Source organism: Paenibacillus sp. FSL H7-689, assembly GCF_000517905.1.
Lineage (GTDB): Bacteria > Bacillota > Bacilli > Paenibacillales > Paenibacillaceae > Paenibacillus > Paenibacillus amylolyticus.
Genome location: NZ_ASPU01000014.1, coordinates 114,755 through 172,425, shown reverse-complemented (window position 1 = coordinate 172,425; position 57,671 = coordinate 114,755). Strand labels below are relative to the sequence as shown.

The following is a 57,671-nucleotide window of genomic DNA, read 5'->3' as shown; positions in this document are numbered from 1 at the left end:
GATGAAAGATAATCCTGCGGCTGTTCTGCCTTATATTGTTGTCATTGTGGATGAGCTTGCAGATCTCATGATGGTTGCAGCCGGAGATGTTGAAGATGCGATTGCTCGGCTTGCCCAGATGGCTCGTGCAGCCGGTATCCATCTGATTATTGCTACACAGCGGCCTTCTGTGGATGTTATTACTGGCGTAATCAAAGCCAACATACCTTCTCGTATCGCCTTCGGTGTATCCTCACAGGTGGATTCTCGAACCATTCTGGATATGGGTGGGGCCGAGAAACTGTTGGGTCGCGGAGACATGTTATTCATGCCAATGGGCGCATCGAAACCGGTTCGTGTACAAGGTGCTTTTATGAGTGATGAAGAAGTGGAAAATATTGTTAATTATGTACGTGGTCAAGGTGAAGCACAGTATGATGAGTCCCTTGTACCTGAGGTGGACGACTCTATCCAGGCTGAAGATGAAGTACAGGACGAGTTATACGAAAAGGCAGTGCAGATTATTCTGGAGGCCAAGCAAGCGTCTGTTTCTCTGCTACAACGTCGAATGCGAGTAGGATACACCCGTGCCGCACGTTTGATTGACTCCATGGAATCCCGGGGCGTGATTGGTCCTTACGAGGGTAGCAAACCACGGGAAGTGTTGGTCTCGCTTGAAGAGTACCAGCAGAATAAAATAAGCTCGTAGCTTGTAATGCACATGAATATTCAGGCGATTCGAGCCCTCAACCTTAATGGTTGGGGGCTTTTTTCATACAATTTGACTGAAGTTTTACCATGATGTCCAATGATCGGATGATTTGGTGCATAGGAAGCAAGCAGGCTTGTCATAATAACCTTAGCGATTCTGTTAATCCCACAAGAGAAAGGTAGAGCACAGTCGATGCGAAAAATGAACATATGGCTTTTCACTGCTATTTTGCTGATGTCCGCATTGGGAATCCGCTATTTGCTTCCTGAGAATGCAGCAACCGAAAGTTCGAATCAAAGCACACCACAAGTTGAAGAGAAAGCCTTGCCTACTTTCAGCAGCAACGCTGTGAAATATGGAAGTTACGGTCAGGATGTGTATGAGCTTCAAGGCCGGCTCAAGTATTTGGGATTTTACAATGGTAAAATCGATAGCAATTTTGGCAACAGCACGCTGAAATCCGTCAAATGGTTTCAATCCGAATTTGGTATGAAAGCCGATGGTGTCGTTGGAGCTGAAACCAAGCTCAAGCTGTACAATGCGTCAACCAAATGGTCACCAACGGAAACGCCATTGCACAAGGAAAAACCTTCAGGTGGAAGTGATAGTAGTAACAATACGGCAGATAAAGAGCAAGACAATATGGGATCTGCCAATGCCCTTGGTCTCTCAGAGAATGAACTCAAGATTATGGCTAACGCTGTATATGGTGAAGCCCGGGGTGAACCGTTTGAAGGTCAAGTCGCAGTAGCAGCAGTAATTATGAATCGCGTGAAATCACCAAGCTTTCCAAATACGCCTTCTGGCGTGATCTTTCAGCCAGGTGCATTTACGGCTGTAGCGGACGGACAGATCTATTTGGAACCAAACGCACAAGCCAAAAAGGCAGTTGAGCAGGCCCTGAATGGATGGGATCCGTCCGGTGGATGTCTCTATTATTTTAACCCGAAAACAGCAACATCCAAATGGATCTGGACCCGCCCACAAGTGAAAACAATCGGACAGCATATCTTTTGTATGTGATGATGTTGGAAGCAACCAGAAGGCGTGACTTCGGTTGCTTCTTGCCTTTTGCATGGGTTAAAATGGTTGTTACGTTTAGCTTAATACGATTGCATGATAAATGACGCCGTAAAGGGGTTTTGACATTTGAATACATCAGGATTCGAACGAGGTAGCAAGAGACAGTTTCGTATACATGTGCTTCCCACTAAACGTTTTAAAACGTTTGCTATATCGTTATATGCAGGAGTTCCCTTACGGGAAGATACAGTAACCAAAGTAGCGCTGACACCTTTTGTTCTGCGACGCGGCACGGAGTCCTATCCGGAAACAACGCAATTTCGTGAGCAACTGGAGCATCTGTATGGAGCAGGTTTTGGTTTTGACGTCTATAAACGCTGGGATTACCAGATTGTACAGTTCCGAATGGATACCATTAATGATTCCTTTGTTGGAGGGGATGAACAGCTACTGGATCGTTCATTTGCTTTCCTAGGAGAGGTTCTTACCCGACCTGCACAGGAGAATGGACATTTCAGGACGTCTTATGTACAAGCAGAGCGAGAGACTGTTCGTAAAAAGCTGGAGTCCATCGTGAACGATAAAATGCGCTATGCCGCTGAACGCAGTATCGAGGAAATGTGCAAGAACGAGCCGTACCGTCTTCATCCACTGGGTGAGCGAAAGGATCTGCCCGGGATTGAGCCTGACACACTTACTGCGTCTTATCAGGAGTGGCTGCAGCAGGCGAGTATGGATCTGTACGTGGTAGGGGATACGACACTGGAGGAGGTCGAGAACCTTGTTCAGCGTCATTTCAATGTAGATCGAACGTCCTCCTCTGATTACCAGACACAGGCAGCGGTTCGAGGAGATAAGGAAGTGGAGACCGTTGTTGAGCGACTGAATGTGAGTCAGGGAAAACTAAATATGGGACTCCGTACATCTATCACTTATGGAGATCCACAGTATGCCGCAGCACTAATGTACAACGGGATTCTCGGTGGTTATCCTCATTCCAAACTGTTTGTCAATGTTCGTGAAAAAGAAAGCCTGGCGTATTACGCGTCATCGCGATATGACGGACATAAGGGCATTGCAACGATTCAATCCGGGATTGAAATCCCTAATTATGAGAAGGCTGTCACCATTATCAAGCAGCAGCTGGAAGAAATGAAAAGCGGTACAATCAGTGATCTGGAAATGTCTCAGACCAAAGCAATGATCCGTAACCTGCTTAAGGAAATGCAGGATTCTGCTTTTGAGATGATCGCTTATGACTTCAATCGACAGTTGTCTGGCAAAGAAAGAACGGCTGAAGAACTGTTGGCTCAGGTAGAACATATTAGCAAGGAAGATGTACGTGAGGCGGCAGAACAATTCCGTCTGGATACGATTTATTTCTTGCGGGATGAGAAGGAGGAATAATCGGTGGAGAGCATTCGGTATGAGCATTTGCAGGAGACACTATATTACGAAGTAATGGATAACGGACTGCATGTCTATATTTTGCCTAAACCGGGGTTCCAGAAAACGTATGCTACGTTTGCAACCAAGTATGGATCGGTGGATAATCATTTTCAGGTTGAAGGACAGGAAGAAGTGAAGGTTCCGGATGGGATTGCCCATTTTCTGGAGCATAAAATGTTCGAAGAACCAACGGGCGATATTTTTGCCACGTTTGCGTCTCACGGTGCCTCAGCTAATGCGTTTACGAGCTTTGATCAGACGGTTTATTTGTTTTCAGCGACTGAATATGTGAATGGAAATATACAAACATTAGTCAACTTTGTGCAAAATCCTTACTTCACGGATCAAAATGTGGAAAAGGAAAAAGGCATTATTGGACAGGAAATTGACATGTATGCTGATAATCCGGATTGGCGTGTTTATTTTGGATTGATCGAAGCCATGTATCAGAAACATCCGGTGCATATCGATATTGCAGGAACGGTGGAATCCATCCGTACGATTACCAAAGAGATGTTATATGAGTGTTATAACACCTTCTATCACCCGAGTAATATGCTCTTGTTTGTGGTGGGTGGTGTAGATCCACAAGAAGTCATTGATATGGTTCGATCGAACCAGGAGCAGAAGGATTATAAGCCACAGGGGAGCATTCAACGTTTCTTCGAACCGGAGCCTGAGCAGGTAGGAGAAGCCAGACGGGAAGCGAAACTGGCTGTTTCACTGCCCAAATGTCTGTTTGGATTCAAGGAGACGGACGTTGGACTTACCGGGGAACAATTGTTACGGCGAGATATGACAACGCAGCTGATGATGGACCTCTTGTTTGGCTCAAGCACACGATTATTTCAGAAGCTCTACGATGAAGATCTGATCTCGGACAGCTTTGGACATGAGTATAACAGTTCGCCGCAATATGCTTTTTCAGCCATTGGTGGTGATACAAAAGACCCGGATCAACTGCTCGCGCGTATACGTGAAGAAGTGGATGCCATTGTAGAAAAAGGGTTCGATTCCACGGATTTTGAACGTGCACGCAAAAAGAAAATAGGCGGATATTTGCGTATGCTCAATTCTCCGGAGAACATTGCGCATGAATTTACACGTCAGCAATTCCGTGGCGGTGATTTTTTCAATATGCTGCCGCTCTATGAATCGATTACACTGGAAGATGTAAATCTCAGACTGAGAGAGCATATTCGGTGGGATCATCTGGCTGTATCGCTAGTCGTGAGTCCTTGATATGGAGAGGGGAACGGGACAATTGAAGGCAATCGGGGAAATGACGGTACTGGTAACTGGCGCAAGCGGTGGCATCGGAGCGGCTATCGCAGAACGCTTTGCCAGAGTGGGAATGAATGTTGTTATACACTATATGAAATCGCATGAAGCAGCGAATGAAGCCGCCAGACGGTGCATGGAACAAGGCAGCGGAAAAATCATGACCGTGTCTGCGGATCTTCGCAGCCGGGAACAGATTGAGCGTATGCGTGAGAAGCTCGAGTCGCACAATCTCATGCCAGATATCCTTGTGAACAATGCAGGAATCTCGCACTATGGGATGTTGTCTGATGTTACAGAGGAGATCTGGGATGAAGTGATGGCGATTAACCTCAAAGGCACGTTTATGTGTACACAGGAAATGATGCCTCACATGATCTCCCAAAGGTACGGCCGGATCATTAATGTATCGTCGATCTGGGGGCTGTCTGGTGCTTCTTGTGAGGTGCTGTATTCCACAACCAAGGGTGGGGTGAATGCATTCACCAAAGCGCTTGCGAAAGAACTCGCACCTTCCGGAGTAACCGTAAATGCCGTTGCTCCTGGTGCCGTTCAGACATCCATGCTGAGCCATCTGGATCAGAGTGAACTGAAGATGCTGGAAGAGGAAATTCCGGCAGGAAGACTTGCTCAACCTGATGAAATCTCATCATTGGTTTATTTTTTGGCTCTCCCTGAATCGGGTTATATCAATGGGCAGATCATCAGTCCAAATGGCGGTTGGTTAACGTAAAAAAAGCAAGAAAACTTGCCTGGCTGTGAACGAACCGGGTGAAGGTTGCTGAGAAGCAGTCGTCTTCCGGATTATTTTCAAAATGCTCGTATATAAAATGCCTCGAAAGCACATATTACAACTGTTGATTTTAAATCTCATGCGTCATCTAAGGAGGATTTATCATGTCAACAGAAAAAACAGTGCTCTCCAGTTTTGACACATGGAAGAAGTTCCTGGGTGACCGCGTACTGCAAGCAGAGAAGATGGGGATGAGTGAAGAAACCATCAACAAACTTGCGTATGAAATCGGCGACTTCCTTGATGAGAAAGTCGATCCGGCGAACCATTCCAACCGGGCATTGAAAGAGTTATGGGATGTCGGCGATGCTGATGAGCGTCGTACGATTGCGTGCCTGATGGTCAAATTGGCCAAACAAAACGCATAAGATTACAGATGAAGAGCTCCCGCAAGGGGGCTTTTCTCTAATGATTACAAACGGATTACAGAGCTGTTCTTGTAATTCATTTTCATTTTATATATCATTAACGTGACCCATTTTTAGAAGATGTCTCAGATTGTTGTCCAGTGGATATGTTCTGTTGCTGTCGAATAATGGGGAATAATGCATTACGGGGTGTTGAAATGGAATCTAAACAATGGTACATGGAATATAAAATACATAAGAACAGACCCGGTTTGTTAGGCGATATTGCCTCTATGCTGGGGATGCTTGAAGTGAATATATTGACCATTAACGGTGTTGAAGGCAAAACTCGAGGCATGTTGCTTGAATCGGATGATGATGAAAAAATCCGTTTGCTTGGTGAAATGCTTGGCAAAGTAAACAGCATCACCGTATCGGCTTTGCGGCAACCTAAATTGGTGGATATTTTAGCCGTACGTCATGGCAGATACATTGACCGTGACTCGGATGATCGCAAGACATTTCGTTTCACTCGAGATGAACTTGGGTTACTTGTGGACTTTTTGGGTGAAGTATTTAAGAGGGAAGGCAATCAGGTCATCGGTTTGCGCGGAATGCCTCGTGTTGGCAAAACAGAGTCTATTATTGCGGGCAGCGTATGTGCAATGAAGCGATGGACGTTTGTTTCCTCCACACTTCTTCGTCAGACGATAAGGAGTCAAATGTCCGAAGACGAATTGAACCCAAACAATGTCTTCATCATTGACGGAATTGTAAGTACGATTCGTTCCAGTGAGCGGCATTACAACCTGTTGCAGGATATTATGTCCATGCCTAGCACCAAAGTTATTGAACATCCGGATATTTTTGTACAGGAATCCGAATATGATTTTAATGATTTTGATATTATTATTGAATTGCGTAACATTCCCAATGAAGAGATTATTTATGATACGTTTACGGCTAGCTACACCGATGAATTGTAAGGAACCGTACGGAATCATGGAATAGATTAGCAACAACTCAAGAGATAAACATAAGGAGGAGATGGCATGTCTGAACTGGGTCAGCAGTTAAGGGAGGCCCGGCTGCAAAAAGGGATGAGTCTTGACGATGTACAGGAAATGACAAAAATTCGCAAGAGGTATCTGGAGGCCATAGAAGCAGGAGACTATAAAGTGCTGCCGGGTAGCTTCTATGTGCGTGCTTTCATCAAAACCTATGCGGAGACCGTGGGACTGAACCCTGATGAGCTGCTGGAGGGACACAAAAAAGACGTACCCGAAGAAGAGACGGAAGCAACGATGGAACCGGTTATTCAGAAGCGTTCCAGCCGTCCGGTTGAGCGTAGTAATCGGTGGATGTCTGTCGCGTTGATGTGGACATTCCCTGTTTTGATCGTAGTACTGTTGTATGTATACGTGGTGTATAACAATGGTGATGAATCAGATAATCCGGGTCTTGATCAGGTCAAAATTACAGACAGTCAACAACAGCCTGAGGACAAACCGGATCAACCTGCCGACAACGGACAGGCATCTAATCCGCCTGCGACAGACTCAGGTACTGACGGTACTGGTGAGGGAGACGCTGGCGGTAACGGTGGCGGTACAGACACGGAAGGACAGACGGACGGTCAAACTGATGGCCAAACGGACGGACAGACGGATGAAACTGAGGAAAAACCAACTGATAATTCACCATCTAATGTGAGTGTTGCAGAAGATGGGAAATCAGGAAATATTACGAACTTTAAAGTTAACGGTAGTGCAGGGCAACCTGTAACGGTTACGATCAAAGCAACAGGTCATAGCTGGCTGGAAGTGTACAAAGGCGAAAACTCCAGTGGAGAGAAGTTGGAGTATGGTAACACAGCCGAAGGTGACAGCTATACCTTTGAGCTTGATAGTACAGGCATGTATATTAAGTCCGGTTACGCTGCAGCGACCACGATTGAGGTTGGCGGGCAGGTTGTAACGGATGGCAAGGCGACCAATCGGATCCGTTTGAAGCTTGGTGAAGATAGTAGTGGCACTACTTCTTCCACAGGTGTTGAAAATGGATCAACGGACGGTACAGGGGGTACCACGGGTAGCGAATAACCGGGTCAACTGCAGGAGACAATAATCGTGTCTTAACTTGCAGTTAACTTTTGGTGAAGTGAGGTGGATGGCTGTGACAGTCAGCTGGATCGTAACAGGTTTAGGGATCATTGTCAGCCTCCTGGGTTATTACCTGACTCCAAGTGCTTGGGGTTACGGAATATTGGGTTTTGGACTTGCACATGTACTTTTGGGTGTGCTCGATATGTTCAGACAGCCCAACCGCAGCCGCTATTAGGTTGGAAGCTGGACCAGCGAGCATTTTTGGCAGCCACTTGAAGTGGAAGCCAAAAATGCTTTTTTCTTTGTGTAAAACAGCTTGAAATTAGACTTTTGCTTAAGGTATCCTCTATAATGTTACAGAACATACGATTAACTGAAAGGGTGACTGGTTTGAGCTCAGAAAATTCATTTGATATCGTGTCCAAAATGGACTTGCAAGAACTGACAAATGCCGTTACACAAACCGAGAAAGAAATTGGCGCTCGTTATGACTTCAAGGGCAGCAAGAGCAGCCTGAAGCTGGATAAGGATGCGTTAACGATCGTATCTGATGATGAGACCAAACTCAAGGCTGTCATTGAAGTGCTGCAATCCAAAATGGCGAAGCGTGGTCTACCATTGAAAAACATTGATTACGCAAAGGTAGAGCCAGCGTCTTCTGGTACAGTCCGCCAGCGTTTGAATTTTAAACAGGGGATTGATCAGGACATCGCCAAGAAAATCAATATCCTGATTCGGGATTCCAAGATGAAGGTGAAGAGTCAGATTCAGGGAGATCAACTTCGGGTAACTGGTAAGAGTAAAAATGATTTGCAAGCTGTCATGCAGTTGCTAAATGGTGCTAACCTGCCTCTGGATTTGCAATATACAAATTTCAAGTAATAAGGCCTTTTTGTAGCAAAAGTGTTTTTTGACACGGTATTGGGCGTATATTATACTAAGTGTGCATTGCTGGCAGTCAAGCATCAAGTCCAGTCCTCATCGTTTGCTGACTTTGTGAAAAGCAGTACATCTTCTGGAAGTCACCGGAACGTTTAAAGCGTTTTGCTTTTGAGCGGTTGACTTTATTTTTTGCGTTTCTACATAGTGGGATCATGTTAATATGGATTGACATTGAAACTGTACATTTCATGTTCCGGATGATGATAACGGGATTATGATGATTGTTTGGAGTAATGGAGGATATGAGGGAGGGCGTCTTGTGAATTTACCCAACCGGATTACGCTTGCACGAATTTGCTTAATCCCTTTTTTGATGGTGTTCCTGCTAGTGGATTTTCCATTTTATCCAGAGCCGTTGCAGCTTGGAAGCTTGTCGCTTCCGTATAATCAACTGATTGCTGCTGTTATTTTTATCATCGCCGCAAGCACAGATGGAATTGACGGATACCTTGCGCGGAAAAATAACATGGTTACCAATCTGGGGAAACTGCTCGATCCACTCGCAGACAAGTTGCTGGTTACTGCAGTTTTGATCTCGCTTGTGGAGATGGGCAAGCTGGATTCCTGGATTGCAGTTGTCATTATTAGTCGTGAATTCGCAGTTACCGGCTTGCGTCAAATTGCATTGCTGGATGGTTCGGTTGTTGCCGCCAGTGCTTGGGGCAAGCTGAAGACTGTAGTGCAGATTGTGGCGATTGTGCTGTTGCTGTTGAACAATTTCCCGTTTTCATACACGGGTATTCACGTCGATATTATCGCGGTATGGGCAGCAGCGCTTATTACCATCTGGTCGGGTATCGATTACTTTATCAAAAACAAAAATTTGCTTCATTTAACAAAAGCATAATGGTTTGTTCTTAAATGGGTAATCATGAAGGAAGCATTGGGTCAGGGGCAATAGGAAATTATCCTATTGCCCTTTGATCACTCACCACGTGTACAGGAGGATGCTCAATGAAGGCAGAAATCATTGCAGTTGGCACAGAGCTACTGCTTGGACAAATCGTCAATACCAATGCCAGATACCTATCCCGTGAATTGGCTGCGATGGGGATCGATGTATATTTCCAAACGGTGGTTGGGGATAACCTGAACCGACTTAGTGAAGCTATTCGCATTGCCCAGAGCCGTGCAGACGTTATTTTATTTTCCGGTGGCATCGGACCTACACAAGATGATCTGACCAAGGATGCGCTCGCAGCTGTTCTTAACCGGAAACTGCATACAGATCGAATGGCAATGGACAAAATTGAGAGCTTTTTCAGAGATCGTAATGTGGATATGACAGAGAATAACAGACGTCAGGCGATCGTTATTGATGGCGGAACACCTCTGGCCAATGAAACGGGCCTCGCGGCAGGAAATGCGATTTCTGACAATGACAAATATTATGTTGTGATGCCTGGACCACCTAAAGAGTTGATTCCAATGTTTGAACAGGAAGTCAAACCTTGGCTGTTCCAGCATGTACTCACAGAAGAGATGCCGATCTATTCCCGAATGCTCAAATTCGCAGGTATTGGTGAATCTGCTCTGGAAGATCGACTTCTGGATCTGATTGACGCGCAGACAGACCCTACGATTGCTCCTTACGCGAGCGAAGGCGAAGTTACGGTACGTGTCTCCACAAAGGCTGAGAGTGAGGGAGAGGCGAAGCTGAAGCTGGATGCGATGGAAGTTCAGATTCGGGAGCGTTTGACAGAACATCTCTACGCGAACGAGGATGTGCCTATAGAGTACACGATTGTAACCATGATGTCTGACATGGGGCTGACGCTCAGCGCTGCTGAGAGCTGTACAGGAGGGCTTGTCATGCAAAGTCTGACCTCTGTACCCGGAAGTGCGTCAATGCTCAAAGGTGGTATTGTTTGTTACTCCAATGAAATTAAAGAAAAGCTGCTGAATGTGCCTCATGATTATCTGGAGGGTGAAGATGCACCTGGGGCGGTAAGTCCTGAGGTTGCAAAAGTGCTTGCTGAGCAGATCCGCATGATTGGCGATGCTGATTTTGGCTTGGCTGTTACCGGTGTAGCTGGACCGGGATATTCGGAACGCAAGCCACCCGGACTTGTCTTCATCGCTCTTGCGGAACGTGGAAAAGAGACGGAAATCCATGAGCTGCGTATTAATGGTAATCGCGAGACGGTTCGCATTCGTTCAGCCAAAGCAATTCTATATCGCTTATGGCAAAAACTTGTGGCGATGGATTGATTAGTTAATAGCTTCGATTGCATTTACAGTTCCAAGCAAGTATAATTAAGGAAGACGGAAGAACCGTAGAATTAGGCTTTACAGCCTTGTTTACGGTTCTTTTTTCTGTTTAATGGAAAGTTTCCTTGGGGAAGAGGCGCCTCGGCCTTTACAAAAAAAACGAATGTATGTTCGAAAAAAAGCTTGGCAAACGTGTTAAAACAAGGTATCATTATCTTATAAACAGTAAAGGGTGTGAGCTTATTGTCAGACCGTCGTGCCGCGCTTGATATGGCGCTCCGTCAAATAGAGAAGCAATTTGGTAAAGGATCCATCATGAAACTGGGTGAGTCCACTCATATGAATGTGGAAATTATTCCCAGTGGTTCCTTGGCTTTGGATATTGCATTAGGAACAGGCGGCTTGCCTAAAGGCCGTATTGTTGAAATATATGGACCTGAATCCTCTGGTAAAACAACCGTAGCATTGCATGCTATCGCTGAAGTACAAAGAGCGGGTGGACAAGCTGCATTTATCGATGCCGAGCATGCTCTTGACCCACAGTACGCAAGCAAACTTGGTGTTAATATTGATGAATTGCTTCTGTCTCAGCCAGATACGGGTGAGCAAGGGCTGGAAATTGCAGAAGCTCTTGTACGCAGTGGTGCAGTAGATATCGTCGTTATTGACTCTGTAGCCGCATTGGTTCCAAAAGCAGAGATTGAAGGCGAAATGGGCGATTCACACGTTGGTTTGCAAGCGCGTTTGATGTCTCAGGCGCTGCGTAAACTGTCTGGTGCAATCAGCAAATCCAAAACAATCGCAATCTTCATTAACCAGCTTCGTGAGAAAGTCGGCGTTATGTTTGGTAACCCGGAAACAACACCTGGTGGTCGTGCTCTGAAGTTTTATTCCACAGTACGTCTGGATGTGCGTCGTATTGAGAGTATCAAATCAGGCAATGACATGATTGGTAACCGTACTCGTATTAAAGTTGTGAAAAACAAAGTGGCACCTCCGTTTAAACAAGCGGAAGTGGATATCATGTATGGCGAGGGTATCTCGAGAGAAGGCAGTATCATTGACATTGGTACAGAGCTGGACATCGTTAATAAAAGTGGTGCATGGTATTCCTACGAAGGCGAGCGTTTAGGACAAGGTCGTGAGAACGCAAAGCAGTTCATGAAAGAGCATAAAGATATTGCTGACATCATTGAACAAAAAATTCGTGTAGCCAGTAACTTGGTTACTGCAGTTCCTGCGCCAACGAGTGAAGAGCAACAAAAAGAAGCAGCAGAAGAACAAGAATTGTTTGAAATCAACGAGTAATCTCTCAAAACCTCCCTTGTAGGGAGGACCCTGAGGGTGTTCCCCATTGGACTCCGTAAACTTATCTGATTGAGCTTGGATCAATCTGGATAATGGATTGTAGTGGGAGTACTCGTGCTGTCTAACAGCCCCTGTCCCAATGGACAGGGGCTGTTAGCACGCTAACTGTGGAGTAAAGGCCGGGCAGAGTTCCCGGTCTTTTGTATTATTGGTGTTCTTTGTCTTATCTGAAGGTGTGTTTGGCGTAGTCAGAATGAAAATGTTATGAAAGGGGAGACCAGAATGGATCAACATGACGAGGATTTATATGAAGAAGCAGTACAGGATGGCCTATCCCAATTTCCGGACAACGAAGAACTTATTATTACACGTGTAGAACGAACGAAGAGCAGGCAAGCTCGTTATCGAATCACTTTTGGCATCCACTCCATTACGGTTCTTGAAGATGTGATGATTAAATACAGGATGACTCAAGGTAATACGTTTATGAAGAAGGATCTGGAAGATATCATTCTAGCTGACGAGCGACAGCGGACGTATGCACAGTCTCTGCGTTTTTTGGAGCATAAGCCACGTACGCGCCATGAATTAAGTCAGAAACTTCGTCAGAAGGAGTTTGCTGCACCTTTGATTGAAGAGGCGCTGGATCGGCTTGAGCGGGAGAACCTGGTGGATGACGATCTATTTGCGAAGGAATGGACAAGACAGCGTATGGAGGGCAAGCGGAAGGGAAAACTGTGGATAAGGCAAGAGCTGCGTCAAAAGGGCATTGCCAATGATCTCATTGTTGAGGCACTAGAAGGGATAAGTACAGATGCGGAATTTGAGACTGCTTTGAGTGCCGGACGAAAAAAATGGAATCAGGTCAAAGGGGACGTCAAAGAGAAGAAAAATAAAACGCTTCCCTTCCTAATGAGACGTGGTTTTTCAATGGATATGGTGCGCAAGGTCGTGAATTGTTTAATTGAAGAAGATGAGGCTGGGGACCCTGAAGATGACGAAGCGTTGTTATGGGATTAGCAGACTAGAGTCTCTATACTGCATTCTCTTGACAATTTCTTTCGTCAAATACTAAAATGGACATGAGTCTGTAAGAAATGGACAACCCTTTTTCCTTCCAAAAAAGCGGTTTCGGTTTCTTAAGATTTATACCATTCTTAATTATGGGTTCGCTGGAAACAGTGAATAGTACGTGGAAACATGTACATGTGAAATGAAAATCGGCGGGGGATCGCCGTGAGTATTCGTTATTCCCAAACATATGTAAGGTTTGAAAACTGCAAATTGACCCAAGGAATGCCTTGGAGGAACCAACGAGGAGGTGAACAGTATGAATCCTGCAATCACGATCGCTCTCGTTGTGGCCGCGCTAATCATTGGGTTCGGAGTAGGGTATTTTATTCGCAAATCTCTTGCAGAGGCTAAAATCTCTAGTGCGGAACAAGCTGCCGTACAAATCGTGGAGAACGCGAAGAAAGAGGCAGAGGCACTGAAGAAAGAAACGGTGCTGGAAGCGAAGGATGAAATCCATCGCATTCGTGCTGAAGCTGAAAAAGACACTCGTGAACGTCGGAATGAAATTCAACGACAAGAAAGACGATTGTTGCAAAAAGAAGAGTCGCTGGATAAAAAATTGGAATCACTCGAACGTAAAGAAGAGCAAGTGGCTAACAAAGAGAAACGAATTGATGAGACTCAGCAGCAGATCGAAATGATTTACAAAAACCAGGTGACAGAGTTGGAACGTATATCCAACCTCACCATGGAAGACGCACGCAGTATCATACTGTCCAACGTAGAACAGGAAGTTCGTCATGAGACGGCTCAAATGATCAAGGACATTGAACAACAAGCGAAGGAAGAAGCGGACAAAAAGTCCCGCGAGATTATTACACTCGCTATCCAACGTTGTGCGGCTGACCATGTAGCGGAAACAACGGTTTCTGTTGTTACCCTGCCAAATGAAGAAATGAAAGGCCGGATTATCGGTCGTGAAGGACGTAACATCCGTGCGCTTGAAACCCTTACAGGGATTGACCTCATTATCGATGATACGCCAGAAGCTGTTATTCTGTCGGGCTTTGACCCGATTCGCCGTGAGATCGCCCGTACTGCCCTGGAGAAACTGGTGGCTGATGGACGTATTCACCCGGCACGGATTGAAGAGATGGTTGAGAAATCCCGCAAAGAAGTGGATGAGCGCATCCGTGAATACGGTGAGCAAGCTACCTTTGAAGTGGGCGTGCATGGTCTGCATCCGGATCTGATCAAAATTTTGGGCCGGTTGAAGTTCCGTACAAGTTACGGTCAGAACGTCTTGAAACATTCCATGGAAGTCGCTTATCTGGCTGGACTGATGGCTGGCGAACTGGGAGAAGACGTAACTCTGGCAAGACGTGCAGGTCTATTGCATGACATCGGTAAAGCGCTGGATCACGAAGTGGAAGGATCACACGTCGAAATTGGCGTGGAACTGGCGAAGAAATACAAAGAACATCCGGTTGTAATCAACAGTATCGCGTCCCATCACGGAGATTGCGAAGCGACTTCGGTCATTGCCATGTTGGTTGGCGCAGCAGATGCGCTCTCCGCAGCAAGACCAGGCGCACGCCGCGAAACGCTGGAAACGTATATCAAACGACTGGAGAAGCTGGAAGAAATCTCAGAGTCCTTCGAAGGTGTCGAGAAATCGTACGCCATTCAGGCCGGACGCGAAGTTCGCGTTATGGTACAGCCTGAGAAGATCGATGATGCTGAAGCCTTCCGCTTAGCCCGTGACATCACGAAGATGATTGAGAATGAACTCGACTATCCGGGTCACATCAAAGTCACCGTCATCCGGGAAACCCGTGCGGTTGAATACGCAAAATAGAGCATTACGGAAAAGTGGCCGCAGTAGTGGGCCACTTTTCCTGTTGATAGCCTGTTAAAGGCAACTACACATTATGGAGCATGAGATAGAGTCCTGCAAAGGTTCAACATTTGAAGTAAGAGGACTTTGCAGGAATTGAGGAGGCAGTAATCAATGAAAGTTTTGTTTATTGGTGACATTGTAGGTAACGTGGGACGTAAGGCATTAAAGGAAAATTTACCGTACCTGAAATCAAAGTATAAGCCACATGTGGTGATTGTGAATGGTGAAAATGCGGCAGCAGGTCGTGGCATTACCGGTGCAATCGCAAATGAGTTTTTCAACTGGGGTGTACATGGTATTACACTTGGTAATCATACTTGGGACAATAAGGATATTTTTGATTTTATAGATGATGAGCCCCGCATGATTCGTCCAGCGAACTTTCCACCAGGCACACCAGGACGAGGGTACACGGTTGTCAAAGGTGAAGGGAAAGAGCTAGCAATTGTCAATCTTCAAGGAAGAACGTTCCTGCCTGCTCTGGATTGTCCATTCCGTGTAGCTGATGAAATTGTAGATGAGCTACGCCAAGACCATAAATGTATTTTAGTTGATATGCATGCTGAAGCAACGTCAGAAAAGATTGCCATGGGATGGCACCTGGATGGACGTGCGTCTCTCGTTGTAGGTACACATACGCATGTACAGAGTAATGATGATCGGATTTTGCCTGGAGGAACAGCTTACTTGACGGATGCGGGCATGGTAGGACCTCGTGACGGCATATTGGGTATGGAGCGTGAGGCCGTGTTACGTAAGTTCTACACCCAGCTACCTGTACGTTTCGTTGTAGATGATGGCAAATGGCACTTCCACGGTGTTTTTGTTGAAATTGATGAAGCCACAGGTGCGGCAACACGCATCGAAAAAATTCGTCTGACGGAGGACGAGTGGCGCATGGAATAGGGGTATTGTCCCAATTTGCAGGGAAACCCGTCTAAAAAGAAGGAATTTTTTTGCCTCCCGCGAATAACATCTAGTAAGTGGAAACAAACTTTCAACATTCCCAGGGAGGTACTTACCATGGATGTATTAAAAGTTTCAGCAAAGTCCAATCCTAATTCTGTAGCCGGCGCTCTTGCAGGGGTTCTTCGTGAACGTGGAAATGCTGAACTGCAGGCAATTGGAGCGGGAGCACTGAACCAAGCCATTAAAGCGGTAGCGATAGCCCGGGGATTTGTAGCACCAAGCGGAGTTGACCTGATTTGTATTCCAGCTTTTACAGACATTGTGATCGACGGCGAGGACCGAACGGCCATTAAGCTGATTGTGGAGCCCAGATAATACATGCAGTATGCATTGAACCTGTTTACGATGTAGACAGGTTTTTTTGCGTTTTTTTGCAATAACATATGGAGGAGGGTTTAAGATGTCCATGTCTGATTGGCGTGTAGCTGATTTTCACTGTGATGCACTGAGCAAAATTTTGATGCAGCCTGCCCTTTCATTTGAAAATGCTCCACAACTGGATGTGAACTTGCAACGTTTGAAAGAGGGGAATGTAGGATTGCAGGCGTTCGCCATCTATTTACCCGAAGTACTTGGCAGAGGCAAGTTTGAACATGTCATGGGGCAGTTGGAGATCTATCGAAGACGTGTGGAGAGAAGTCAGGAGCGGCCTGGCGGCACACAGACGTTGTTATGGCGTGAACAGGTGGCTCAGGTGGGGCAAACAGGGGGGCCGTGGGGATTAATCACACTGGAGGGTGTGGATGGCCTGGAGGGCAACCTGTTCTATCTGGAGTTATGTTATCAGATGGGCGTTCGAATTATTGGACTAACGTGGAATTATGCCAATTGGGCGGCTGACGGAGTAATGGAGAAGCGTGGAGCAGGTCTGACCGAGAAGGGGAAGGAACTGGTGCGCCAGTGTAATGAAATCGGAATGCTGCTCGACGTGTCACATCTGACAGAGAAAGGTTTCTGGGAACTGGCTGACTTGAGCAAACGTCCTTTTATCGCCTCCCATTCCAACAGTTATAGCGTATGTCCCCATGTGCGTAATCTGAAAGACGATCAGATTCAGGCTATCATTGCCCGGGAAGGGCGGATCGGACTGACGTTTGTACCCTGGTTTGTAAAGCAGGAGGGTGAGGTATGTATAGAAGATCTGCTGCCTCATATTGAGGAGATCTGTTCTCTCGGCGGGCAGCATCATCTGATGATGGGGTCTGATTTTGATGGAATTTCAACGTATATTCAGAGACTTGAACATTCAGGACATTATCCGAGACTGACGGAAATCCTGCTCAAGCATTATGATGAACATTTAGTGCGCGGCTGGTTGTGGGGGAATGCGATGAGTTATCTGGGGGAACACTTGCCAGAGAGCAATCCGAAGATGCAGATGAAGGGGAATTCCATGAAATAGTGAACTGGTGTGTGCTTTGAATGTGTTGAATTGAAACTTGTTTTCCAAATAAAGGAGGGGAATGATGGTGAAATAAGTGTATTTCATGAATTTTCACCAGTTCGTTTTCATTTCACTCCAAAAAGGGGTATAATACCATTGGATTGTTAAGAGCCTGAGTACAGGCCATAGATAAACAAGGAGTGAATTTACAATGAGTAAAACAGTACCTGTGGGCGTATCTGCCCGTCACATTCATGTATCCCAAGAGCACGTTGAAATTTTGTTTGGCAAAGGTTATGAACTGACTGAATTTAAACCTCTGTCCCAGCCTGGCCAATACGCTGCTAACGAAACTGTAGCGGTAATTGGTTCGAAAGGACAGTTTGATAAAGTGCGTATCCTTGGACCTGTTCGCCCTGAAACGCAACTGGAGATCTCCATGACAGATTCATTTGCGATTGGTGTTAAAGCACCTGTACGTGAATCTGGAAGCATTGAAGGTACACCAGGAATCACAATTAAAGGTCCTGCTGGCGAAGTTACGATTGATAAAGGTGTTATCGTTGCTGCTCGTCACATTCACTTCCATACTTCTGATGCTGCTAAATGGGGTATCGAGGACAAACAAATGTTGAAAGTTCGTCTGGGTGGAGATCGCGGTCTTGTACTGGAAAATGTACTGGCTCGTGTATCCGATTCTTTTGCACTGGACATGCATATTGATACAGATGAAGCTAACGCTGCTGGCGCTCGTAATGGCGACACTGCTGAAATCATCGATTAATTACATGTAATAGCTTCAGCCCCCAATTATGGCGGACTGAATAACATATAAACCTGAGCACAGCCAACAGGGGCCGGTTAATTCCAGCCCTGACGGCAAGGCTCAGGTTTTTGTGTTTTCTGAGTGCTCTTCTGAGCATGGCATGTTTCGGATTAGACGAAGGGAGATGCGCTTTGGATGTGGAACTACAGCCCAATTCATGCTATAATTTGCTGTAATGCTCTTTTAATGTTCCAAGCAAGATATTCTTGTGGAACAGGGATGAATGAACGATTTTTTATTAATAGAGGCTGTAAGGAGTGACCGAAGGAAATGGCTAAAGACTCAAAAAAGGATTACTCCCAATATTTTGATTTTTCCGATGCCAAAGTAATTTCGCAAGATGAATTCAGCAAAAAGATAAGAATCCGGGGCCGTGAGATTAACATCAAATCGGAACCCAATCATCGTCAGGAGAAACAGCGGGGCAAGGAAGACGTCCAGGTGCTTTACGAAAATGCCGTTCCCGATGAACTGAAAAACATAGGGAAAGGTAAACACTATATTGTATATACGTATGGATGTCAGATGAACGAGCATGACTCGGAGACCATCAAAGGACTCCTTGAGTCTATGGGATATCAGGCTACAGAGAATCGCAAAGAAGCTGATATTATTCTGCTCAATACGTGTGCCATACGGGAAAATGCGGAAGATAAAGTATTTGGTGAGCTCGGTCACCTGAAAACGCTAAAACTCGAACGTCCGGGATTGTTACTTGGCGTATGCGGTTGTATGTCCCAAGAAGAAGGCGTCGTCAACCGAATCATGCAGAAGCATGGCTTTGTGGATATGATCTTTGGTACACATAACGTGCATCGACTGCCACATCTAATCCAGGAAGCGTTGTTCAGCAAAGAAATGGTTGTTGAGGTATGGTCCAAGGAAGGCGACATTATTGAGAACCTGCCGAAGAAACGTGAGGGTATGCGCGGCTGGGTGAATATTATGTATGGCTGCGACAAGTTCTGTACATATTGCATCGTTCCGTTTACGCGGGGCAAAGAACGCAGCCGTCGTCCTGAAGATGTCATTGCCGAAGTTAGGGATTTGGCACGACAAGGCTTTAAGGAGATCACGCTGCTTGGTCAAAATGTGAATGCGTACGGCAAGGACTTCACCGACCTGAACTACAGTTTTGGTGACTTGATGGATGCCATTCGCCAAATTGATATTCCGCGGGTACGTTTTACAACCAGTCACCCACGTGACTTTGATGACCACTTGATTGAAGTGCTGGCCAAGGGCGGAAATCTGGTGGAGCACATTCATCTTCCGGTGCAATCTGGCAGTTCAGAAGTACTCAAACGTATGAGCCGCAAGTATAACCGGGAACACTATCTGAAGCTGGCTGACAAAATTAAAAAGGCCATCCCGGATGTTGTGTTGACAACGGATATTATTGTTGGTTTTCCGGGGGAAACGGAAGAACAGTTTGAAGATACACTTTCCCTTGTCCGTGAAGTAGGGTATGATTTTGCCTATACCTTTATTTATTCCCCGCGTGAAGGTACACCGGCTGCAGTGATGGAAGACAACGTACCGATGGAAGTGAAGAAGGAACGTTTGAAGCGCTTGAACGAAACGATCAACGAATACAGCCACCGAAGCAATGAAGAGCAACGCGGCAAAATCGTTGAAGTGCTCGTTGAAGGCGAGAGCAAACGGAATTCCGAAGTTCTGGCAGGACGTACACGCAGCAACAAGCTGGTGCATTTTGAAGGACCTAAAGATTTGATCGGTACTTTCGTACAAGTGGAAATCACCGATCCGATGACTTTTTATATTAGGGGCAACCTGCTCTCCGAGCCGGTAGCTGCCAATCAGTAATACACACACACAAATAAGATGAATGATTTTTTGCACTTAGCGGGGTTACGCCGAGCGTAGCGAAGGTGACGGAATCGATTCTGTAGAAGCGAAGCGTTCGCCTTTGTCTCCGAATTTTAACCTTGAACAATCTTAATCGAAAAAATTCGGAGACAACAGCGATCAAAAGAACGATCCGACACCGCAGCGGTCACTCAGCAGTCGACTGAGCTTAATGCAACATTGAGTTTTCATCTTATATCATCTCATAGAATGGAGCGATTTCAGTGGCGCAGGAAGAAGTGCAGTACAACCATTATGGAATGCCAACCTACGATACGCGCAATCTGGTCATACGCGACGACATTATGGGAAAAGCCAAAGAATTGGCTGATATGCTCGGAACGAGTGAGGAAGTTAGACAGTTTCAACAGGCTGAAACCAAAATTCGGGATCATGAGCGCATCCAGCAGTTGATTGCAACGATCAAGAAAAAACAAAAAGAGATTGTTGCTTTTGAAAGCTTTAAAAATGTGGAGATGGTCAGCAAAATTGAACAGGAAATTGAAGATCTGCAAAGCGAACTGGACAGTATTCCATTGGTTACGGAATTCCAGCAGAGCCAGAGCGACATCAACTACTTGCTTCAACTAGTGATCTCTGTAATCCGGGATACGGTTTCTGAAAAAGTAAACGTGGAGGCTGGAACGGATTCACCTCCGACCAGTTGCGGTTAAATGACGGAAGGGTGCGGACGCTGTCCGCGCCTTTTTTGACATTACATAACCGTTAATGTGGAGTGGCTATCGCCAAGTACTCGGAATATAATTCCAAGCAAAGCTCCACGCTGTGGGGTTATTTTGTGTGGCGCGGCTGATTTTTAATGATAAAGGCACATGACATCAAGAGAGCTTGATACGTACAGTGAATAAAGGAGAAATGAATAATGAGTATTTTGGACAAAATGGTGGAAGACGGAGACGGACGATTCTGGGGATTTCTCGGCTGTCGTTATATTAAAGGAGACGGAAAAGAAGTACAGATTGCGTTGACAGCAGGCGAACATCATACCAACTCCATGGGGATTATTCATGGGGGTGTATTGACTTCACTGATGGACCAGGCGATGGGTATGGTTGCAACAGCAGCAATGGAAGTAGACGGCTGTGTGACAACAAATCTGAACGTACATTTTCTTGCACCAATGAAACAAGGGGAATTAACGGTGACAGCTACGGTACTGCATCAAGCAGGACGCAGTGTTACGACTCAATCGGAGGTTCGTGATGCATCGGGCACGTTGGGATGTATGGCTACGGCGACATTCCGCATAGCACGCCCGAGAACGTAACGCACGAATCCTGCGGTTGACAAAAGATATTATTATGTCATAATGAAATTATCAAAATGAAAATAGTCGGTGGTGCCCATGAGCGAAAACTACGAACACTTCAATGCAGAGAGCGACGAACAAGCAGCACGTGCTTATAGTTCCCAAAAATATCGTACCCCCGATGGTGTTCCTGCGGATATCGTTATGTTCACCTTAACCAAGCGGGAGCGCAAGACGGTGACGAAGACACTTCCCATTCGGGAACTGAAAGTGATGCTGATCAAGCGCAAAGGCTGGCCTTTTGCAGGCAGATGGGCATTACCCGGTGGATTTTGTCAGGAGAATGAATCCATCTACGGTGCAGCGAAGCGTGAGTTGATGGAAGAGACAGGTGTAGATGGTGGACATCTGGAGTACTTGAATGTATACAGTCAGCCGGGTCGTGACCCGAGGGGCTGGATTATCTCACACGCATTTTTCGCGCTTGTGGAAGAATGGATGCTGGATCAACGCCAAGCAGCAGATGATGCTGAGGATGTTGGATTGTTCACGATTCAGGAGGCGCTGCAAGAACTGGAACTGGCCTTTGATCACAGAACAATTATCGAAGACGCTTATCGACGTATTCAACAGCAGATGCTGGAAACGACGATTGCTCGTCAGTTCCTGCCACGTGATTTTACATTAAGTGAATTATATCAGGTTATTCAAAGTGTTGTACCAGATTTCGAAGAACCAAACTTCATTCGCAAGATTACGTCTACCCGCAGCCGTAAAGGCATTGTGGAAGAAGTAAGAGATGAAGAGGGGAACCTCGTGAGTTCCAACCAGTACTCGCAGCGTCCGGCGCAGCTATATCGTTTTACAGAACTCGTACCACGCCTTTCCATCTATACGTAATAATGTATAGGTGTGTCAATCTGATTGAATCAGGATCAACCATTTCTGGGCTAAGGGAGTGTTGACGATGAAAGCACTGATTGTCATTGATTTTACGAAGGATTTTGTGACAGGTTCTTTGCCTGTAGGTCAGCCGGCAGTAGAGATCGAAGAGACGATTGCAGCTGTAACCGAGGCCTATTGTAAGAACAAACATGAGGTAATCATGGCTGTGGATCTGCACGAAGAGAATGATCCGTATCACCCGGAGACTGTACTTTTCCCACCTCATAACATCAGAAATACGGAGGGAAGACAGTTATATGGTCGTCTTGCCCAAGTGATGGAAGAACGGAAAACAGATATACAGTGGATGGATAAGACGAGATATAGTGCATTCTGTGGGACCGATCTGGAACTCAGACTGCGTGCACGTGGTATTACGGATATTGCACTGATTGGGGTATGCACGGATATTTGCATATTGCATACCGCAGTGGACGCTTACAATAAAGGTTTTCATATTACGGTATACGAAGATGCCGTTGCCAGCTTCAATCCGGCAGGGCATGAGTGGGCACTTGGACATTTTCGTTCCAGCCTTGGTGCTTCGGTGGTTAAGGCGAGCGAGACAGTCTTGGCTTAATTTACTCCATAGTCATGTTTGGTTGACTCCATGTTAGGAACCGGATGAATGTGGTGAATGGTGTATAGAGTTTTTTACGGGAGACTTGTTTGTTTAATACGGATGAACAGAATCATGAAGAATGAGTCTCCATATGTTAACCCGTGTTCACAGATGAAATCTGGGGGCACGAGCGGAAGTCAGAGAGGATGAGACAAATGCAGACAACTAGCCTGGCTTTACATACGGATAAATATCAGATCAATATGATGTACGCCCATTGGGTGAATGGTACTCACAAGCGGAAGGCGGTATTTGAAGCCTATTTCCGTAAACTTCCTTTTGGTAACGGATATGCGGTATTTGCCGGATTGGAACGTATTGTGAACTATATCAGCCAGCTTCGGTTTACGATGGACGACATCAAATTTTTATCCAAACAAGAGGAAAATTACGATCCGGTCTTTCTGGAAGAGTTGCTCCAGTTTTCATTTCAGGGGACGATTCATTCCATGAAGGAGGGTGCAATTGTTTTCCCTGACGAACCGCTCATTCGGGTAGAAGGCTCCATTATGGAGACTCAATTGGTGGAGACGGCGATACTTAACTTCATGAATTATCAGACGTTGATTGCAACTAAGGCTTCGCGGATCAAACAGGTAGCGCAGCAGGATACGTTGCTTGAATTCGGCACACGGCGAGCGCAGGAAGCGGATGCTGCCATCTGGGGCGCACGTGCCTCGTATGTAGCAGGCTTCGATGCAACGTCTAATATGCTGGCTGGAGAGCGCTTTGGAATCCCAACAGCAGGTACACATGCCCATTCCTGGGTACAGAGCTTTATGAGCGAACAGGAGGCGTTTGACGTGTATGCCAAAGTTTTGCCTGATCAGGTTACGCTGCTGGTTGATACCTTTGACACGTTGAACAGTGGAGTACCTCACGCCATCAAGACAGCCAAGAAGTTGGAGAGCCAAGGCAAAAAGATGAATGCGATTCGTCTGGACAGTGGTGACCTTGCGTACTTGTCGATTCAGGCACGTCAGATGTTGGATGAGGCTGGGCTGGATTATGTGAAAATTGTAGCATCCAATGATTTGGATGAAAATACGATTTTCAACCTGAAGGCTCAGGGAGCACGGATTGATACATGGGGTGTTGGTACACAGTTGATTACGGCTTCTGACCAACCATCTTTGGGTGGAGTATATAAATTAGTGGAGCGTGAAGTGGATGGTGCCATGCTGCCTACGATTAAAATATCTGCCAATCCTGAAAAGGTGTCCACTCCAGGTAAAAAGGAAGTGTTCCGGATTATTGATCCGAAACATGGCAAGGCGATTGCAGATTATATCTGCTATCCAGAGGAAGAGCAGCCGCTACAGGGCGGACCGCTCAAGCTGTTCAACCCGCTACACCCTTACCTGAAAAAGACGGTTACCCGCTACGAAGCGGTGAATATGCTGGAGCCAATCTTTGTGAATGGACGTAAAGTGTATGAACTGCCTAATCTGGATGAGATTCGTGCGTATCACCGGGAACAGATGAACCTCTTCTGGCCTGAATACCAACGGAAGCTCAACCCGGAGATCTACCGTGTGAACATCAGCCCTGCGGCATGGAATATGAAGCAGAAGCTCATTGCGGAACATGTGAAATCCACAGAGGAATAATTCACATATAAGAATTACAGAGAGGCATAACCAGTGAGGGATACTGGCTTATGCCTTTTTGCTGCCTATAAAATGTATACGTTCTTAGCAGAGTTGAACGATTCGATGATCGCAAGCAAAATTTCCGCTATACGGGTTCTGTCTTCTGTGAAAGTACGTCGGATTGTTGATAGACGTTATTCTTATGATCCCGATGAGGTGGACCAGTGATGTAAGAAATCTCATGGACAGACTGCCAAGGTAGCAGGCTATACTGGATAATAATCATTCATAATTCAAGAGGTTGTAGGGGAAAAGCAGTAATTATTTCTCGGGAAAGCGCAGGAGCCGCCAAATTCTGCATCGCATTGTTTCAATCCTGCAGCTGTAGGGGATGAAAGTAAGAGGAGGTGCAGACATGAGATGGATATTAGGACTGGTCTGGATCGCTTTTATTGCCTATGCATTGTTGTTAGCACCGGGGCAGTCACCTGGAAGTGATCCGATATTCAAAGAACTGATTACAATGCAAAGCAAAGAACCTTGGTTACTTACGGTATTTTCGTGGTTAGGTATTTTCCCGGCAGTTTATGCCTGTATGCTGTTAAGAACATCTGTGAAAGAACGAGGTGGCCGTGTACCGGCTTGGCCTTTTGTCATACTTTCTTTTGGACTGGGTGCTTTTGCCCTGCTTCCCTATTATGCATGGTCATCGTCCGCAAATAGGGCTTCGGGTTACACAACCTTACATTTTGGTCGTCAGTGGGAGTCGGGAATTGGACGGGTAGCAGCCCACAAACTGACGCATGTAGTCCTTCTGCTGTTAACGCTGGGGGCAACATTCTATGCCGTGACGCAAGGTCATCCGGATGTATATATGGAAGCATTCAATCAATCTGCCTTTGTACATATCATGACGATTGATTTTGTACTGCTGACCTTACTTTCCATGATTGCGATATACAGGGATACTAAAGTGAGTCGACGTTCAGCAGCTTGGACCGCGGCAGGCATCATCCCTATTGTGGGTCCCCTAATCTATCTGTTGACGCTCAGGAGAGACAGAGTTTGATCATCAATATTTGAAGAATTCCATAGGTAAACGGAGCCGTTAAGCCTGAATGCGAACAATTCATGTGCTTAATGGAAAAATATATAAAATCCAAAAGAGGAGTGGCTATAGATGAAAAACCATTTTAACGCATATGTGGTCCGTAAAGAAGAACAGGGCGGAGTGAAAGCTACTATAGAGCAATTGAAGAAGGAAGATCTGCCAAATGGAAATGTAACGGTACAGGTGCAGTATTCCAGTGTCAATTATAAAGACGGACTCGCTACCCTTGACAAAGGCGGTGTCGTTCGTGAGTACCCGATGGTACCGGGAATTGATCTGGCCGGAACGGTAGAGGAGTCGGTCAGTGGACGTTTTGCACCAGGAGATCGGGTGATCAGTACAGGATTTGAACCTGGCGTATCCCATTACGGAGGATACAGCGAGTATGCGCGTCTGCGCAGTGAATGGCTGGTACCTCTGCCACCAGGTCTCAGTGAGAAAGAGGCCATGGCAATTGGAACCGCAGGATTTACGGCTGCACTTTCGGTAGATGCGCTGTTACAGGCTGGAGTGACACCGGAGATGGGCAAGGTTCTGGTTACGGGTGCAACGGGTGGTGTTGGCAGTATGGCAGTAGCGATTCTGGCGAAGCTTGGCTTTGAAGTAACAGCCAGCACAGGCAAGAAGGAGCAGGAGGAGCCATTGCTTAGAAACTTGGGAGCCTCAGAGGTCATTACTCGTGAAGAAGCTGATACTCCAGCTAAAGGAGCGATGGGGAAACAGCTATGGGCGGGAGTTGTTGATCCAACAGGAGGACCGGCTCTTGCGGAGCGATTGAAACAGGTTCAATACGGAGGTGCGGTAGCGGTATCCGGGTTAACTGGAGGCACAGCTTTTGAATCTACGGTACTTCCGTTTATTTTGCGTGGAATCCAGCTTATGGGTATAGACTCTGTATATTGTCCGATGGAACGTCGGGAACGATTGTGGAAACTGCTCGGCGGAGAATGGAAACCGGAGCGCGCGCTGGAACTGGGAATCCGGGAGATCTCTCTAGATCAATTGCCTCATACGCTGGAGACGATACTCCAAGGTGGTGCAGTAGGTCGTACGGTGGTCAATACAATATCAGATCTGCCATCCGCATAAGATTCTAAGTCCTTAGACATGCTAATTCTACCTGATTGGGTCACAGTACAAGTGGCTGGAAAGGAAGGATTGGTATGTGGTTTGGTAGAAAAGGCCGAAGTCTGGTTGGAAGAACAATGAAGTCGGTACTTGTAAGTGGCGTGTTGATCACGAGTATCTGGTCCCTGGTGGCTTGTTCGGGATCATCCATTGAACAGGAGCGGAAGGTCTACACCCGTGAAGCGACAGATGAAGGAAATGTGCGGGCACAGAGTCAAGGACACGGATTAAACGGTGAATTGGTGAGTGAGATCAGTAAGAGTTTTGAAGCAAAAGGCATTCAACTTATGAATAACATGTCTGCCGATGACGACCATGGCGGGATCTCTTATATGTATTTGTTGAATGGAAGTGGCAGACACATCGTGAAAGTCCATATTTTCAGTGATGCGACAACCCGGGCGGCCAGCATGAAACAAATGTATAGTGAGAATCGTGATGAGGCTGTCTTGGAGAATGCGCTTGGCCGGACAACGATTCGTAGCAAAGGGTACGTCTCACTCGTTTATACAGCTTCCGGTGGGGAAAAGGACAAGTATGAACAGGATGTTATGCAGGTGTTCCAACATGTGTTGGGGCAACTAAGGTAAGAGAAGATGGGAGCACAGAAAACTTTCAATCCTTACCGTACAGCTGAAAATAAACCCGAAAAACCCGTCTGATCTTTCAGACGGGTTTATATATTTCACGCATGACATGCCGCAGCTCGGGCAGAATGAGTTTTTCCATGGCCAATTTGACAGCTCCTTTGGAACCCGGCATGGAGAATACGGCTGTGCGTCCAATCGTTCCAGCGACGGCTCTGCTCAGGATGGCAGCGGAACCGATATCTTCGGTGTAACTGAGAAAACGGAAGATCTCACCAAAGCCCGGGAGTTCCTTGTCGAGTAGTGAGGATACTGCTTCATAAGTTGTATCTCGGGGTGCAATCCCTGTTCCGCCGCTAAGCAACACGGCTTCAATATCATCACGAACAGCTGCATCTTGCAGGATGCTTCGAATGTTCTCCGTTTCATCTGGTGTGATGATGTATTCAACAATCTGATAACCCGCTTCATTCAAAAGCTGGTGCATGAGCTGGCCACTGGTATCGGTGTCTTTAGTTCGTGTGTCAGACACTGTAACAATCATGCACGATACCGTGTCAGGGGCTTCCTGGCGATGTTGTTCCACTGAATTAGTCATGAAACTTCCTCCTTCAATCAACATGTCCTCATAGCATAGACCATCCGTTAGAATCAGGCAATGTACTGGGGAAGAGTTGAACGTTATTGCACAACGAATGCGGGATGGTGTACACTCGCTAGATATAGATAGACTAGGTTACAAGAAGGACAATCAGAGAGGTGTATACGTATGAATAAAACGATTATAAAAGAACAATCCATACCTGTATATATACTGTCAGGTTTTTTGGGGAGTGGCAAAACAACACTGCTTGTTCAGTTGATTGAACATTGGCAACAGCAGGGTTTGCGTCCCGCAGTGGTTATGAATGAGTTGGGCGAAGTCAATCTGGATGGTCAGATTGTGGATTCCACCGTTCCAATGACAGAGATGTTAGGTGGCTGCATCTGTTGTACCGTACGTGGTGACTTGGGATTGCAACTTGCCGATCTCGTTCAGGAGGAATCACCGGATGTGATCATCATTGAAGCAACCGGTGCGGCGAATCCAATGGAGATTCTGGATGCGGTAACGGAGACCTCACTCTACATGCGACTGGAACTGAAAAGTCTCATTACTGTTGTGGATGCAGCACATCTATCTGGCCTGTATCAGGAGCAGAAGGGGCAGACGTTCAAACTGATGCAGGAGCAGATTCGTTGTGCGTCTGTGCTTCTCTTGAATAAAACGGATCGGGTGAGTGCACAGGAACTGCAGGATCTGGAGCAGCTTTTGGCAAAATGGAATGGCTTCGCCCCTGTAATTCCTACGGTGAAATGTGAGGTAGAGATGGATCTGTTGCTTCGCAGCGGGGCAGACGTGCATGTACGTGATTCAGCTTCTGAAGTAGACAAGCCGGCTCACCAAGAGCATCATGTGCATACAGAAGCCTGTGGTACACATGGATGCAGTCATGGTCATGAACATACAGATCATACAGTCCAAGGCGATGATACGAATACTGAAGCATCCCATAGCCATGTCCATGCCCACAGTCACGAGCATTCTGCGCCTCATGCATCACACGAACATGTCATGGTGTATACGCATTATTTCAGTCATCCGGTGAACAGCGAAGCATTTGAACAATTTGTATCTGCTTTGCCACGGGATGTGTATCGAGCAAAAGGTATTTTATCGTTTAGTGACACGGCGAGCCGTTTCTGGTTTCAGTATGCCTACCGTGAATCGGATTACATGAAGATCACACCTCAGGGAGAGGTCCCTAATGTTGCTGTGTTTATAGGTGAGCATTTTGACCAAACTGTCATTCGTGACCAATTACTGGAATTGGAAGCGATAAAGTAGGTTAGATGATTCAATATTCCTCCAAACTGGGTATTAAGATGCATAGCAAACTTTGCCTGGGGGGAACTTTAAATGACACAACAACAATATCAACAATGTATCGATGCTTGCCTGGAGTGCATGAATGCATGCAACGTATGTTACATATCGAGTCTGAAAGAATATGATCTGGCGATGTTGCGTGATTGCATTCGTTTGAATCGGGAATGTGCGGAGATCTGCAGTTTTGCTGCACAAGCGATGACACGTGGAAGTGATTTCATTGCTGAAATATGCGAATTGTGTGTGAAAGCTTGTGAAGCTTGCGCCGCTGAGTGTGGCAAACACCACCATGATCACTGCCAAGCATGTGCAGAGGCTTGCCGCAGATGTGCAGAAGCTTGCCGGTTGATGGCAGCAGTGGCGTAAATATTATTTCACTGGAATATATAATTAAAACCGATAATGACCGTTGTCCCCTAAGGGAAGGCAGTGAACACAAGCATCTGAGACGATGTGCCTATGTGTTGCCTTTCAGTAGGGGATTTTTAATGTAGGTTGCCAAGTCTGATCGTGGTATGTATAATGATGGCAATGAATTGAATTGAAGAATATCAATGATCGGGAGAGTAGCCAGATCCATACATGACAGCGAGCCGGGAGAGGTGGAAGCCGGTATGACATGACCTGAGTGAACCGCACCCGTGAGATGGTTATCCGAAAAGAGGTACGTATCCCGATTGGGGATAGGCCATATCTGTCTGAGGGTAACCCGGCTTGCGACCGTTATACGCATCGAGCGGAACAGGTTCTACCGATATGTACGTTGATGCATATTAAGAGTAGCTGTTCACCTAGAGTGGTACCGCGGGAACTGTTAAGTCAGCTCTCGTCTCTTATGTAGAGACGAGAGCTTTTTTGTGTTTATTTTCAGCCAATAATGAATGGATAAGGAGTGTTTGACATGTTGATGAAGCAGGCTGCGGCCGATATTGCCCCTTTAACGGGATTGAACGAAAAAGAGGTTATGAGATTACTGGAGGTCCCACCGCAGGCGGAGATGGGTGATGCAGCATTCCCTTGTTTTGTATTGGCGAAGTCATTAAAAAAAGCACCCGCAGTCATTGCAACCGAGCTCGCAACTGGATTGCAGGCCTCTGGAATTGAAGCGACTCCCGCTGGGCCGTATGTAAATATCCGTTTCAATCGGGAGAAGCTCGCGCCGAATCTGCTAAAAGAACTGGGGAATGCCGCATTTGGTAAGCTTCAGCTTGGTCAAGGTTCACGTGTTGTGATTGATATGTCTTCCCCTAACATCGCGAAACCCTTCGGAATTGGACATTTGCGTTCTACTGTAATCGGTGCAGCATTGTATCGGTTGTACAACGAAGCGGGTTATACCTCTGTAAGTGTGAATCATCTGGGAGACTGGGGAACACAGTTTGGCAAGCAGATCGCAGCATACAAACGGTGGGGCAATGAGGAAGCGTTGCAGGCAGACCCCATCCGTACGTCCCTGGAGCTGTATGTGCGCTTCCATGATGAGGCAGAGAACGATCCATCTCTGGAGATTGAGGCACGGGAATGGTTCCGCAAGCTGGAGCAAGGGGATGAGGAAGCACAGCGATTATGGGCGTTCTTTGTGGAAGTAAGCATGAAGGAATTCAACCGGATGTATGAACGTCTGAACGTACAATTTGACCATACGCTGGGGGAAAGCTTTTACAATGACAAGATGGGTGCGGTGGTTGAAGAACTCAAGGCGAAAGGTTTACTTGAAGAGAGTGATGGAGCACTTGTGGTACATCTGGAGGACGAGAACATGCCTCCGTGTCTAATTATCAAAAAAGACGGAACAACAATCTATCCTACACGGGATTTGGCTACGGCGGTCTATCGTCATGAGGTGATGAAGGCAGATCGGTTGTTATACGTGGTCGGAGGCGAGCAGAAGCTTCATTTCCGTCAGGTATTTGCTGTCCTATCTCGGATGGGACATGAGTGGTCTGCGAAATGTGAACATATCCCGTTTGGATTAATGCGTTTTGAGGGACGGAAAATGTCTACGCGTCGCGGTAAAGTCGTCTTTTTGCAGGAAGTGTTGGATGAGGCAGTTGCTCGTGCACTACAGATTATTCAGGAGAAAAACCCGAATATGGAGAACCCTCAGAAGGTGGCCGAGGCGGTCGGTGTCGGAGCCATTATCTTCGGTGATCTGCGTAATAATCGGCTTAATGATGTGGACTTCTCACTGGAAGATGCTGTGAGTTTTGAAGGGGAGACCGGACCTTATGTGCAGTATACCCATGCCCGGATTCAAAGTGTGCTTGCCAAGGCAGAAGAGGCGATCCGCGTGGAAAATGAAAACCCTTTGACTAACGGCACGATTGCAGATGATGTAAATGACACAGGGACTACTTCATCCAGTATCGGAGATACCTCATGGGCATTGCTGAAACTGCTTGGTGAATATCCCGAGTATCTGGAAAAAGCAATTCATCGGAATGAGCCTTCGGTCATTGCCAAATATACAATAGATGTGGCTCAGGCGTTCAACCGCTTCTATCACGCCGAACGCATTGCGGATGCGTCATCTGATGTAAGATCCTTCCGAGTGGCATTGGCCAAACGGACTGCCGAACGCCTCGCGTACAGTTTACATTTGCTAGGTGTGCAAGCTCCAGAACGGATGTGATCCCAGGTGATATGGAGTAAACGTGGACTTTTCAAGAAAGCCAATCAAGATGTACCAGACTCATCAGGTCGAGGTATGTTGCTTCAACAAGTTAGCAAGCGATTAGGTAATGCTCAAGTACTTGATGAAATTAATCTGGAAGTGAAGCAGGGCGAATGTGCTGTATTTGTTGGCAGAAACGGCTCGGGCAAAAGCACGTTGCTACGTATGTTGGCAGGTATTTTGTTACCCGATACAGGATCGATCCAGCGCACAATGAAGGGTTCTGATGGGTATGCAGTAGATGGCCTGCCACGTTTACCCTTTACCTCTGGAGAGTACTTGTGGGATATGGGTCGTATTCGGGGCATTCGCCCCGAAGTACTGCGTGGGCGGATTAGAGAACTTAGTGAACTTTTATATCTGGATACCGCGATCGATCAGAAGTTATCCTTATTATCGAAGGGTACACTGCAAAAAGTAAATTTGATTCAGGCCCTGTTACCTGGACCGGGTGGACTTTTGCTGCTGGATGAACCGTTGTCAGGCTTGGATATTCCAGCTCAAGAGGGCATTGTATCCTTATTGGGGCAATGGAAGGATGAAGGGACATCCATCGTTACAGCTTGTCATGAACCGTTGCTAATTGAACGTTTGGCAGACCATGTGATTGTGTTGAAAAAAGGCAGCGTGCTCCGCTACTGGAGTCGTGAAGATATACTTCAAGCTGGCGAACCCGTTGTACGTATTCAAAGTCTGACGAAAGCTGGAGAGGATCTGGTTAACGATCTATCTATCATACAACAACCGGGAGTGCTGTCTTTAGTTCGTAATACAAGCTCAGGGATATCCAATGTTTGGTTGTGGGATTGGAAAGTAGTTCAACAATCAACAGATGATGTCCTCAGAATGATTCTGGCTTCCGGAGGTTCGGTTGTGTCTGTACAACAGGAAGAAAGTCAATTACATATGGAAAGTCTGCTGGAAGGACAACATCCAGCTGTACATGCGAGTCGTGAAGGTGTCACAGAATCTGTGGACTTAAGCTCTTCCATGGATGATGCGGGGGGAGAAGTCAAATGATCTATCTGACCCGATATTTGTTAAGGCATCACATTCGCTCACAGAAATATTTTGCACCGGTTATCTTTTATATCATCGCCATGCTGCTGATCTATTCCTACAAACCCAACCCTATTGCGGACAGTTACAGTGTTACGGCTATGCTGTTATTTCTGGCAGCTGCTTGGCTCGGAGTAATGGTGATGAATACCGATCCTGCTAAGCAGTATCAATTACTTGTCCTTCATACAGGAAGCAGGCGTAAGGTGGTAACAAGTCAACTCATCTGTGCCTGGATAATGCAATTCATGCTCACCGTAATCACTGTGCTGTATCCCGTGTTCGCGGGAATGTTCGAGAAACAACCTACAGGTGAGGAGTGGATGATGACTTGGTTAGGACATCTGGGGTTATCGTTGCTGGGATTGGGCATCAGTGTATTTTTTCAAAAATCGTACATTCCCTTGCTTAGTCGAAGTATGCCTGCTCTCATTATTGTATTATTACTATCGTTTATCCAAGGTTCCTTAAGTGAACGTTTGCCTGGATCGTTAGAATGGCTTGGCCGCATTCTTCCACCAGCCTTTTATCTGGTTCGTGAGATGATGTTATTTGATGAATCAAAGATGGACTCTTTTGTTTCGGTTATGCTGTGGACTGTGCTCTATGCATTAGGGTTACTAATCATCCATGTGTGGCTGTCCGGAAGAAGAGATCTGCGGAGTTAGAAGACGCGCTTCCCGATAACTTGAATGTTGCTCTTGGTTTGGTTAGGATAGAGGGACATGGAATGGTTAACATTGTACGGTTGAAGGGGGCGCTCGCATATGCAAAATACAGATATCCAGAATGGTGACATGCTGGACAGCGAACACTCCAGGGAATTGTTTGCCTATTACGGATTGGCAGTGTACTACGGGCAGGCGCTTGAACAGCAGCTGGTCAATCTGATTTTATTAATGAAAATGTCTCAGGGCAAAGCCGTGTCTGAAGAGGATCTGGAAGATCTGTACGAACGAAAGATGAGCAGTTCACTGGGGCAGCTCATTCACGAAGTGCGCCATCATTTTACATTCTCCGAGGAAGAGACTCTTCAATTGAATGAGTTATGGCAGCAACGTAACCGTATCGTACATCACTACTTCAAGGAACGAATCCATGAGACATTCAGTCCGGAAGGACGATCACGTATGATTAAGGAATTGGAGGATTTCAAAGACCGTGCACAGGAGTTGGAGATCCGTCTTCAGCAATATACGGGTGCCTGGATCGCAGAGCTTGGTCTGGATGCCGAATCCGCAGCAGCTCTGCAAACGCTGGAGCGGATGCATACCGAGAGTATGCAAGCAAGGGCTTTGGAAGAGGATGAATGACAAGCAAACGGATAACGAAACGCTGGATTGTAATTACGGCTCTAGCTGTAGTATTAGTTGGAATCCTGTGGACTGTGGTTACCGCAATCCGTATATCAGCATATACGGATGAGGATTCATCCAGGATATCGGATACAGCAATCATTCTGGGCGCAGCTGTGGCGGGGGATAACCCTTCACCTGTATTTCGCGAACGTATTGAACACGGGATTGAATTATACCGTCAGGGTACCGTTCGTAATCTGCTTTTCACAGGTGGATCAAGTGGTGATGGAGAACATACGGAAGCTGAAGTGGGTCAGAAGTATGCCATCGCACATGGAGTAGATCCTGCGGACATTCGCATAGAGACCAAATCCAGAATTACCGAGGAGAACCTGGTCAATTCAATTCCGATTGGTGAACAGGCCGGTTATCAAACCTATACGATTGTGAGTGATCCATTACATATGAAACGGGCCATGAAGCTGGCTGTCGGACTGGGTATGGATGCTGTACCCTCTCCGACACGAACTACGGCTTATCGAACCTGGCGCAGCAAGTTTCCTTTTCTCGCAAGAGAGACCGTGATGTACATGGGATATACGATCAAAGGATGGATAGACAATCCGCAGCAGCCATGAGGCTGCACGCGGATTGTTTTTTTGTCTGGACGAAATCGAAATAAACAGTATCGGAACCTGAATCCCGATGAAAATACAAAAAAACCGATCTACACCGCAAACCCTGAGGTAGCTGTGTAGATCGGTTTTTGTTTTGCCGTCGAGTACATCATTTTGATTGGTTACTTAAAGAGCTATCTGTTTTACTCTGTTATGCATTGCCTCCGGCAAAGGAGGTTGAGGTTGGAATGATCTCACCCGACGGATTTTCGCTGGTTGCACTCGCTGCTGCTTGCGCACCTTGTTGAAGCTGATACATCTTATAATAGCGGCCTTTAAGCTCCATCAGTTCATCATGTGCACCCTGCTCAACGATACGCCCGCGATGCAGAACCAGAATTTGATCTGCCGAACGAATGGTGGAGAGACGGTGAGCAATGATGAAGGTGGTACGTCCTTTTTTGAGGACTTCGAGTGCGTTCTGAATCAAAGCTTCTGTTTCCGTATCTATATTGGCTGTAGCTTCATCCAAAATGAGGATGGCCGGATCAAACGCCAGTGCCCGAGCAAAGGAGATCAACTGACGCTGTCCAGCAGACAATGTGCTTCCTTTTTCGATGACAGGTTCGTCAAAGCCTTGAGGCAAATGAGCCAGTATACGTTCAGCGCCTACATCACGCAGCGCCTGTTCAATTCGTTCACGGGAGATCTTCTCATCGCCGAGACTGACGTTGGAAGCAATGGTGCCTGTGAACAGATACGGGTCCTGCAATACAATCCCCATATGTTCGCGAATCCACTGTTTAGGCAGATCTTTGACATTCTGACCGTCAATCGTGATCTTGCCTTTTTGCGGGTCATAGAACCGGAATAGCAGGTTGATAATTGAGCTTTTACCCGAACCGGTATGACCGACCAGAGCGACCGTCTGACCTTGGGATGCTTTGAATGAGATATTGTGAAGCACGTAATCTTTTTTATAGGCAAAGGATACATCATCGAAGACAACATTCCCTTTGTATCTTGGCATAGAGCCATCGGTTACAGCTTCTCCCTTTTCATCCATCAGCTCAAAGACGCGACCAGCAGATACGAGGGAGGAGTCCAGGTTGGCGAGTTGATTCACCATACCGGTGATTGGCTGGAACAAGCGACCCAGAACATCTACGAAGGCATACAGAACACCAAGGGAGATAATACTTGTGCCATCCAACACGCTGGAACCGAAGTACCACAGGACCACCGCAAAGGCGATATTCCGTAATACGTTAACCAGATTGTGTGAGGTGAAGGCATTTAGGTTCAGCATTTTGTTCTGGTGTTTCATATAGTCATCATTTAGATCTTCGAATTCCAGTTTAGTTTGTTTCTGATGGCGGAATACGCGGATAATGGACATCCCCTGAATGGACTCGTTAATGATTGCATTGATCTCACTCAGTCGGGATCGAATGATTGTGTTGTAGCGAGTAGCGAATTTGCGATAGAGCACAATCCATGTAATGAGCATCGGCACAACGAATAATGAGATTAGACCCAGGCGAATATCAAGCAGGAAGAGTGCAACATACACACCTGTAATCGTGATGATTCCTGAGAAAAAGTTCGAAAGAACAGCAACGAACAGATCTTTTACGGCTTCTGTATCGTTTGTGACCCGAGATACAACTTTACCTGCGGGCAGGTTATCAAAAAAGTGCACCGGCAGTCGCTGAATATGGGCATACACATCGTTACGCAGTCTTTGAATGACCTTGTTGGCCGAGGATTGCAGCCAGAAAGTTTTACCAAACTCCATAATGACCGAGATCACGAGGAAGATCATGTAATACACAATTAATTGATAGATGCTGGGCATCTCCGGTTTGTAAAAAGCAAACAGTTCACCAGCGGACAGGGGTGTTGCCGCATATTGGCCTGTTACCTCACCTGCGCGTGTAACCGTGAGGGTTCCATCCGTATATGTGCGGTCCCCGTCAGGTGCGCTTACCGGTTCGTTTACAAAATAAAAACTTCTGCCGGCTTGTAATACCCGCACTTCGGAACCTTTGTTTTCATCCGGTTCGAACAAGCCTTCGCGTTTGTAATTCTTACCGTTGTAGACTGCGGCTTCATCAGAAGCTGTTGTCTCATAGAAAGGCTGCTCAATCGCGAGCAAGTGATTATCGATCATGGATTTGGCGATGAACGGCCCGGCAAGCTCGGCCGCAACACCAATGGTAAGCATAATTAATGCAGCGATAAATGTTCCTTTGGCTTTCAAGGCGTAATCAAGCAGCCTTTTGCCTGTATTAGACTTCAATGAATTGACCTCCTACGTGGACAGATTGGACTCGACCTGTTGCCGTTCATACTGTTCACGGTACCAGCCGTTCATGGCTAACAATTCCTGGTGAGTGCCTTCTTCCGTAATTTTCCCGTGCTCCAGTACGATGATTCGGTCAGCATGTTCAATAGCAGACAGGCGATGAGTCGAGATCAGCGTGGTTTTGCCCGAGCGTTTGTTGCGTATATTTTCAATGATTTTGGCTTCAGTACGTGCATCGACAGCAGATAAGGCATCATCCAGGATCAGAATATCAGGGTTAGCAATAAAGGCACGCGCCAGCGATACCCGCTGTTTCTGTCCACCGGACAGAGAGATTCCTTTTTCACCAACGAGTGTATCCAGTCCATCGGATAAGGTTCCCAGATCCCCGTCAAAAGCGGCGGTACGAATGGCTTCCATGATGACTTCATCACTGGCCCCAGGTTGACCAAATTGAATGTTTTGACGAACTGATTTGGAGAACAGAACTTGTTCCTGTGGTACGTACCCAATCCAGCTGTGCAAGTCATCTTTGGCGATATCCTGAATCGGATGACCCGAGATGCTTAATGTGCCCGAACCGGCAGGGTATTCATGAAGCAGTTGTTTGAGCAAAGTAGACTTACCGCTACCCGTACGACCCACAACACCCAATGTTTGACCCCGTCGTAGCGAAAAGCTGATATGACTGAGATTGTCGACAGTGGAACTTGGGTAACGGAATGTAACATCCTGCATCGCAATTTCTTCCGGATTCGTAACGTGAGCAGGTTGCTCCACATCTTGTACGGCAGGTTCTACTGATAAAGTCTCGTTGACCCGATCAAGCGAAGCGCTACCACGTTGCATCAGGTTAATTAATTCGCCGATGGCAAACATGGGCCAGATCATCATCCCCAGGTACATGTTAAACGATACGAGATCCCCCAGGGTAATTTCATTATGAAATACAAGATATATGCCGTAGGCAAGTGCAATCACATAACTGAGTCCAACGAAGAGGCGGATGGTGGGTTCAAATAGGGCATCCATTCTGGCAACAGCCAGATTTTTACGATAGACATCTTCGGTCACGTCGGCGAACCGTTTCTCGTCCAGACGTTCCTGCACATAAGCACGCACGACACGAATCCCGGCTATGGATTCCAGCACCTGGTCGTTCATATCTCCGAATGCATCCTGTGCCAGGGTGTAACGTTGATGTACAGCTTTACCATAGATCATCATGGCAATGGCGATAAAAGGTAATGGCAGGATTGCCGCCAAGGTCAGTTTCCAACTAACCAGAAAACCCATGGCGAACAATACGGTGGCCAGAAAGGCTGTAGAGTCTGTTAAGGTCAGCATGCCGAAGCCTGCTGTAGTGGCAATGGAACGAAGATCATTGGTGGCCCGAGCCATCAGATCTCCTGTTCTGTTTTTCTCAAAAAAGGGAGGAGTCATTCGTAACAAGTGGTCCATAAAGCGTGAACGAAGTAGCCGCTCCACTAGGTTGGCACCACCAAACAGTTTGTGCATCCAAACGTATGTAACCAGATAGATAATGATGACCGTTCCTAGAATAAGCAAAATATAACGCGTAAGTGAGGTGCCGGTAATGGAACCGCGCACAATCTCGTCGATGGCATTACCAAGAAGACGAGGAGGCAGCAGTTCGGCAATGCCCACCAGAATAAGCAAAATGACACCGGTTAGGTATCGTTTGCGTTCCAGCCGGAAGAACCAGGCCAGGTTTTTAAGTACAGAGAACAAGTGTTATCCCTTCCTTTCGATGTCCGAGAAATGCAAATTCCGTTCATGAATGCCGAAATGTACCCACAAAAAAAGACATACCGCACGCAGGCGGTATGTCTTCATATAATCATACGGCAGCATGGCTCAGAGAACAGAGCCGTCACCATATATAAGTTCGATTGTGAGTATACATCACAGAGGTTCTAATGAAAGATCGCCTGTCATGCCGACTTATGAACGGAATAATGATTTCGGGTGTGCTCCGGTATTTAGTTGTGTGCTGAATTGACCTATCATATGTTTGTTAAACACCGTAATCACCCTTTCTTTTTTTGGAAATAAATACAATGTAGACCTCGTATGTTTGCATCTTAACACCGGCTTTTACAATCTGTCAAACATTTTTCACAACTTATTTTGTCTTTATGTGGTCACTCGGGTTTGTATTCAAGTCCCTGTCGAGATATGATGGAACATATATATACAGAAGGAGCTGACACCAAATGAGTACCATACATGTATCCGATCAAGCTGCTCGCTGGTACAAGGAAGAGCTGAATTTGAACGAGGGAGACAGCATTCGATTTTTTGCACGTTATAGCTCTGGCGGAGGTCTTCACCCTGGATTTTCGCTAGGTATTGCTGTAGAGAAACCAAGACATCCTGCGGATCAAACCGAAGTGTCGGGGATTCAATTCTTCATGGAAGATCACGATTATTGGTATCTGAAAGGGCACCAACTGCATGTGGACATCGTTGATGAAGGTCAGGATATCGAATATCGTTACACGGAAGTCTAAGCAATAGATGGATTACAGGTCGCCACCGGCTTCCGAGTAGGGGGAGGGGATAAGCAGTGAATCTGCCACCACGAGATTTGGCCCAGTATATCGCAAAACGCTCTCATATTGTTGTAAAAGCGGCGGTGCGGGCTGAGAACGAACAAGGTGAATTACTGCTGATTCAACATGCTGAACATGGTCACTGGCGGTTGCCAGCAGGTGAGATGCGTCCGGGTGAGGCTATTGAAGATGCTGCCCATCGGGAGTTATGGGAAGAGACAGGTTGGACTGCTGATACCATGACACTGGAAGGTCTCTATTCGGGGCCTGACCTTCGGTATCTGCATTCAAGCGGAGATGAAGAGTATTATGTCATTGCCCTGTTTCGGACAGTGATCATTCAGGATGACCTTGTGGAGTCGCGTGTAAATAGTGATGCAGGTCTGAAGTTTTTTGCGCTGGAGTCGTTACCACCTCTGAATCAGATTAGCCGAATCCTGTTAGCGCGGGATATTGCAGAATAAAATAAGTGTTGACCGCAAAAAAATGACCTTGGCATGCACGATAAAGTGGATGCCAAGGTCATTTTTTTTAAAATCCGATTCTGGTGCTCAGAGCATGAATTACACCTGATCCAGTGGTTCATCATCCATCGCAAAATCAAAATCATCAATATCGAATACCTGTACAGGTGATTCAGACTCAATTATGCGTGCAATCAGTTCAACCTGATCGGTAAGAATCGGGATACTCAGGCGCTGAGATGTCAGTAGCAGTTCGGTCTCAATGGGATCGAAATACTCCCCGTACTGCGCCGTATCTATTGCATTGATAATGGCAATGGATACTTGGTCACCAAATAAAATGGAGGGGCTTTTGGCCCATGGAACAAGTAACGCACGCTCTATTTTTTTCTTATTCAGCGGTTCCTCGAAATAAGAAATCATTTCATTGATTTTGGATTTCACATGCTGATCATCTGCCGGGTTATCCATCATGGGATCAGGACTGGTCTGGAATTCATATAGCTCAAGGATGGTGGTATAAGGAACAATATATTCAACAGGCGCGGGCGGCGCTAACAATTGACCGTAAATGGCCACCATCACGGCTTCTGTAATAAACTGACGTGACATGGTTCCTTAATCCTCCTGCGCCATTAATAGTTGCAAAGTGAATCTATACGTTTATGCAACAGCATAACCATAATAGTACGTGTTCAAATAGGACGGTTTTCAGTACCGAGAAGATGGGATGAAGCTAGAAATGGAGTAGCGGAGCGTAGGGAAAACTACGTGAGCAACCGCAATGTTTCCAAAGGAAACATACTTCGTAAGCCTCCCGCTTATTTCGGCTGAATTCCATATTCGATGCTGATGATGCCGATAGGCATCCTTCGTAATCAAAATCGGACTTTTTGAACAACCTCTAATATGCATTATTCTGCTGTAGACTCGTGTACATAATTTGCATGAATAGAAGTATATCACACAACGGTGGGAAATACAGCCAATCTGCATAGCATGTCAGGTCACAAGCTTCACAACTTCAATCAGGATTTGCCCAGCAGCAATGATAAAATTCCCGCCGCAATCAATGGACCCACAGGTACACCCTTGAACAGGGCAACCCCAAGTACCGTTCCGATTAACAGCCCGGCAACGACAGTTGGCTGTGTACCCATCAACGTAGCGCCACGTCCTCCGAGATATGCCACCAGTAATCCTACGCCAATAGCGAGCAGTGACTTCCAGTGCAGGAAAGACTCACCGATCGTCTGCAGACTCATCTTGCCACTGGCAAGAGGTGCCATCACGCCAATGGTCAGAATGATAATGCCCAGTGTAAGTCCGTATTTTTCAAGCCATGGAAATGCCTGATTCAGGTTCAGGACTCGTAGCAACAACAGAAATACCATCGCTACGGTCACAGGTGTGTTGCTGCTGATAATCCCGAGAGCCGCAAATACGAGCAACAGCAGGGAAGTCATATCCATTGTTTTCATTTCCCTTCAGTCTGTCCACGTTGTTTGCTAACGATATGTTCCGCAATGTAACGTCCATGCCAGCGCCCGGATTCAATAAAGACTTCATTGGCATTACGACCCGAAGCGATGACTCCGCCTACATATACACCAGGTACGCTGCTTTCCATCGTTTGTGCATCATATAGAGGTTTATCCATATCATCAGACATCTCCACACCTACCGACGTGAGTAGTTGACGATCTGGCCGGAAACCGGTCATTGCTAGTACGAAGTCATTATCCAGTTCCCGAGTGGAACCATCCGCGTGTATCAGGCGAATCGAATCATCCAGTATTTCATTCACGCGTGATTCCAGGTGGAGTGTGATATGACCTTTTGTCACCATGCTCTCGAATAGCGGACGTACCCATGGTTTAATATGCTGGGACAGACCACTGCCGCGATAAACCATATCAATATGTGCTCCGACCCGAACCAGTTCCATGGCCGCATCCACGGCTGAGTTGCTTCCGCCAATAATGGCGACACGTGTACGGGTATACGGGTGGGCTTCCCGGAAGTAGTGGGTTACCTTATCTTTATCTTCTCCAGGGATGCCGAGATAGTTAGGATGGTCAAAATAACCGGTAGCTACAACTACATTGCGTCCAACATGTACGATGGCCTCCCCGCGGCGATTGAGCGTATGTACCTCAAACGTACCATCATCCTTGCGTTTAATTTCACGGGCTTCCTCATAGTTATGAACACGCAGACCAAAATGTTCGGCTACCCTGCGATAATAGGCAAGTGCTTCATAACGAAACGGTTTATCATTAGGTGTGCTGAACGGAACGTTTCCGATCTCAAGCAGCGGGGCTGTGCTGAAAAACTGCATATGGGTTGGATACAGATAAATAGATTGAACGATATTGTATTTCTCAACGATCACAGCGGACAGTCCCAGCCGCTCACATTCAATGGCAGCAGACAGACCGCATGGGCCTCCGCCGATAATAATGACATCTTCCATGTTCTTAATCCTCCTTATTTCAAGCAATATAATCCTACCGTAAATAACGAGCCAATGCCAGTTCAAGCGTGGAGTTTAATTAGACAAGCTTACTTGAAAGCAAAGGAGTTGACGTGTAGAGGAGAAAAGACTAATATCAAATTAGATATATATCTAATTGAAAGCGAGATGAACGATGATGCAGCTGGAGAAAATTGTGGCTTATCATAAAGCGTTGGCTGACCCGACCCGGCTTCGAATGCTGCTGTTATTGGCACAGGGTGAACTGCACGGACAGGCACTTGCCGAGCGGCTGAATCTGTCACAGCCAACCGTGACACATCATGCATCCAAGCTGAGAGAGGCGGCGCTGATTAAGGAACGACGGGAGAAAAATACAGTGTATTTCACACTCAATCCTTCGTTTATCCGTGAGAATGCACAGGCTTCGATTGATTTTATCTTTAATCGAGAGGAGGTTACGGATATGAGTGATGTGAACGAAACATTGAAAGCGTCGGTCATGAGAAATTTTTTCTCCAAAGATGGACGACTGCGTCAGATTCCGGCTCAATACAAGAAAAAACTGATTGTACTTGGTCATCTGGTCGAGCAGCTTGAATTTGGTCGGAAGTATACGGAAAAAGAAATCAATACATTTATAAAGCAATACCATGAAGACTTTGCCACGATTCGGCGGGAATTTATCATGCATCAGTTCATGTATCGGGAAGAGGATATCTATGAATTGAATCCGAAGGAAATGTGGACACGCTGGGATCAGGTTAAATAGAGTAGCTGGTGGTGAAAAAAGTTTGGGCTTGACAACTGTTAAGCTCAGTGTGTAACATAATGGATAATTCTACAAGGGAGGCGATTGTTTATGACAAATTTAAATGCAGTATACGTTAATTTGAATATGAACAGCGTCTCCGGAACGGATCAAAGCATGTAATTTTGCGTTAGATGGATAGCAGTATCCATTGTAACGTGAAGTATCGCATGCTCAGATGAAGCCACGGGTGACGCACCCGTGGCTTTTTTGTTTGCCGATAAAAGGGTGTTCCTGAATGGTTTATATCGGAGGGTTAAGTATTCTATCCGGTAGATCTACAAGAAGGGGTGATCTTTGATTCGGCTAACTACCTATTGCCACGGGTGTATTTCTACTCGTGGTTTTTTGTTTTGATCTGAACCGGAGATGATTGTTCACTCGGCTTGAACGAAGTAAACAACTTATTTTGGGAGGAATTTTTATTTTAGATAACCATATTGAGAAGTACGGCTGGTCAGCAAAGTGGCAGGAACTGTGGCAAGAGACAGGGATGGAAGAGCAGGAGAAAAAGCCAGCCAGAATTATCGCAGACCATGGACATCTGCTACGTTTGATTACAGAAGAGGGCGAATGCTGGGGAAGGATTTCGGGCCGAATGCGTCATGATAGTCTGGAGACCAGCTTGGCACCGGCGGTTGGAGATTGGGTGGCCATTACAGGTCAGTCGGGTGAAGAAGCAATTATTCACAATCTGGTGCCACGTCGGAGCAGGGTATCAAGGCAGGCGGCAGGTCCGGTGACCAAGGAACAATTAATCGCCGCAAACGTAGATACACTGTTAATCGTGGCAGCACTTAATCATGATTTCAACCTTAGAAGGCTCGAAAGATACGTGCTGATGGCTTGGAATGGTGGCGTAAGGCCAGTCATTGTTCTGAGCAAAAGTGATCTGTGCAACAATGTGGAAGAACAGATCCGAAGTGTAGAAGGGATTGCTCCAGGCGTTGAAGTGCTTGCGATATCTGCAGTGGAGGGTCAAGGTAAATCCTTACTGGAACGATATTTGCAGCCAGGGCTGACTGTTGCGCTCACAGGATCTTCTGGCAGTGGCAAGTCTACGCTGGTGAACTGGATGATGGGTGAGGATGTGCAGCTTACGCAATCCGTTCGCGAGGGAGACAGCCGTGGGAGACATACGACAACACACCGGGAGATGTTTGTACTTCCACAGGGAGCCGTATTGATCGATACTCCAGGAATGCGCGAGCTTAATCTCTGGGATGAGGGCAATGATGGGCTGTCACATGCGTTTGGAGAAATTGAAGAACTTGCGGCCACGTGCAGATTTCTGGATTGCAGTCATACGCGGGAAGCTGGATGTGCAGTGAAAGAGGCCATACAGGATGGTTCATTGGATGAAAAAAGACTGAATAATTATCTGAAAATGCAGAAGGAATTGCAATATCAGCAACGCAAGGAAGAAGTGGCATCCAGAAGGCGTACTGCTTCCAGCAAACCGGCCAATAGTCGCAAACCCAAGCACTCCCGTAGTGTGAAAGAGTGGGAGGAAGCCTGAAATCAGGCGGGCATCATCCGGTATCTTGCATAAGATAGGTCAGGAGGGATGTCATTATGCCAGATTACAGGATTATTGTAGATCTTTCTGACCACATGTTATATCTTCTGGACGGCAATCAGGTGATTAAGGGCTATCCCGTAGGCACCGGCAAGATGCTCACGCAGACTCCAAACGGGGAGTTCACTATTATTAACAAACAATCGAATCCAGGTGGGCCATTTGGCGTATTCTGGATGGGACTGTCTGCTCCCCATTATGGGATACACGGAACCAATGAGCCTTGGTCTATTGGCAAATCCGTCTCCCATGGTTGTATACGCATGTACAACTCGGATGTACTGGATTTGTCTTCCAAGGTATCTGTAGGCACTAGGGTAACGATCCGGCCGTAGGGCCGGATTTTACTTTTATAAGAGGTAGTTTAGTGGATGAATTTGGAATTAAAGAAAGAAGAATATATAATATGGTAAAGTTGCGGCAGTTACGAGAGAAAGCGAGTGATAGCTATGCTGATCAGGCGGGCGCGTGAAGGGGATGCGCAGGGGATAGCTTATGTACATACTGAGAGTTGGAAAACAACATATCGGGGAATTGTGCCTGACGATTTTTTGGATCATTTGACTATAGAATCAAGATTGCCCCAGTGGGAGAAGACCATTCGTTCTGGCGAAAAGGATCAGATCTTGGTGGTAGCTGAACAGGATGATGGGAACATTGTCGGATTTGCTTGTGGGGGTAAGGAGCGTGAAGGAAAATTACCTTATGATGGAGAGTTGTATGCTATATATTTGCTGAAGGAAGTACAACAAAAGGGGATAGGTCAGCAACTGGCGACACATGTCGTTCATCATCTACAGACCCACAATATGAAACGTTTGATCATATGGGCTTTGGAGCGTAATTCAGCTTGTGGCTTCTATGAAAAGATGGGAGGCACTCCAGTCCAGACACAGTCCCTCCGCTTTGGTGGTCAAGATCTGATCGAAGTTGGCTACGGATGGGAAGACTTGAGCCTCTTTGGAGAGAAGAGCCTGCCCGACTGTTGAAAGACGTCCAGATGGCGAGAGAATAGTGTGGGTTGTATTGTTTCCTTAAGCTTAAAGAATGGAAGAGCTAATTCAGGTCTTCACGTTTGCGTAATTCTGAACAAGGTTAATGATGTATTACACCGTTGTGCAGGTGTGACATTTAATCTTGATCAGGAGGCGTATTCACATGACTTTAATGGACACTGAACATACAACATGGACGAAACAATATATTAATGGCAGCTGGGTAGATGGCTCCGGTGAGAAAACAATGGAGAATATCAATCCTTATTCGGGAGAAGTTATTGCCACATGGCGCTCTTCCAATAAGAAAGACATAGATAAGGCTTATGAGTCAGCTCAGAAAAATTCGGTTGAATGGGCGAAATCATTGCCTGCTGCGAAAGAAGAGGTATTGCGTAAAGTTTCATCCCTGATGGCGGAGCGCAAAGAGGAGATCATTCAACTGTTGATCACGGAATCCGGGAGTACCCGAATCAAATCGGAGGCGGAGTTTGCAGCGGCTAAACGCATTGTGGACGAAGCAGCATCTTTTCCTTATCGCATGAAGGGTGAGATTATCCCGTCCAATACCCCTGGCAAAGAGAACCGTGTGGTTCGTGAGCCGAAGGGAGTGATTGGTGTTATCGGGCCATGGAACTTCCCTTTGCATCTATGCCTGCGATCTGTAGCTCCAGCGATTGCTGTTGGTAATGGTGTAGTGATTAAACCAGCATCGGATACTCCGATTACGGCAGGTTGGCTTATTGCTGATTTGTTTGAACAAGCCGGTCTGCCTGAGGGCGTGCTGAATGTCGTTGCGGGAAGTGGTAGCGAGATCGGGGATTACTTTGTCGCTCATCCGGTTCCCAAAGTAATTTCATTCACGGGTTCCACAGAAGTTGGACAAGGGATCGGTAAACTGGCGGGTGAACATTTAAAAGAAACGGCACTGGAACTTGGCGGCAACAACGCGATGGTTGTGCTTGAAGATGCGGACATTGAACGTGCTGCCGAAGCGGCGGTCTTTGGTAAGTTTCTGCATCAGGGACAGATCTGCATGGCTCTGAATCGTATCATTGTGCATGCCGATATTTACGACCAATTCGTCGAAACATTTGTTGCCAAAACGAAGAATGTTCAGGCAGGTGATCCGGCGGATGTTAACACACTCGTGGGTCCTCTCATTCGGGAAAAAGAGGTAGAACGATTACAGGAGATTGTGAACAAAGCCAAAGCTGAAGGAGCCCGGTTATTGCTAGGAGGGACCAGTAAAGGCAGTGTGCTGTCTCCTACTGTACTTGCCGATGTTAAACCTGAACAGGATATCGTGCAGCAGGAATTGTTTGGCCCGGTGGCAGTGATCATGAAGGCTCATGATGAGCAGGAAGCTGTACGTTTGGCGAATGATACTCCTTATGGACTTAGTGGTTCCGTATTCACCCAAGATCTGAATCGGGGATATCAGGTTGCCCAGCGCATTGAATCGGGTATGGTGCATGTAAATGATCAGTCTGTGAACGATGAAGCGCATGTGATGTTTGGCGGTGAAAAAGCTTCAGGGATTGGACGTTTCGGTGGGGATTGGGCCATTGAGAAGTTTACACGTACGCGTTGGATCAGCATTCAGCACCAATATCGGGAATATCCGGGAGTGAAATAAGTCGAAAAAGAGTAAATTAGCAGGGGCATTTATGAATGATTAGAGCGGGTTACAAAAAGATCGACAAATCATGCGAAAGTCCGTCTCCAGCTTGGTGGGACGGGCTTTTTGCACAATATTACACCTTGGCAAAATACGGCTTAATATAAGAGTGGAAAAGCTGTTTGGGGCTGACGCTATCTGGTTATTTATGGATACACGGAAGAATCGATCCGTAAATCCAATGGCAAAGGGGCTTTAAATTCATGTCCATTGACCGCTTTATTCTGAGGAAACTGAATACCTGTCAGGAAGAACATACACGTGCCAATTTGGTTCGGCTGTTTGTCATTCGTATTCGTAAAGCCGAGATTGCGGAAGAACATGATGCCGCCTATGTCCTGAGCAAACTGCACTGAGCGATGGCTGATAATAATTGCAATCCGCTGTTAACGTGTATACAACTCAAAAAAGGAAGCTTGTCTATGACGACAGCTTCCTTTTTCATGTCTTGTAATGAATGTGTCTTGGTTGACTCCTTTTAATATAACGATAAAGCAAGGGAGTCGTTTTCACTTCGACTGTGGAGAATGGCTTCTCCATTAACAATCTCAATACTAATTAAAGAATGCAGACATTTTTGAATGGCGCGTTTACCGTTGCTAATTTTATGCTCAAGAGCACTGCTAAGCAATCTTAATGTCTTCTGCATAGGTTGTTTGTTTTCTTGATTAAAATATACAGGGATTGATTTGTTTTGAAAGGTTATTAGGGTTCTCACTTGAAATCACCTCACGGTTGTTATTTCATACAGCTAATATTAAATTCCAATGCTTAAAATTACCTTAAAATCAGCTTATGAAAACATAAAGGTGGGTAATGTTTGAAAAGTGTTCACAATTCAATTGTGAGCGAAGGAATAAAAGTCCTGAAAAACGTAACTTAATTACCATTTAAATGGAACAAAAAACGAGAGTTTTCGTATCCTCGCAATATTTAATTGCATAACTGCCACGAAAGTTCTGAGTCGAATGTACGATATTTTAATATATACGTGGGTCATATGTAACAAAATTACAGGTGGTACATTGCAAACAGGGTGTTTATGTAAGAAAATAGGGTTGATATAACGATTCATTCTCTTTTTTTTGATTTAATCTGACATTAGGACAATTTACATATGAGACCATGGGAGGGATTCGGATGATTCTAACCGTGCATTCCGGCCGCGAGGAAGGAGAATGGTTCGACATCGATGTTCCGGACGAATGTACCATCGAACATTTGAAGACATTACTCGGCGTTCGCATTTTTGGACAGGCACCGGGAGACGGCATTCAGTACATCCTTGAAGCCAAGTTTCCGGAAGGTCTGTGGTTCTCTCCGCAGAACGCACAGCAGTTAATGGAAACAGGGCTGCGACAGGGCAGTTGCGTACGTGTACAGCGGGCTTTTTCAACGACTTCGGAAGAAGCGCCTGTATATGGAAGACGTTCATTGTTTCAGCAGGACAGCAACGAATAGGGCTTTTGAACGTATACATTCATTATTGAACGAACTAAAGGAGGTCTTCTCTTCGTGAATGTGTTATATCAGCGTTCTCCAAGAATGACACCGGTTCTCAAGGAAGAGAGACTCGAAATACTCAGGCCTCCAACAGAACCGAGCAAACCCACGTTTTCCATGATATCCATTATTGTGCCGATCATGATGACCATGGTTAGCATTGGTTTCTACGTATATATCAATATGACCGGCAAAATGGGCAATAGCAATTATATGATGTTTCAGATGATGACGGTCATGATGATGCTTACTTCTTACACCATTCCATTCTTCGTGTATCTGAGCAACAAGAAATCATATCGCAAAAAATTGGAAGAACGAAAAATAATGTATCTTGCCCAATTGGACAAACACCGGGAAGAACTGAAAGAAGCTCAGGCGGAGCAAGTGAAGAGCCTGTACGAAATTCATGGTGATCCGGGTGTGTGTCTTCAAGTGGTGAAGAACCGGAACAGTTCCTTGTGGGAGCGTTCACCAGAGGATGATGATTTCCTTCAGGTGCGCATTGGTACGGGAGAGATTCCATTCCGAATCAAACTTCAGGTTCCGCGGATTGATGGTTACGAGAAGGATGAGCTGATTGAAGCGGCCCATGAACTTGCGGCTGAATTCCAGACGGTACCAGATGCTTCCATTACATTGCCTTTGTTCCAATCGAAGGTTATGGGACTTGTCGGTGATCGGGAGGAAGTGCTTGCTTCCCTGCGAGTCATCATCTCACAACTGACGGTACGCCATTCCCCGGATGAACTGAAGCTTGCTGCTTTCTATGAAGAAAAGGACAGCAAGGAATGGGACTGGCTTCGCTGGATGCCCCATATCTGGGATGAAGACCAAGGACAACGCTATATGGCCGACAGGCACAGCGGTGCGCATCAATTGGCGGACAGCTTGTTTTCCGTGTTGAATCGGCGTCGTAACAATAAGGAAGACCGCTACAAGAAAAGCGTACAAACGCCGTGCTACGTTGTAATTCTCTCCGATACGCAATTAATTGAAGAAGAACCGTTGCTTCCGCTGCTGCTGGAGTCGGCTCACGAGATTGATGTATGCACCATCATACTGGCTAATCGCAAGGAGTCTCTACCGATGCATTGTCAGTTGATCATGGATGCCTCCAAAGGCAAAGGGGTGTATATCAAAAAAACGGAAGATGCGGATGTTATTCAACAAACGTACAAGCCTGATGTGATCTCGAAGGAGATGGCAGAGGCGCTTTCCCGTTATATGTCACCGATCCGGTTGAAGCGGTCATCTGCTTCAGATATCCCGCAAGTGCTTCCGTTATTCGATATGCTGAGTACATCACGCGTGGAAGATCTGGATGTGGTGTCCAGGTGGGGACAGACGAGATATCCTGATACGCTGCCTGTACCAATGGGTGTACGCGCTGGTGGCAAAAAAATTGCGATAAACCTGCATGACAAAATTGAACGTCAGGGTCATGGTCCCCATGGTCTGATTGCAGGTACAACTGGTTCAGGTAAAAGTGAAGTTATCCAGTCCATCGTAGCTTCACTCGCTGCAGAATTCCATCCACATGATCTGGCCTTCATGCTGATTGACTATAAAGGTGGCGGGATGTCCAATACATTTGTTGATCTGCCTCATGTGGTAGGGACAATCACCAATCTGGATGGGAATTTGATCGAGCGGGCGAATATTTCACTTCGTGCCGAACTGGTCAGAAGGCAAAAAATATTAAATGATGCGGGAAACCTCCAGCATATTGATGAATATTACAAGATTCTGCGTTCCAGACATGAACAGCCACTTCCACATCTGGTTATTATCATTGACGAGTTTGCTCAATTGAAGCGGGACCAGCCGGAGTTCATGGATGAATTGATCAGTATCGCGGCCATTGGCCGGACACTTGGGGTTCATCTAATTCTGGCAACCCAAAAGCCAGCCGGTGTTGTGGACGATAAAATATGGAGTAATTCGCGCTTCCGGATCTGCCTTCGCGTACAGAGTGAGGGAGATAGCAGGGATATGATCAAGATTCCAAATGCTGCCTGGATTACAAAGCCTGGTCGTGGATATTTCCAGGTTGGTAGTGATGAAGTGTTTGAAGAAATGCAATTCGCTTGGAGTGGTGCACCGTATAACCAGCAGGAGGATTCAACAACGGTATTGCCTGTTATGGAAGTGCGCCTGAACGGTAAGCGGGAGCCTCTGTTAACTGGAGAGCGCAGAGCCGTTCTCAAAGGTGAAGATGTTCCGAAACAGCTTCAGGTATTTATTGATTATGTTGCGCAGTCTGCAGCGGATGCGGGTATCCGTCGTTTGCCAGGACCATGGTTGCCACCTTTACCAGAGACACTGGAATGGGAAGGTCTTCAGGAATGGCAGGAAGAAGAGAATCGGGATCTGCTGCTTGATGGCGGAGCGAGTGGTCTGAAACCACTGGTTGGTTTGCTGGATGATCTCCCTAATCAGCGCCAACAACCGCTCGCATTGCCTGTGGATCAAGGCCATCTGGTCGTGTACGGTATGCCAGGACTGGGCAAAACAACATTTGTTCAGACCTTGCTTATGTCTCTGGCCCGTTCCCACAGAACTGAGCCCTGGCATGGTTACATTATCGATATGGGTCGCATGATGAAGGACTTTGCAACACTACCTCAGATCGGTGGCGTGATGATGGCTGAAGAGGAAGACCGGATCAAGCGGTTATTCCGCTATATTCTCAAGCTGTCAGCACAACGCAAAGATATCATCTCGGAGGCGGGGGTTAAAACGATTTCGGCCTACCGCCGGACAGCTCATGCGGCTGTCCCGCAGGTTGTGGTCGTTATTGATGGTTATCTTTCATTCCGCAATGCCTATCCGGAAGAAAATGAACTTCTGGAGACGATCCTGCGTGAAGGCGGAAGTTTGGGTATCACTTTTGTGCTTACTGCGAATCGGGTAACCGATGTATTTGAAAAATTCAGAAGCAATATTCCCAATGCGGTTTCATTTGAGTTATCCGATCCAAGCGATTATTATTATGCCGTGGGAAGACCTTCCAAGGCACCAAGCCAACTTCCGCCAGGAAGAGGCCTGGTCAAAGGGCAAGTGCCTCCATTAATGTTCCAGGCGGCATTACCTTCTTCAGGGGCAGATGAGGGCAAGCGTTCATCGGCACTGCGCCGTACGATTGCTGAGATTCGCCAAGGCTGGACAGGGGAAGAAGCGCCGCAGATTGCTCCACTTCCGGAAGAGATCAAACTGAAGGATCTGCTCATTCGGACAGGATCATATGGTCAGGCTTGGGATACATCGTCTGTAACTGTCCCTGTGGGATTGCTTACGGATGATCTGGAACCATTCGAGCTTAATCTGCGTGAAGGTCCGCATTTCATGGTAACGAGTCCGATGGAAGGCGGCAAAACGACATTTTTATTGACATGGATGTTATCACTGGCTTATCATGCTTCTCCGGAAGATGTGCAAATATACACAGTAGATATGCGTTATGGCTCAGGTGGGCTGGGGGAAATCAGCAGTTTGCCCCATGTCCGTGGACATGTATCGCGAGAAGAACAGCTTGCACCTGTCATTCAACAGTTGTACGATGAAGTTCTGAAAAGAGGCGAGATTTCCGGTGGACCGGAACTTGTGCTCGTCATCGACGATGCGGACACCTTGTCCAAGCAGCTAAACGATTTTAATGTGAAAGATCAATTGGGAGCGATTGTTCGTCAAGGAAGGGATCGCGGTGTACACGTGATTCTATCCGGAGTTCCGGCAGACTTCCCAACCTTTGGTTCTGACTGGGTAACGGATGTGAAGGCTTCCCAGAGTGGAATGCTGTTCGGGACTTTAGACCCTAACGATCTCTCGTTCTTCCGTATACCTTATTCCGAATCTGGAGGTAGTTCAGGTGGGCTGAAGGTACTGCCTCCGGGTCAAGGTTATTATGTAAAACGTAAATATTCCAGGGTTAAAGGTGCAGTTCCATGTGATGACAGCTGGAAAATGACCGATTGGATTTCTGAAATTCGTGACCGATGGCATGTTGTAGTTTGAGGGGAGGTGGCTCATAATGTTGACGGTTCATGATTCTAAGCAAAAGGTAGTCACGTTGCAAACAAAGGAACTTTTTTTCCTGGCTGGTATTCTCGGTTCAGACCGACTGCTTGGTGTGGAAGATCCGTTTCGCGGCTATATGGCGGAGGATATCGCGATGGAGTGGGAGCGTGTCAAAACCTCCCTGCTTGACAAAGGATATCTGATTCGGGATCAGGATACCGATGAGCTGATCATGACACCGACCGTTTTCTCCAGGGTAGCCATTGCCGGATTGTCCGACAGAGCTTGTTGGATTCGCTACACGATCAACGGCAAGTCGTATGAGAGTTATATCCATTGCACGGATGAGCGGGTCGTTGAAGTTTCCCGTGTTGACGACGTACCGGACTCGTTCCGGCTCAGCGATCTGGGAAGTGTTCGTGAAGCCATCGATGTTCTGATAGAGCGGATGAAATGGAGCGGCCATTCTCCTGCGGAGAAACCGGCCCTAATGTGCTCCAAGAAAAAATTTTATGATGTCATGAATGAGCTCGAAAACAGCGGAGTACAGACCGTAGCAGCGGAACTCGAACAGGAGACAAGTGATCCTGAGGGCTCACTTGCACTGGCACGCTGTCTGGTGGGTAAGGAGTCAGACGGGGAGCTTAGGTTGCTTGTATGGAATGAAGACGGGTGGAAGTCGCAGTCGGCAGCATTTGTTGCAAGTGCGGTATCCAACTGGTTGTTCCGGATGAGCACTGCGGCTTCAGATGATTGGCTTGTTGCAGCACTAACGACTAGAGAACAGTTTCACGAGATGCTGCTGGACTGGCTTAAACAGCCTGCAGGGGAAGAGGAAAGGTGATGGTAAATGCGCATTCGTGTGGAACCGGATGTGCTTCGGGCACTGAGCAAGCAGATTCAGTATGCAGCGGAGCAAATACAGCAAAAGATGACAGTGTTGGATCAGGCGATTCATTCGCTGGAGTGGGAGGTTGAATCCCGCGCAGCGGTGATGAATGAATGGAATCACAGTAAACGACTGGGCGAGGATGCGCTGCGTCGATTAATGGACTTAAGCGTACAGCTGGGACGCAAAGCGTTGTTATTCCAGCAGGCAGACATGGAGTATCGTTCCGTGCTGAGTCATGTGAACACAGCCTATGGTAATGCGGTCAATATGCTGAATGTTCTTCAGAACAATCGTACAGGAGAAATCATGCCTGCACATTCTGCAACTGTAGCTGTAGTATCCGATCCCCTTTCCGCAATGGCGGCCGTATATCGTGTACAGGATGCCGCTCCGCCTGATGGCTCCCCGGCTACACTGGTGCAGGCTATGCAGCCTGAGCCTGTAGCATGGAGATTCACAGATCCTTCCTTTCGGGGAAGAAGAGGGACCGAGCCTGTTGTTTCCTGAACAGGGTGATTAAAAGTAACAGCAGAAAGTGAATATTTTTTTGTAAATAGGCTGTTAGGAGAAGTTTCAAGTGCTGAAAATGGGGTAAATAGGATTAGGTCCTTCGGCTTTTGTCCGATCGATCCTGGTATAGTACAATTTGAACAAGTAAAAATTTAATTGCACAAACCAAGGAGGAATTTACAAATGGCAGGACGTATTTTAGTTACCCCAGAGCAGCTTGATCAGGTTTCCAACCAATTTAAACAAAGCGGTGAGCAAAGTCAGCAAATCGTATCTACATTGACTCAATCCATCACAAGCATGGAAGGACAATGGGAAGGTATGACAAAGCAACGCTTCTTCCAAGAGTTCCAAGAAGCTAGCAAACAAATGCAATCATTCGTTCAAACGCTGAACAGTATCAGCGCTGAACTTACAGCTATTGCTAACAAATTCCGTACAGCTGACCAAGCTCGTTAATCTGCTTTACATAGATCAGGCCGATGTGAAGTCTGAATTCGTCCTGAATTATAGGTGGATAGCAAGCTGAAGATGTACAACTACAGCAAAAACCGGGCGTTTTCACAACACCCGGTTTTTGTTGCAACTATGACACTAGGACAGAGAGAGGGATAAGCATGTCTTTTCAACCAAATCCCGGGGATGAAGTGGTGATTAACGACATTGCCTATACGATTGGGCAACATCCGGCTGCGCCGGGTCTGGCTTATGCCCAAGCCGGGAGGCAGGGGATTGTTTATCAGTTGTTACCCCGAAATGGTTCCATTCATGGGGCTAAAGCACTAAAAGTATTTTTTCCTAAATTCCGTATTCCGGCTATGGTATATCAGTCTGAGCATATGGAGTCTTATAGTGAACTGCCAGGTTTGCAGGTATGCAAGCGTGATGTGCTCACTCCGGAAAGAAACGGAGCGCTCATTGGAAAACATCCCGATCTGTTATATGCGGTGTTGATGCCATGGGTGCAAGGTCAGACCTGGTTCGATGTGATCAGTGATCAGAGACAGTTGACGGCTGAGGAGAGCCTGAAGCTGGCTAGAGCGCTTGCTGGAACAGGTTCGGCTATGGAACAACGTGGACTGGCTCATTGCGATATGTCCGCTCCCAATGTAATGATTCCGTTTTTTTCCGAAGTGGAGAACCTGGGGAAGATGTCTGCGGTAGAACTTGTGGATGTCGAGCAGATGTACGGTTCAAAGATGGATCGTCCGGATGCCCTGCTTGCCGGTTCACCCGGTTATGCAGCTCATCGAACAGTGCACAGCGGTTTGTGGAGTTCATATGCTGACCGATTTGCCGGAGCGGTTATCATTGCTGAAATGTTAAGTTGGTCCGACCCTGTGATTGTAGAGAAAGCGTGGGGCGAAAGTTATTTTGATCAGCATGAAATGCAAACGGTGAGTGAACGGTATTATGCCATGCGGGAGTCCCTTGAGAAGCGTTGGGGTTCCAAACTGTCCGATCTGTTCATTCGAGCTTGGGAAAGTCACGATCTGAGCAGTTGTCCAACGTTTGGTGAGTGGTATGTTGCATTGGCTGCGGTAGACGTGGATCAGGCCAATGCAGCGGCTGCTGTGACAGCGGAAGAAGAAGCTGCCAATTCGTCCGAAGCTGATGTGAATCTGAAAAAGAGCTCAGAACCAGTAAGTGAACCGGTGAATACGCAAGACGGGAACCGTCCTCAAACGCCGCACTCTCCCGATCAGGAAGCGGTTGTGAACCGTCTGTTCCTGCAAGCAAGAGCCCTGGAGGATGAAGATAAACCGGCTGCAGCACTGGAAGTGTACCGCTCGCTTTATCATTTTATTCCTCATAACAGCGCGATGCAGATGGAAGTCGAGGCTGCAATTAAGGAACTGGATGCAAAGCTTAATCCAAAAGAAGACACAGACAAACCTGTACCTGTGCCATTCTACAGATCCAAAAAGTTCATGATTTCCTCCGCTGTACTTATTGTATTGCTGGCAGGTGGCGTGCCAACGGTCAAAATACTCGCCGATCAGGCAGAGGTGAAACAGAAAGAACAGCAGGAAGCCACACGACTGGCAGATATCAAAGCTACGGAAGAGGCTGAAGCAGCAAAGGCAGCTGCGCTCAAACAGCAGGAAGAACAAGAGAAACAAAAGGCCGCAGATGCTGCAAAACTGGACGCGGAGGAAAAGAAAAAACTTGCTGAAGCCAAGCAGAAGGCAGCTGAAGCAAAGAAAAAAGAAGAAGAACGTAAGGCGTTACAGGCCAAGTACGACAAACAGGCGAAATATGAGGCCTTTCTGGTGAAGCAGGAACAGCAGAAGAAAGAAGCGGCTAAGAGAGCGGAGCAGGAAAAATACGATAAACAGGCGAAATATGAAGCTTATCTGGTCTGGAAAAAAGAGAATGATGCCAAGCTTGCAAAACAGGAAGCGGAGCGTAAAGCGGCAGCTGAAGTTAAACGTCAACAGGAGATTGCTCAGAAAGCAGCTCTGAAGAAAAAACGTGCTCAGAATGTGGTCACGCTGATTGCTCATTACAATAAAACGTATAACGCGCAAAAAGGCAGAAAAATTGAAAATGCGGAAGCATATGCCCGTGATTTCAAAAATCTTTACAATACCGATGCTTCCTATTTCAAAGGTGTTGGCAAAGTAGCCGCTCGAATGAGTGCCATTAACAAATTCCTGAGCAACAACAGTTACAAGTTGCCCAACTTATAGTACGTGTTCAAAAAGGACGGTTTTCAGTACCGAGAAGATGGGATGAAGCTAGAAATGGAGTAGCGGAGCGTAGGGAAAACTACGTGAGCAACGGACATTTCGGCTGAATTTCATATTCGATGCTGATGATGCCTGAAGGCATCCTTCGTAATCAAAAGCGGACTTTTTGAACAACCTTGTAAATTAATGTGAATGATGGAGGTGACTCACCCTAGATG

57 protein-coding genes (2 of these 57 running past the window's edge) are annotated in these 57,671 nt (G+C 46.5%); 50 read left to right on the top strand and 7 right to left on the bottom strand.

What is annotated here, in order from left to right:
• The 28 genes from C170_RS10595 to C170_RS10465 all read left to right on the top strand — a co-directional run.
• Nucleotides 1–688 carry the final stretch of an FtsK/SpoIIIE family DNA translocase gene (locus tag C170_RS10595; protein WP_036609280.1) on the top strand. 2,051 nt of this gene lie to the left of the window's left edge, so 688 of the gene's 2,739 nt are visible here — the last part of the coding sequence; its start codon lies off the left edge, out of view; the stop codon is at nt 686–688.
• 195 nt (nt 689–883) lie between these two features.
• A complete protein-coding gene (sleB, locus tag C170_RS10590; RefSeq protein ID WP_036609278.1) occupies nt 884–1,714 on the top strand; it encodes a spore cortex-lytic enzyme in 831 nt (276 codons plus the stop codon).
• A gap of 126 nt (nt 1,715–1,840) precedes the next feature.
• Nucleotides 1,841–3,121 (top strand): EF-P 5-aminopentanol modification-associated protein YfmF, encoded by a 1,281-nt coding sequence (gene yfmF / locus C170_RS10585; protein WP_036609276.1) that lies wholly within the window; start codon nt 1,841–1,843, stop codon nt 3,119–3,121.
• A gap of 3 nt (nt 3,122–3,124) precedes the next feature.
• Nucleotides 3,125–4,405 (top strand): EF-P 5-aminopentanol modification-associated protein YfmH, encoded by a 1,281-nt coding sequence (yfmH, locus tag C170_RS10580; RefSeq protein ID WP_036609274.1) that lies wholly within the window; start codon nt 3,125–3,127, stop codon nt 4,403–4,405.
• A gap of 1 nt (nt 4,406) precedes the next feature.
• Entirely contained in the window at nt 4,407–5,177 is a 771-nt protein-coding gene (gene ymfI / locus C170_RS10575) for an elongation factor P 5-aminopentanone reductase (RefSeq protein WP_036609272.1), read from the top strand.
• Nucleotides 5,178–5,341: 164 nt separating this feature from the next.
• A complete protein-coding gene (locus C170_RS10570) occupies nt 5,342–5,605 on the top strand; it encodes a DUF3243 domain-containing protein (RefSeq protein ID WP_017689119.1) in 264 nt (87 codons plus the stop codon).
• Nucleotides 5,606–5,802: 197 nt separating this feature from the next.
• Nucleotides 5,803–6,570, top strand: coding sequence for a DUF3388 domain-containing protein (locus C170_RS10565; RefSeq protein WP_036609270.1), 768 nt, complete (start codon nt 5,803–5,805; stop codon nt 6,568–6,570).
• A 66-nt stretch (nt 6,571–6,636) separates the two neighbouring features.
• Nucleotides 6,637–7,686: a helix-turn-helix domain-containing protein gene (locus C170_RS10560; RefSeq protein ID WP_036609268.1), complete on the top strand. Its 1,050-nt coding sequence runs from the start codon at nt 6,637–6,639 to the stop codon at nt 7,684–7,686.
• 73 nt (nt 7,687–7,759) lie between these two features.
• Nucleotides 7,760–7,924 carry a hypothetical protein gene (locus C170_RS31140; protein WP_167350848.1) on the top strand — a complete coding sequence of 55 codons (165 nt, stop codon included), beginning with the start codon at nt 7,760–7,762 and terminating at the stop codon, nt 7,922–7,924.
• 155 nt (nt 7,925–8,079) lie between these two features.
• Nucleotides 8,080–8,571: a YajQ family cyclic di-GMP-binding protein gene (locus tag C170_RS10555; RefSeq protein ID WP_036609266.1), complete on the top strand. Its 492-nt coding sequence runs from the start codon at nt 8,080–8,082 to the stop codon at nt 8,569–8,571.
• 319 nt (nt 8,572–8,890) lie between these two features.
• Nucleotides 8,891–9,478, top strand: coding sequence for a CDP-diacylglycerol--glycerol-3-phosphate 3-phosphatidyltransferase (gene pgsA, locus C170_RS10550; protein WP_017689114.1), 588 nt, complete (start codon nt 8,891–8,893; stop codon nt 9,476–9,478).
• 107 nt (nt 9,479–9,585) lie between these two features.
• A complete protein-coding gene (locus C170_RS10545) occupies nt 9,586–10,842 on the top strand; it encodes a competence/damage-inducible protein A (RefSeq protein ID WP_036609262.1) in 1,257 nt (418 codons plus the stop codon).
• Between the two features lie 243 nt (nt 10,843–11,085).
• Nucleotides 11,086–12,150 (top strand): recombinase RecA, encoded by a 1,065-nt coding sequence (gene recA, locus C170_RS10540; RefSeq protein WP_036609261.1) that lies wholly within the window; start codon nt 11,086–11,088, stop codon nt 12,148–12,150.
• A 282-nt stretch (nt 12,151–12,432) separates the two neighbouring features.
• On the top strand, nt 12,433–13,170 hold the full coding sequence (locus C170_RS10535) for a regulatory protein RecX (protein ID WP_036609260.1): 738 nt from the start codon (nt 12,433–12,435) through the stop codon (nt 13,168–13,170).
• Between the two features lie 310 nt (nt 13,171–13,480).
• Complete coding sequence (rny, locus tag C170_RS10530) at nt 13,481–15,022, top strand: ribonuclease Y (RefSeq protein WP_036609258.1); 1,542 nt, start codon at nt 13,481–13,483, stop codon at nt 15,020–15,022.
• 153 nt (nt 15,023–15,175) lie between these two features.
• Nucleotides 15,176–15,970: a TIGR00282 family metallophosphoesterase gene (locus C170_RS10525; protein WP_036609256.1), complete on the top strand. Its 795-nt coding sequence runs from the start codon at nt 15,176–15,178 to the stop codon at nt 15,968–15,970.
• Between the two features lie 117 nt (nt 15,971–16,087).
• The gene (locus C170_RS10520) at nt 16,088–16,348 is read left to right on the top strand and encodes a stage V sporulation protein S (protein ID WP_007430104.1); all 261 of its coding nucleotides are present in this window, start codon (nt 16,088–16,090) and stop codon (nt 16,346–16,348) included.
• A gap of 85 nt (nt 16,349–16,433) precedes the next feature.
• Entirely contained in the window at nt 16,434–17,435 is a 1,002-nt protein-coding gene (locus tag C170_RS10515) for a dipeptidase (RefSeq protein ID WP_442789455.1), read from the top strand.
• A gap of 193 nt (nt 17,436–17,628) precedes the next feature.
• Complete coding sequence (gene pduL / locus C170_RS10510) at nt 17,629–18,201, top strand: phosphate propanoyltransferase (RefSeq protein WP_017689107.1); 573 nt, start codon at nt 17,629–17,631, stop codon at nt 18,199–18,201.
• A 312-nt stretch (nt 18,202–18,513) separates the two neighbouring features.
• Nucleotides 18,514–20,070, top strand: coding sequence for a tRNA (N6-isopentenyl adenosine(37)-C2)-methylthiotransferase MiaB (miaB, locus tag C170_RS10505; protein ID WP_036609253.1), 1,557 nt, complete (start codon nt 18,514–18,516; stop codon nt 20,068–20,070).
• Nucleotides 20,071–20,372: 302 nt separating this feature from the next.
• Entirely contained in the window at nt 20,373–20,786 is a 414-nt protein-coding gene (locus C170_RS10500) for a RicAFT regulatory complex protein RicA family protein (RefSeq protein ID WP_197997748.1), read from the top strand.
• A 209-nt stretch (nt 20,787–20,995) separates the two neighbouring features.
• Nucleotides 20,996–21,400 (top strand): PaaI family thioesterase, encoded by a 405-nt coding sequence (locus C170_RS10495; protein ID WP_036609249.1) that lies wholly within the window; start codon nt 20,996–20,998, stop codon nt 21,398–21,400.
• Nucleotides 21,401–21,478: 78 nt separating this feature from the next.
• A complete protein-coding gene (locus tag C170_RS10490) occupies nt 21,479–22,282 on the top strand; it encodes an NUDIX hydrolase (protein WP_036609248.1) in 804 nt (267 codons plus the stop codon).
• Between the two features lie 67 nt (nt 22,283–22,349).
• Nucleotides 22,350–22,907, top strand: coding sequence for a cysteine hydrolase family protein (locus C170_RS10485; protein WP_036609245.1), 558 nt, complete (start codon nt 22,350–22,352; stop codon nt 22,905–22,907).
• A 197-nt stretch (nt 22,908–23,104) separates the two neighbouring features.
• Nucleotides 23,105–24,559 (top strand): nicotinate phosphoribosyltransferase, encoded by a 1,455-nt coding sequence (locus C170_RS10480; RefSeq protein WP_036609243.1) that lies wholly within the window; start codon nt 23,105–23,107, stop codon nt 24,557–24,559.
• Nucleotides 24,560–24,956: 397 nt separating this feature from the next.
• Nucleotides 24,957–25,610 carry a hypothetical protein gene (locus C170_RS10475; RefSeq protein ID WP_036609241.1) on the top strand — a complete coding sequence of 218 codons (654 nt, stop codon included), beginning with the start codon at nt 24,957–24,959 and terminating at the stop codon, nt 25,608–25,610.
• A gap of 111 nt (nt 25,611–25,721) precedes the next feature.
• Nucleotides 25,722–26,741 (top strand): oxidoreductase, encoded by a 1,020-nt coding sequence (locus C170_RS10470; RefSeq protein WP_036609239.1) that lies wholly within the window; start codon nt 25,722–25,724, stop codon nt 26,739–26,741.
• Between the two features lie 74 nt (nt 26,742–26,815).
• Complete coding sequence (locus tag C170_RS10465; protein WP_036609236.1) at nt 26,816–27,370, top strand: hypothetical protein; 555 nt, start codon at nt 26,816–26,818, stop codon at nt 27,368–27,370.
• A 76-nt stretch (nt 27,371–27,446) separates the two neighbouring features.
• On the opposite strand, the gene C170_RS10460 is transcribed toward C170_RS10465, so the two are convergent.
• Nucleotides 27,447–27,965 (bottom strand): MogA/MoaB family molybdenum cofactor biosynthesis protein, encoded by a 519-nt coding sequence (locus C170_RS10460; protein WP_036609234.1) that lies wholly within the window; start codon nt 27,963–27,965, stop codon nt 27,447–27,449.
• A 171-nt stretch (nt 27,966–28,136) separates the two neighbouring features.
• On the opposite strand from C170_RS10460, the gene C170_RS10455 reads away from it, so the two are divergent.
• The 7 genes from C170_RS10455 to C170_RS10425 all read left to right on the top strand — a co-directional run bounded on the left by C170_RS10455 (nt 28,137) and on the right by C170_RS10425 (nt 34,966).
• The gene (locus tag C170_RS10455; RefSeq protein WP_036609232.1) at nt 28,137–29,255 is read left to right on the top strand and encodes a CobW family GTP-binding protein; all 1,119 of its coding nucleotides are present in this window, start codon (nt 28,137–28,139) and stop codon (nt 29,253–29,255) included.
• Nucleotides 29,256–29,327: 72 nt separating this feature from the next.
• Nucleotides 29,328–29,663, top strand: a complete 336-nt coding sequence (locus tag C170_RS10450; protein WP_036609230.1) for a four-helix bundle copper-binding protein — start codon at nt 29,328–29,330, stop codon at nt 29,661–29,663.
• Nucleotides 29,664–30,198: 535 nt separating this feature from the next.
• Nucleotides 30,199–31,929 carry an arginine--tRNA ligase gene (gene argS, locus C170_RS10445; RefSeq protein WP_036609228.1) on the top strand — a complete coding sequence of 577 codons (1,731 nt, stop codon included), beginning with the start codon at nt 30,199–30,201 and terminating at the stop codon, nt 31,927–31,929.
• 6 nt (nt 31,930–31,935) lie between these two features.
• Nucleotides 31,936–32,991 carry an ATP-binding cassette domain-containing protein gene (locus tag C170_RS30025; RefSeq protein WP_051447121.1) on the top strand — a complete coding sequence of 352 codons (1,056 nt, stop codon included), beginning with the start codon at nt 31,936–31,938 and terminating at the stop codon, nt 32,989–32,991.
• Nucleotides 32,988–33,698: a hypothetical protein gene (locus tag C170_RS10435; RefSeq protein WP_036609226.1), complete on the top strand. Its 711-nt coding sequence runs from the start codon at nt 32,988–32,990 to the stop codon at nt 33,696–33,698. Before C170_RS30025 ends, C170_RS10435 begins: the two co-directional genes overlap by 4 nt.
• A gap of 99 nt (nt 33,699–33,797) precedes the next feature.
• The gene (locus C170_RS10430) at nt 33,798–34,343 is read left to right on the top strand and encodes a hypothetical protein (protein WP_051447120.1); all 546 of its coding nucleotides are present in this window, start codon (nt 33,798–33,800) and stop codon (nt 34,341–34,343) included.
• Complete coding sequence (locus C170_RS10425; RefSeq protein ID WP_036609224.1) at nt 34,340–34,966, top strand: YdcF family protein; 627 nt, start codon at nt 34,340–34,342, stop codon at nt 34,964–34,966. Before C170_RS10430 ends, C170_RS10425 begins: the two co-directional genes overlap by 4 nt.
• A gap of 190 nt (nt 34,967–35,156) precedes the next feature.
• Here C170_RS10425 and C170_RS10420 read toward each other — a convergent pair whose 3' ends face one another.
• Both C170_RS10420 and C170_RS10415 read right to left on the bottom strand, forming a co-directional pair.
• Nucleotides 35,157–37,247: an ABC transporter ATP-binding protein gene (locus tag C170_RS10420; RefSeq protein WP_036609222.1), complete on the bottom strand. Its 2,091-nt coding sequence runs from the start codon at nt 37,245–37,247 to the stop codon at nt 35,157–35,159.
• A 12-nt stretch (nt 37,248–37,259) separates the two neighbouring features.
• On the bottom strand, nt 37,260–39,005 hold the full coding sequence (locus tag C170_RS10415; protein WP_036609220.1) for an ABC transporter ATP-binding protein: 1,746 nt from the start codon (nt 39,003–39,005) through the stop codon (nt 37,260–37,262).
• 485 nt (nt 39,006–39,490) lie between these two features.
• Here C170_RS10415 and C170_RS10410 point away from each other — a divergent pair, with 485 nt between their 5' ends.
• Together C170_RS10410 and C170_RS10405 are read left to right on the top strand one after the other, a co-directional pair.
• A complete protein-coding gene (locus C170_RS10410) occupies nt 39,491–39,787 on the top strand; it encodes a HesB/YadR/YfhF family protein (RefSeq protein ID WP_036609218.1) in 297 nt (98 codons plus the stop codon).
• Between the two features lie 56 nt (nt 39,788–39,843).
• Complete coding sequence (locus tag C170_RS10405) at nt 39,844–40,293, top strand: NUDIX domain-containing protein (RefSeq protein WP_036609216.1); 450 nt, start codon at nt 39,844–39,846, stop codon at nt 40,291–40,293.
• A 99-nt stretch (nt 40,294–40,392) separates the two neighbouring features.
• Here C170_RS10405 and C170_RS10400 read toward each other — a convergent pair whose 3' ends face one another.
• The 3 genes from C170_RS10400 to C170_RS10390 form a co-directional block, all read right to left on the bottom strand.
• Entirely contained in the window at nt 40,393–40,905 is a 513-nt protein-coding gene (locus tag C170_RS10400; RefSeq protein ID WP_036609214.1) for a hypothetical protein, read from the bottom strand.
• A gap of 416 nt (nt 40,906–41,321) precedes the next feature.
• Nucleotides 41,322–41,765: a DUF441 domain-containing protein gene (locus C170_RS10395; RefSeq protein WP_036609212.1), complete on the bottom strand. Its 444-nt coding sequence runs from the start codon at nt 41,763–41,765 to the stop codon at nt 41,322–41,324.
• A 5-nt stretch (nt 41,766–41,770) separates the two neighbouring features.
• Nucleotides 41,771–42,769 carry a YpdA family putative bacillithiol disulfide reductase gene (locus C170_RS10390; RefSeq protein WP_036609210.1) on the bottom strand — a complete coding sequence of 333 codons (999 nt, stop codon included), beginning with the start codon at nt 42,767–42,769 and terminating at the stop codon, nt 41,771–41,773.
• A gap of 178 nt (nt 42,770–42,947) precedes the next feature.
• On the opposite strand from C170_RS10390, the gene C170_RS10385 reads away from it, so the two are divergent.
• The 6 genes from C170_RS10385 to C170_RS31135 all read left to right on the top strand — a co-directional run bounded on the left by C170_RS10385 (nt 42,948) and on the right by C170_RS31135 (nt 48,191).
• Nucleotides 42,948–43,541, top strand: a complete 594-nt coding sequence (locus tag C170_RS10385; RefSeq protein ID WP_036609208.1) for a DUF2087 domain-containing protein — start codon at nt 42,948–42,950, stop codon at nt 43,539–43,541.
• Nucleotides 43,542–44,073: 532 nt separating this feature from the next.
• A complete protein-coding gene (gene rsgA, locus C170_RS10380; RefSeq protein WP_442789457.1) occupies nt 44,074–45,099 on the top strand; it encodes a ribosome small subunit-dependent GTPase A in 1,026 nt (341 codons plus the stop codon).
• Nucleotides 45,100–45,155: 56 nt separating this feature from the next.
• Nucleotides 45,156–45,494 carry a L,D-transpeptidase gene (locus C170_RS10375; protein ID WP_036609207.1) on the top strand — a complete coding sequence of 113 codons (339 nt, stop codon included), beginning with the start codon at nt 45,156–45,158 and terminating at the stop codon, nt 45,492–45,494.
• Nucleotides 45,495–45,608: 114 nt separating this feature from the next.
• Nucleotides 45,609–46,148 carry a GNAT family N-acetyltransferase gene (locus C170_RS10370; protein ID WP_036609432.1) on the top strand — a complete coding sequence of 180 codons (540 nt, stop codon included), beginning with the start codon at nt 45,609–45,611 and terminating at the stop codon, nt 46,146–46,148.
• Nucleotides 46,149–46,317: 169 nt separating this feature from the next.
• Nucleotides 46,318–47,793, top strand: a complete 1,476-nt coding sequence (locus C170_RS10365) for an aldehyde dehydrogenase family protein (RefSeq protein WP_036609205.1) — start codon at nt 46,318–46,320, stop codon at nt 47,791–47,793.
• 245 nt (nt 47,794–48,038) lie between these two features.
• Nucleotides 48,039–48,191 carry a hypothetical protein gene (locus tag C170_RS31135; protein WP_164783094.1) on the top strand — a complete coding sequence of 51 codons (153 nt, stop codon included), beginning with the start codon at nt 48,039–48,041 and terminating at the stop codon, nt 48,189–48,191.
• Nucleotides 48,192–48,313: 122 nt separating this feature from the next.
• Here C170_RS31135 and C170_RS31315 read toward each other — a convergent pair whose 3' ends face one another.
• Nucleotides 48,314–48,553: a hypothetical protein gene (locus C170_RS31315; protein ID WP_074094612.1), complete on the bottom strand. Its 240-nt coding sequence runs from the start codon at nt 48,551–48,553 to the stop codon at nt 48,314–48,316.
• A gap of 422 nt (nt 48,554–48,975) precedes the next feature.
• On the opposite strand from C170_RS31315, the gene C170_RS10360 reads away from it, so the two are divergent.
• The 7 genes from C170_RS10360 to C170_RS10330 all read left to right on the top strand — a co-directional run.
• A complete protein-coding gene (locus tag C170_RS10360) occupies nt 48,976–49,296 on the top strand; it encodes a hypothetical protein (protein ID WP_036609203.1) in 321 nt (106 codons plus the stop codon).
• A gap of 54 nt (nt 49,297–49,350) precedes the next feature.
• On the top strand, nt 49,351–53,355 hold the full coding sequence (essC, locus tag C170_RS10355; protein WP_036609200.1) for a type VII secretion protein EssC: 4,005 nt from the start codon (nt 49,351–49,353) through the stop codon (nt 53,353–53,355).
• A 16-nt stretch (nt 53,356–53,371) separates the two neighbouring features.
• The gene (locus tag C170_RS10350; protein ID WP_036609198.1) at nt 53,372–54,202 is read left to right on the top strand and encodes a hypothetical protein; all 831 of its coding nucleotides are present in this window, start codon (nt 53,372–53,374) and stop codon (nt 54,200–54,202) included.
• A 6-nt stretch (nt 54,203–54,208) separates the two neighbouring features.
• Nucleotides 54,209–54,757, top strand: a complete 549-nt coding sequence (locus C170_RS10345) for a WXG100 family type VII secretion target (RefSeq protein WP_017689072.1) — start codon at nt 54,209–54,211, stop codon at nt 54,755–54,757.
• Between the two features lie 186 nt (nt 54,758–54,943).
• Nucleotides 54,944–55,219, top strand: coding sequence for a WXG100 family type VII secretion target (locus C170_RS10340; protein ID WP_017689071.1), 276 nt, complete (start codon nt 54,944–54,946; stop codon nt 55,217–55,219).
• A gap of 158 nt (nt 55,220–55,377) precedes the next feature.
• A complete protein-coding gene (locus C170_RS10335; protein WP_036609196.1) occupies nt 55,378–57,453 on the top strand; it encodes a membrane protein in 2,076 nt (691 codons plus the stop codon).
• A 215-nt stretch (nt 57,454–57,668) separates the two neighbouring features.
• A protein-coding gene (locus C170_RS10330; RefSeq protein WP_017689069.1) for a vWA domain-containing protein crosses the window boundary here: on the top strand, nt 57,669–57,671 show its 5' end (the start). Its footprint extends 750 nt past the window's final position; the window shows 3 of its 753 coding nt (coding positions 1–3); the start codon lies at nt 57,669–57,671; the stop codon falls past the right edge of the window.

Excerpts from the sequence above, each read along its gene's own strand:
- C170_RS10365 (WP_036609205.1), top strand. The coding sequence starts at position 46,318 with ATGACTTTAATGGACACTGAACATACAACATGGACGAAACAATATATT.
- C170_RS10475 (WP_036609241.1), top strand. The coding sequence starts at position 24,957 with ATGAGATGGATATTAGGACTGGTCTGGATCGCTTTTATTGCCTATGCA.
- C170_RS10525 (WP_036609256.1), top strand. The coding sequence starts at position 15,176 with ATGAAAGTTTTGTTTATTGGTGACATTGTAGGTAACGTGGGACGTAAG.
- C170_RS10335 (WP_036609196.1), top strand. The coding sequence starts at position 55,378 with ATGTCTTTTCAACCAAATCCCGGGGATGAAGTGGTGATTAACGACATT.
- C170_RS10535 (WP_036609260.1), top strand. The coding sequence starts at position 12,433 with ATGGATCAACATGACGAGGATTTATATGAAGAAGCAGTACAGGATGGC.
- C170_RS10565 (WP_036609270.1), top strand. The coding sequence starts at position 5,803 with ATGGAATCTAAACAATGGTACATGGAATATAAAATACATAAGAACAGA.
- C170_RS10425 (WP_036609224.1), top strand. The coding sequence starts at position 34,340 with ATGACAAGCAAACGGATAACGAAACGCTGGATTGTAATTACGGCTCTA.
- C170_RS10450 (WP_036609230.1), top strand. The coding sequence starts at position 29,328 with ATGACACAACAACAATATCAACAATGTATCGATGCTTGCCTGGAGTGC.
- C170_RS10455 (WP_036609232.1), top strand. The coding sequence starts at position 28,137 with ATGAATAAAACGATTATAAAAGAACAATCCATACCTGTATATATACTG.
- C170_RS10390 (WP_036609210.1), bottom strand. The coding sequence starts at position 42,769 with ATGGAAGATGTCATTATTATCGGCGGAGGCCCATGCGGTCTGTCTGCT.
- C170_RS10560 (WP_036609268.1), top strand. The coding sequence starts at position 6,637 with ATGTCTGAACTGGGTCAGCAGTTAAGGGAGGCCCGGCTGCAAAAAGGG.
- C170_RS10345 (WP_017689072.1), top strand. The coding sequence starts at position 54,209 with ATGCGCATTCGTGTGGAACCGGATGTGCTTCGGGCACTGAGCAAGCAG.
- C170_RS10340 (WP_017689071.1), top strand. The coding sequence starts at position 54,944 with ATGGCAGGACGTATTTTAGTTACCCCAGAGCAGCTTGATCAGGTTTCC.
- C170_RS10350 (WP_036609198.1), top strand. The coding sequence starts at position 53,372 with ATGTTGACGGTTCATGATTCTAAGCAAAAGGTAGTCACGTTGCAAACA.
- C170_RS10465 (WP_036609236.1), top strand. The coding sequence starts at position 26,816 with ATGTGGTTTGGTAGAAAAGGCCGAAGTCTGGTTGGAAGAACAATGAAG.
- C170_RS10570 (WP_017689119.1), top strand. The coding sequence starts at position 5,342 with ATGTCAACAGAAAAAACAGTGCTCTCCAGTTTTGACACATGGAAGAAG.
- C170_RS10495 (WP_036609249.1), top strand. The coding sequence starts at position 20,996 with ATGAGTATTTTGGACAAAATGGTGGAAGACGGAGACGGACGATTCTGG.
- C170_RS10515 (WP_442789455.1), top strand. The coding sequence starts at position 16,434 with ATGTCCATGTCTGATTGGCGTGTAGCTGATTTTCACTGTGATGCACTG.
- C170_RS10400 (WP_036609214.1), bottom strand. The coding sequence starts at position 40,905 with ATGTCACGTCAGTTTATTACAGAAGCCGTGATGGTGGCCATTTACGGT.
- C170_RS10470 (WP_036609239.1), top strand. The coding sequence starts at position 25,722 with ATGAAAAACCATTTTAACGCATATGTGGTCCGTAAAGAAGAACAGGGC.
- C170_RS10385 (WP_036609208.1), top strand. The coding sequence starts at position 42,948 with ATGCAGCTGGAGAAAATTGTGGCTTATCATAAAGCGTTGGCTGACCCG.
- C170_RS10490 (WP_036609248.1), top strand. The coding sequence starts at position 21,479 with ATGAGCGAAAACTACGAACACTTCAATGCAGAGAGCGACGAACAAGCA.
- rny (WP_036609258.1), top strand. The coding sequence starts at position 13,481 with ATGAATCCTGCAATCACGATCGCTCTCGTTGTGGCCGCGCTAATCATT.
- miaB (WP_036609253.1), top strand. The coding sequence starts at position 18,514 with ATGGCTAAAGACTCAAAAAAGGATTACTCCCAATATTTTGATTTTTCC.
- rsgA (WP_442789457.1), top strand. The coding sequence starts at position 44,074 with ATGGAAGAGCAGGAGAAAAAGCCAGCCAGAATTATCGCAGACCATGGA.
- C170_RS10435 (WP_036609226.1), top strand. The coding sequence starts at position 32,988 with ATGATCTATCTGACCCGATATTTGTTAAGGCATCACATTCGCTCACAG.
- C170_RS10430 (WP_051447120.1), top strand. The coding sequence starts at position 33,798 with ATGCAAAATACAGATATCCAGAATGGTGACATGCTGGACAGCGAACAC.
- C170_RS10370 (WP_036609432.1), top strand. The coding sequence starts at position 45,609 with ATGCTGATCAGGCGGGCGCGTGAAGGGGATGCGCAGGGGATAGCTTAT.
- argS (WP_036609228.1), top strand. The coding sequence starts at position 30,199 with ATGTTGATGAAGCAGGCTGCGGCCGATATTGCCCCTTTAACGGGATTG.
- C170_RS10410 (WP_036609218.1), top strand. The coding sequence starts at position 39,491 with ATGAGTACCATACATGTATCCGATCAAGCTGCTCGCTGGTACAAGGAA.
- C170_RS10485 (WP_036609245.1), top strand. The coding sequence starts at position 22,350 with ATGAAAGCACTGATTGTCATTGATTTTACGAAGGATTTTGTGACAGGT.
- sleB (WP_036609278.1), top strand. The coding sequence starts at position 884 with ATGCGAAAAATGAACATATGGCTTTTCACTGCTATTTTGCTGATGTCC.
- ymfI (WP_036609272.1), top strand. The coding sequence starts at position 4,407 with ATGGAGAGGGGAACGGGACAATTGAAGGCAATCGGGGAAATGACGGTA.
- C170_RS10460 (WP_036609234.1), bottom strand. The coding sequence starts at position 27,965 with ATGACTAATTCAGTGGAACAACATCGCCAGGAAGCCCCTGACACGGTA.
- C170_RS10520 (WP_007430104.1), top strand. The coding sequence starts at position 16,088 with ATGGATGTATTAAAAGTTTCAGCAAAGTCCAATCCTAATTCTGTAGCC.
- C170_RS31135 (WP_164783094.1), top strand. The coding sequence starts at position 48,039 with ATGTCCATTGACCGCTTTATTCTGAGGAAACTGAATACCTGTCAGGAA.
- C170_RS10395 (WP_036609212.1), bottom strand. The coding sequence starts at position 41,765 with ATGGATATGACTTCCCTGCTGTTGCTCGTATTTGCGGCTCTCGGGATT.
- C170_RS10545 (WP_036609262.1), top strand. The coding sequence starts at position 9,586 with ATGAAGGCAGAAATCATTGCAGTTGGCACAGAGCTACTGCTTGGACAA.
- pduL (WP_017689107.1), top strand. The coding sequence starts at position 17,629 with ATGAGTAAAACAGTACCTGTGGGCGTATCTGCCCGTCACATTCATGTA.
- C170_RS10500 (WP_197997748.1), top strand. The coding sequence starts at position 20,373 with ATGCCAACCTACGATACGCGCAATCTGGTCATACGCGACGACATTATG.
- C170_RS10480 (WP_036609243.1), top strand. The coding sequence starts at position 23,105 with ATGCAGACAACTAGCCTGGCTTTACATACGGATAAATATCAGATCAAT.
- C170_RS10375 (WP_036609207.1), top strand. The coding sequence starts at position 45,156 with ATGCCAGATTACAGGATTATTGTAGATCTTTCTGACCACATGTTATAT.
- C170_RS10360 (WP_036609203.1), top strand. The coding sequence starts at position 48,976 with ATGATTCTAACCGTGCATTCCGGCCGCGAGGAAGGAGAATGGTTCGAC.